Source organism: Rhodococcus sp. UNC23MFCrub1.1 (assembly GCF_000686025.1).
In the GTDB taxonomy this organism is placed as follows: domain Bacteria; phylum Actinomycetota; class Actinomycetes; order Mycobacteriales; family Mycobacteriaceae; genus Rhodococcoides.
The window spans coordinates 685,340-740,934 of the sequence record NZ_JMLQ01000001.1; the positions used below are offsets into that span (position 1 = coordinate 685,340).

Genomic DNA, 55,595 nt, shown 5'->3' on the forward strand with positions numbered 1-55,595 from the left:
GCCCACGGCGGCAGTGTCACGCCCCTCGACGACGCGGCGTCCGAGCTGATCGACCCCGACTTCGGCCGCCAGCTCCGAGGGCTGGCCCCCGTCGTCGCCGCCGAGGAGGAGTCGCCGTCGCAGCAGACCCTCGACGACTACTACGGGGTCGACGCGGACTCGGACTCGGACACGGAGACCACGGCTGAGCAGCCCGAACCCCCGGAGACACCCGCAGCCGAGCCCGAGCCCGAACCGACGCAACCCAAGCCGGCGCCGGGCCACGCGAACGCGAAGGACAAACGGGGAAAGCCCGCCATGCCGTCGTGGGAGGATGTCTTGCTGGGAGTGCGCAGCAACGGCCGCTGAGTCGAGCAGTGTTCACGCCAGAGCGATCTTCACGGCCGAGAAAGTGACCGTCTGAGACCGGACGACGACAAGGGGGCGCCCGGTGGGGCTGGGAACAGCAGCGTTGTGGTTCGTCGACGCACCTGATCCGATCGCGGTACTGCGGTCCGGAGTGCAGTCCGACACCGATGCGGCCGCGGCCGTCGCACGGAAGCTCCACCCCGGTCTCGAGCCCACCCTCGTCGGCATGGCTCCCCTGACGGCGTTCGCCGTGGCGTCGGAGCCGAACCGCGTGCTGGTCGGCTGCTACCCGGGCATCACCGTCGTCTGCGCGTCCGAGCCCGCCGCGGTGCGCCCGTCGACTCTCGAGGAGTCGTGGACGTCGTTGCTGCCGTCCGCGCACACCTTTCTCGTCGCCTCCGAACGCGAGCACGCGTGGGGCGCCTTCGCGCAATGGGACTCCGGCACCCTGAAGCGCTCGTTCAGCGCCGGCCCCACCTACATCCACGAGGACGAGGGTCTTCCCTTCCCGTGGGAACGGCCCTTCTGGTCGGGCGACCATCCGCTGCAGTTCGACGGCGAGAAGTTTCCCGATCCCCAGGCGCTGCCGTTCCACCCCCAGGAGTTCGCCGACGCGGCGAGCGCCCACTGGCTCGGCGTCCGCATGATCGGCGGTGCCCGCGACGGGGACACCGACCCCGGGTCGGTGCTGTTGTGCGACTTCGCGATGCGCGATCCGGCGGCGACCCCTCCGCCCGAACCGCCGCGACCGGAGACTCCGGAGCCGCAGCGCAAGCGCGGCCTGTTCCGGCGCCGCTAGACCGACGCGTCGACGGCGAACGCCAGCACACCCACGGCCGCGCCGGCGACGATGCCCGGAACGACGAAGCGCCACACCGGATCTGCACGCCGGCGGGCGACCGACGGCGCAGCGCCGCCCACCATCACGGCCATCACCAGGACAGCGAAGAGGCTGCTGACCCGGAGCAGGGTGAGGCCCAGCGAGATCACCGCGGCGGCGGTGACGAGTGCCGCGGCGACGGCACACGCAATTCCCGGGCCCCACGGTGTCGGTTCGTCCGGATCCCTCATCCCGTGCGCACCCGCTCGTAGAACGCCATGGCGGCCGCGGTGGCGACGTTGAGCGAGTCGGTGCCCGGTGCCATCGGGATCCGCGCCCGGACGTCGGTGGCGCGCATCGCGTGTTCGGTGAGTCCGGGCCCCTCGGCGCCGAGCAGGAGCGCGACCTTCTCCCCCGTCATCGCCTCGGCCAGCGGAACGGCGGTGGGATTCGGAGTCAGCGAGACGAGCTGGAACCCGTTGTCGCGCAGCACGGACAGCCCGCGCGGCCAGTCGGGGACCGTGGCGAACGGCACGCGCAGCACGTGGCCCATAGAGACACGCACCGACCGTCGGTACAGCGGGTCGGCGCAGGCGCCGCCGAAGAGGACGGCGTCGGCACCGAGGCCGGCGGCATTGCGGAACATGGAGCCGAGGTTCTCGTGGTCGTTGACGCCTTCGAGAATCGCCACGGTCCGCGCGTCGGCGACGACGTCCGCGAGGTCCAGCGGTGCGGGGCGCCGGGCGGCCGCGAGCACCCCGCGGTTGAGGTGGAACCCGACGGCCTCCGCCATGACGTCCGCCGTGGTGCGGTAGAACGGCACGTCGACGTCCACGAGATCGTCCGCGAGCTCACCGAGCCGCCGCTCGACGCCCAGCAGCGAGAGGGGCTCGAAACGTGACGCGACAAGGCGCTGGACCACCAGAACACCCTCCGCGATCACCAGCCCCTTGCCCTCGGGCAGGTCGGGGCGACGGTCCGAGGAGTTGAGGTCCCGGAAGTCGTCGAGGCGAGGATCGGCTGGGTCGGTGATGTCGACGACGTGTACCACGGACCCATCTTCTCAGGACGTGTTCCGGCGGTGCATCGGCGCGGCCGATAAGGTCGTCTGCGATGACTACCGACGACACGATCACCATCCGTACCGCCACCGAGGACGACTGGGACGCCATCGCGCTCCTCGACGCCCACGCTTTCGGTGAGCACCAGAACAGCGAGGACATGGAGGAGACCAAGATACTCACGGCCTCGTCCGAGATCTTCCTGGCGTGCGACGGTGACCTGCCGGTCGGTGTCACGATGCACTTCCCGATGGACGTCACCGTTCCCGGTGGCCGCACCCTGCCCGCGACGGGGGTGTCGTGGGTGTCGGTCGCTCCCACGCATCGCCGACGTGGCATCCTGCGCCGGATGTTCACCGCGCAGCACGAGCGCTTCGAGGAGGCGGGCAAGCCCCTGTCGGTGCTCACGGCGAGCGAGGCGACCATCTACGAGCGGTTCGGGTACGGCGCCGCCACGCAGGGTGTCAACTACACCATCGACCGGCGCTTCACCGCGTTCCGCAAGGATCTGCCGCCGCCCCGGGGCGCCCGTCTGGTGACGTCCGCGGAGGCTCGTGAACTGCTGCCGGAGATCTACGGACGGTGGCAGCGACAGACCGCCGGCGCCCAGCCGATGCCCCAGACCCGGTGGCATCGCTTCTTCGCCGATCGCAAGAACTCCCGCGGTGGTTTCTCCAAGCTCTTCTTCATCGTCCACCCCGACGGATACATCGCGTTCCGCCGCGGCTACCGCGTCGGGACAGCGGGGGCGCAGGAGGCGCGCATCGTCGACATCATCGCCGCGACGGACGAGGCACGCTCCGATCTCTGGCAGGTGATGTGCGGCATCGATCTCGTGGAGACGATCGAGGTGACGCTTCCCGTCGGGGATCCGCTGCTGACACTGCTGACCGATCGCCGTGTCCCGCAGGTCACCGGCGTCAAGGACGGCCTGTGGGTGCGGTTGATGGACGTCCCGGCGGCGCTGTCGGCGCGGACGTACGCCATCGACACCGATCTCGTGATCGGCGTGGAGGATCCGTTCCTGCACGCCGGCGGCGCCTATCGCTTCGTCACCCGCGACGGGCACGCCGAGGTCACCCGCAGTGACGACGACCCCGACGTGACGGTGTCCTCGTCCGTCCTCGGCAGCCTCTACCTCGGCGCGCACCGCGCTCGCCAGTTCGCGGCCGCCGGCCGAGTGGCGTCGACGACGGAGAAGGCGTTGCACGAGTTCGATCTGGCTTTCGGCACCCCGAGCCAGCCCCAGATCGGCTGGTTCTTCTAGGCGGGTCGGGGTTCGTCGACCCCGACGTCGGGCATCGCGATGTCGGCGACATGGGTGCGGCGCACGACCAGCGCCGCGCCCAGGCCCGCGATCAGGGAGACGATCCCGCCGAGCACCAGCGGTGCGCGAGGATCGACGACGTCGGCCACCCAGCCGAGCAACGGGCTGCCCAGCGGGGTTCCGCCGAGGAAGCACAGCATGTAGATGCCCATGACCCGGCCGCGCATGTCCGACGGGACCGACGCCTGCAGGATGTTCATCGCGATGGTGCTGAACGTGAGCTGGACTGCGCCGGCCGGGATCAGCATGACTGCGACGGCCCAGAACGCGGGCATCACTCCGGCCAGAGTCTCGAAGATGCCGAACACCACCGCGGACAGCACGAAGAGACGGATCCCGGGGGTGCCGCGTCTCCGGGCGGCGAGAGTCGCGCCGATCAAGGTGCCCACCGCGAGCACCGTGGACAGGAATCCGTACGCGTCCGCACCCTTGTCGAAGGTGTTGCGCGCGATCACCGACAGGCTCAGCGGGAAGTTGATGCCGAACGTCGACACGACGAACACGGTCGCCAGGAGCACGCAGAGATCCGGCCGCCCCGCGACGTAGCGGAATCCCTCCCGCACCTGACCTTTCCGACGCGGTGCACGCTCGACGGTGAACAGTTCGGCGGGCCGCATGGCGGCGAGGGCGCCGAACACCGCGGCGAACGAGGCTGCGTTGACGAGGAAGACCCAGCCGGTGCCGACCAGCGTGATGCCCACGCCGGCGATGGCGGGGCCGACGATGCGGGCGAGGTTGAACGTCATCGAGTTGAGGCCGATGGCGTTGGGAAGCCGTGCGGGACCGACCATCTCGATGGTGAACGACTGCCGGACGGGCGCGTCGATCGCCGACGAACAGCCGAGGAGCAGCGCCAGGACGTAGACGTGCCACAGCGCCACGACACCGCCGACGTCGAGCAGCCCGAGCACGAGCCCGAACACGGCGGCAGCGGCCTGAGTGGCCATGAGGAGGCGTCTCTTGTCGTACCGATCCGCGAGCACCCCGCCCCACACGGACAGCACCAGTGTGGGACCGAACTGCAGTGCCATGACGATGCCGACGGCGAGCCCGTTGCCCCCGGACAGTTCGAGAACCAGCCAGTCCTGGGCGATGCGCTGCATCCAGGTGCCGATGAGCGAGACGATCTGACCCGACGCCCACAGTCTGTAGTTGCGCGAGTGCAACGCGTCGAACAGAGAGGGCCGGGCCGCGGACCCGTCCGTCCGCCGATGAAGTAGTTGCACGAAGTACCAATCTACTCCGGTGGCGGAGACCTCGGCCCGAGGTCAGGCGGGGAGCGTCACTCCGACTCGTTGACGATGGCCGACATGATGTCGACCGCGGTACGCATCGCCACGAGCTGGTCCGCGTCGAGCCCGCGCAACTGTTCGGTCAACCACGCCTCGCGGGCGTTGACCTCGTCCTCGATGACCTGACGGCCCGCGTCGGACAGCGACACGATGATCTGACGGCCGTCGGTGGGGTGGGGCATCCGGTCCACGTACCCGAGATCGCCCAGGGACGCGACGACGCGCGTCATGGACGGCGGCTGTACGCGCTCGCGCGCTGCCAGGGTGCCCGGAGTCATCGCGCCTTCGCGTGCGAGGGTCGCGAGAGCGGAGAGCTGCGTGAGCGTCACCTGGCTGGTGCGGCGGCCTCGCAGGTGCCGCGTCATACGGACGACAGCGAGGGAGAGGTCGCCGGCCAACGCACGCAGTTCCTCAGGCATCGCCACAGGATACGGCACGTGCGGGTGCTGAACGACCCGCGCGAGCAGCGGATCTGCGCCGACTACGTGAGCGCGTCCGTGATGGGCCCGAGGGCGAAGTACGCGACGAAGAGCAGGGCCACGATGCCGAGAAGTGGGTGGACGCTGCGGATCTTGCCGCGACCGACGGCGAGGACGACCCAGGTGATGAATCCGACGCCGATGCCGTTCGCGATGGAGTAGGTGAACGGCATGACCACGATGGTGAGGAACGCGGGCAGCGCCACATGGAATTTGGTGAAGTCGATGTCGGCGACCTGCCCGATCATCAACGCCCCCACCACGACGAGGGCCGGTGCGGCCGCCTCGATGGGGACCACCGAGTACAGCGGTGTCAGGAACATCGCGGCGAGGAACAGCACGCCCGTCACCACGTTGGCGAGGCCGGTGCGCGCACCCTCGGCGATTCCCGACGCCGACTCGACGAAGACCGTGTTCGACGACGCCGAACCTGCGCCGCCCGCGACCGCGCCGACACCCTCGACGACGAGCGCCTTGCCGACGCCCGGCAGCGTGCCGTCCTTGCTCGCGAGCCCGGCCTCCTTGCCGAGCCCGGTCATGGTGCCCATGGCGTCGAAGAAGTTGGCCAGCACCAGCGTGAACACCAGCAGGCTGGCCGCCAGGACGCCGATGCGGGTGAAGGCGCCGAACAGATCGACGTTGCCCACGAGTGACAGGTCGGGGAGGTCGACGACGACGTCGGGCAGCGCCGGCACGCTGAGGTTCCAGCCCTTCGGGTTCACTCCCGCGGAGGCACCGGTGTCGGTGATCGCCTCGATGATCGCGGCCACCACGGTGGTGACGACGATGCCGATCAGCAACCCGCCCCGCACCTTTCGCGCCACGAGGATGCCCATGAGAAGCAGACCGAAGACGAAGGTCACCGTCGGCCACGACGCGATGGACCCGTCGATGCCCAGGCCGACCGGAACGGTGGTGCCGGCGATGTCCGGCACACGACGCACGAAGCCTGCGTCGACGAGACCGATGAGCGCGATGAAGGCGCCGATGCCCGCCGCGATGGCGGCCTTGAGTTCGCTGGGGATGGCCTCGAACACGGCGGTGCGGAATCCGGTGAGCGCCAACACCACGATGATGATGCCGTCGATGACGACCAGCCCCATGGCCTCGGCCCAGGTGACCTGCGGGGCGATGGTGACGGCGAGCAGCGTGTTGATGCCGAGTCCCGCCGCGATGGCGAACGGGTAATTGGCGATGACACCGAAGAGAATGCTCATGACGCCGGCCACGAGCGCCGTGACGGCGGCGACCTGGGGCACCGGGAGGATGTCGCCCAGCACGTCGGTCTTGGCCGCCGCGTCGTCGGGCGAGAAGCTGCCGAGGATCAGCGGATTCAGCACCACGATGTAGGCCATGGCGACGAACGTGACGACGCCTCCCCGCACCTCGGCGGACATGGTCGATCCGCGATCGGTGATCTTGAAGTACGAGTCGAGGAGAGACGTCGCGCGAGACATGAAGTGGAGACTAGGCCATGACCCGGTGAGGGGCGCGGGTAGCGTCGGCGCCGTGCGCCCCACCCCCGCCACCCCGCCCGGACTGCCACCGCGCGTGACCGATCCCGCTCCGGTGCTCGCTGCCGGGACGCTGCTGTTCCTCGTCGCCGCCGTCCTGTGCTCGGTGGTCGACTCCTTCTCGGGCGCAGTCGCGGTCTGCTGGACGGGAACCGCTCTGGGCGCGTTGGGGTTCGGACTGTTCGCACTGCAACGCCGAGCTGCTCGCCGCGGCCGACGCACGGCCCAGAAGGGGCTCGTGCACCCGCCCGAGGTGTGACCCGGGCGACAGGTTCCGGGCGCGAAAACCCCCTCTGACGTGCTGGAACTCACCCTCGTCGAGGTTGAGTAACACGGACGTAACGTGGAGAATCGGTTATGTCAGTTCAGCTACTCGAGCAACGTCCGGAGAGATAGAAGTGAAGTACGTCGAAAGTTTCCTCAACCGCCGCCGCCACGTTCGGGCACTGCGTGATCTCTACGCACGCGCGAACAATGTGGGCAGCCCCGCGATGCGTGACGAGCTTCTCGTCATCGCCCAGCGCGACCGCTGAGTCGCGACACCACCGCGATACCCGCGACACCGACCAGGGCCCCCAGGAGCCAGCCGACGACGACGTCGCTGAGCCAGTGCGCCCCGAGGTAGACGCGGGAGAACCCGATGAGCAGCGTTGCCGCCGTGACCACGGCGGCCGCTGCTCTCGTTCGTTTCCGGGCACTGTCGAACGCGCCGAGCGCGACCAGCAGCGTGATCACCGCCGCCGCGAAGGTCGCCGACACCATGGCGTGACCGGACGGGAACGAGTAGGTCGAGATGTCGACGAGGCGCTCGGGCACCGGCGGCCGGGTCCGGCGGATCGCGTACTTGAGAGCGTTCATGACGAGCCATCCGGTGAACACCGTGGCCACGAGGCCCGGCCCGAGATGGCGGTGCCCCCGGCGCACCAGGATCAGCGCGACCACCACCGTCACGAGTGCGACGCCCGCGGTGTTGCCCACCGTGGTGATCACGGTCATGGCGTCCGTCAGGGCCGCGCTCCGGTGATCCACCATCCAGTCGAGGACATCACGGTCCGCGCTCACGGCAGCACCGTCCGTGACACGTGCGTCTCGCCGTCGTCGGTGACCCAGAAGGGCACCGCTCGCTCCACTCGCACGGTGCCGCGACACCGCACCACCAGGTCGTCGTGCAGGACGACGACGTCCGGGACCGGCCACGACGAGATCGCGCGTGCGGCCGCGAGGGCGGGACGGGTGTCCACCGTCGCCCGCTCCCCCACCGACACGATCTCGACGCTCAGCGCCGTCGACGCCGTCTCCACGTCGAGGAGATCCGCGAGGGTGTCGGCGGACGCCGTCGACCCGAGCACCACTCGGTCGGCGGGTAGCAGGGCGATCCACCGCGGGTGATCGAGGACGACCACCGCGGCGGGATCGGCCACGCTGCCGGCGAGAGTGCGTACCGCCACGGGCGGATCGATGTCGCGTAGATCCACCCGCCCGGCGTCCACCGCCTCGGCGAGGAGCGTGTGGACCCGGATCGCCACCGCGGGAGACACCACACGATCGGGATCGGCCGCCGCGGCGAGCAGATCGGCCGCCGTGTCGGCGTCGTCGATCGCGGGACCCGCCAGCGCCGCGGCGAACTCGGCGGCGCGGGGATGGTCGACGGGGTCCAGCAGTCCACGCAGGGAGTCGTCGCCGGGCAGACGGAGCAACCCCAGCGGTGTCTCGTTCACCCGCGCGTGACGACGCAGCCACCAGGCGGTGTAGCCGGTCCGGTCCCGCACCGCCGCGGCCGTCACCGGATCGTCGACGATCTGGGTGAGCGCGTCCGCCCAGCGCGCCTCGTCCACCAGATCGAGATCACGCACGGCGACCAGGGTGCCGGGCTCACCGGAGAGACCGTCCCACCACGCCTCCTCGTCGTCGAGATCGTGATCGGGACCCGCGGGGGTCTCGTCCACCACGACGCCGAAGCCGTGACCCACGCCCACCACCCGCAGGGCGTCCGCGCCGTACCGGTCGACGACGGACCGATCCACCACGCCGAACGGGCTGTCCCGCTGCAACACTCGCCGTAACAGCGAGTCCGGCAACAGCAGTTCGTCCGCCGCCCGCATCTCGCCGTCCGACGAGAGCAACGGCAACGACCCGACGGAGCCGATCCTCGTCTCGCCGCCGACGGCTGCCGCGAGGGTCAGCACGTCGTGCACCAGTTCCTCCGGCACGTCGTCCGGATCCTCGAGCATCGCTGCCAACGCGGGGTCGGCGAGCAGGTCGGCCGGGCGAGCGGTCCGCGCTCCCGCGCGGCGGAGCAACGGATGGGCGGCGTCCGGGTGCACCACACGAGCCCACCCGACCGAGCCGAGACGGTCGCCGTCCACCAGCACCACCGTGCGGGGACCCGTGACGGTGCGGCCGTCCGTCAGCGGAACCGGCAGCGCCGCACACTCGTCGACGTCCGCCGAGTCGTGCACGACGTCGGTCAGTGCGTCGTACAGGCGGTGCCACCAGATCGGCGGTCGCGACACCCCCGACAGGCTCTCGACGATGCCCGCGAGCCCGAGCCGACGCACACCGACCGCCGCCAGAGCCGTCGCCGACGCGCGATCCGATGCCTCGGGTGCCACCAGACCCGGCACGACGTCCACGAGGAGTTCGGCCAATTCGGCTGAGATCGAGTCCACCACCGCGGCATTCGCGGGACGTACCGCCCGGCCCGCCGCCGTCGGGACCCACGCGGTCGACTCCAGGTCGCGGACGAGCGCCGCGCGGACCGCCTCGTCGACCTCGGACGCCGGCAGTCCCGGACGCGGTACCGCGGCGGCCCGATGAGACGCCGGCAGGTCGGCGACCAGTGCCGCGTATCCGGTCGCCACGACCGAGAGGTCGGCGCCCGGAAGGACCCGTCGACGGTCGGGCTGGAGGGGGACGTCCGCGATCAGGAGCAGCGGAATAGTCAGCACCTCATCGGATCTGGTGGGCGCACGCAGCACGTCCCGCGTCAGTGGCGCGGGCGAGTCCGGCGTGAGACCGTCGTCCTCGAGCGGCAGAAACCAGCGTGCGGCCGCCGCGTCGCCGCGCCACCATCGTCGGCCGCCGACCCGCACGTCCGTCCACGCTCCCGGGCCCGACGACACCTCACGCACAACTTCGGTCCCGTCGACGGAGATCGACTGCAGCGCATCGAGTTCGAGCATCAGATCGATCGACTCACGGGCGGCCGCGGTCAGCACTTCGGCGACGTCCACGACGCCGTGCAGCACGACCTCGGTGTCCCAACCCGGGGTCGGCACGTCGTCCGACGCCCACGGCAACCGGAGGACGGGAACGCCCTGCTCCGGCTCACTGAGCCCACGCGCGGCGATCGCTCGGCGCGTCCTCGATCCGTCGAACACGATCGAGCCCGACGTGGATCGGATCTCGATACGCTCGGACACCGCACGGACGGCGGTGAACCCGACTCCGTATCGCCCGACGGACGTGGCGTGCTCGGAAGTCTTGTCGGACGCTCGCAGCGCGGACAACGCCTGCACCCCGGTGATCGACAGCGGCACACCGACATTCGCGACGTGCAGCGCGTCGCCGACGGACCACACCGCCAGGCGACCGGGAACGTCGGCGCGGGAGGCGGCGTCGGCGGCGTTCTGCGCCAGCTCCGTGATCACGCGATCGCGGTAGCCCCCCACCACCAGATCGGCCTCCGTGGCCGCATCCTCCCGCAGTCGGGTGGGCGACGACGACCAGGCCGCGAGAACGGACTCGCGCAGTGCCTCCGTCCCGAAGGGGTCGGTCAGAGGGTCGACGACGACTCCGTGATGTCGGTGACCGCCTCGGTGTCCCGGGGCTCGGTGTTCCGGGGCTCGGTGTTCTCGGTCGGCGTGGTCTCCAGGGCACCGTCGTCGTAGGCCGCGTACGCGGGCGATCCGGCGCCGGTCGGTCCCTCGGTGTCCGAGTGCGCACCGCAGCCGTACGCCGCGTGCACCACGTGTCCGTCCGCGGCCAACTCGTTTCCGCACACGCCGAACGCAGCGCTCAGCGAACCCTGCAGAGCGAGATAGAAACCACACGTGACGCACGTGCCCGGCGCCGCCTTGGCCATCGGGGAATCGGGACCGAAGTCGCTCTCGGCCCACCGCTCGGCGGCCTCGAGCCGACCCTCGCGGCTCATGACCTGCTTGCGACCGAGACCGAGTTCGAGGGCGACGTCGTCGACGGCGGGATCGCCGGTGGCCAGGTACCCCGGCACCAGTCGGACGTCCTCGTGGCGTGGCGGCAGCAGGTCACCCGGAGCCAGATCGCCGGGACGGATGCGCTCGTCCCACGGAACCCACGTCGGCGCCACCAGGGCGTCCGGACCGGGAAGCAGGGCGAGTTCGCTGACGGTGACGGTCTCGGAGCCGGGGGGCGCTGCGACGACGACCGCCCACTGCCAGCCGCCGTATCCGGGCAGGTCGGCCGCGAAGCGGTGGATCGCAGAGGCCTCGTCGACGGCCTCGACCCCGAGGTGGGCTCCGACCGGGCCTTCGCCCGACTCCACGACGGCGGCCTGCGCCACGGACACGGCGTCGGCGAGGAGCGGGGGGATCTCGGTCACGACAGGGGCACTCACACCCCCTATTTTGCAGCATCGGCTCGCGTCGTGCGCCCACCGGGCCTGACAGGATGGCCGTATGCGTTCGGGTCTCTTGCGTTCAGGTTCGGGAGTCGGCCGCGCGATCGCGTCCGGAACCGTCGCCGCCGCGGTGGTGCTCGGTGGATGCGCGCCGGACCCCGCACCGCCCGCCGCGGACGTGCCCCGCTTCGGCGTCGAGATCGTCGGCACGTCGCCGCACGACACCGACGCCTTCACCCAGGGTCTCGAGATCGACGGTGACCGATTGCTCGAGGGGACGGGCCGCGAGGGCCGCTCCCGCGTCACGGCGTCCGATCGGGAGACGGGCGACGTGCTCACGGAGGTGGACCTTCCCGCACCGCTGTTCGGCGAGGGCCTCACCGTCGCCGGCGACACGGTGTGGCAGCTGACCTGGCAGGACGGGATCGCGGTGGCCCGAGATCGCGAGACTCTGCTGGAGCGGCGACGCGTCGACTACGACGGCGAGGGCTGGGGTCTGTGCCTCGACGAGTCGAGTGCGGGATCGAGCGGCCGCCTCGTGATGAGCGACGGCACCGACACCCTCACCTTCCGAGATCCGGACACCTTCGAGCCCACCGGCACCGTGCGCGTGACTCGGGGCGAGCGGCCGGTGACGTCGATCAACGAGCTGGAGTGCACCGCGGACGGGATCTACGCCAACATCTGGAAGACCGACGACATCGTGCGGATCGATCCGTCGACCGGCGCCGTGACGGCGATCGTCGACGCCTCGCCGTTGCGTGCCGCACTCGAGGACACGTCCGGAATCGACGTCCTCAACGGCATCGCGGCCGTCCCCGGCACGTCCCGCTTCCTCGTGACCGGCAAATTGTGGCCCACTCTGTTCGAGGTCGAGTTCCGACCACGGTGACCGAGGGACGCCGTCCCCGCCGAGCGAGTCGCCCACACTCCCCGACCCGAGGTGGGGGACAATGACGGGGTGACAGGTCCCGACGATCCGCGCCCCGGTTCGCGACATCCGGGATGGGACAACTACTCGCCGTCCGAGCGACTCCCACCCCGTCGATCGCCGCTGCCTCCGCTGCATCCACCGACGGCCGGACCGGGCGAGACGATCCCGGGCGACCCGACCACGGCGCCCGACCCGACGACACGCATGCCGAACCAGGACACCGGTCCCCGCCGTCCCCGCGTACCGCGCAAACTGACGGTCACCCGCGTCGCGGCGATGCGTGGTCGTGAGATCACGGGCAAGGGCATCGCGACGTTCCGACGCGCCGCCACCGCCGACGGAGCCGACAAGTCCGGTCTCACGGCGCTCACCTACGCGACGATGGCCAACTTCGCCTCGGACGCGGCGATGGCGGTGGCGCTGGCCAACACGCTGTTCTTCTCCGCCGCGACGGGCGAGGACAAGACCAAGGTCGCCCTGTATCTGCTCATCACCATCGCCCCGTTCGCGATCATCGCGCCCCTGATCGGCCCCATGCTCGACCGCCTGCAGCAGGGTCGCCGCATCGCGCTGGCCACCTCGTTCGTCCTGCGTGCCGTCCTCGCCGTGGTGCTGGTCTTCAATTTCGACACCTGGCTGCTCTATCCCGCCGCGCTCGGGATGATGGTGCTGAGCAAGTCGTTCTCGGTGCTCAAGTCGGCCGTCACCCCTCGGGTGCTGCCACCGGACATCGACCTCGTCCGGGTGAACTCCCGCCTGACCGTGTTCGGGTTGCTGGGCGGCACCATCTCGGCGGGAGCGGTCGCGGGTGCCATCGCGTTCGCACTGGGTTCCGCCGGGGCACTGTGGTTCACGTTCGCCGTGACGGTGTTCGGCGCGTATCTCTCCATGCGCATCCCGTCCTGGGTGGAGGTCACCGAGGGTGAGGTGCCCGCGACGCTCGGGTACCACGCCGAGGCGACCACCGGCGCGATCGGCATCGTCCCGGCGCCCAGCAAACGCCGGCAGCCCCTCGGCCGCGACGTCCTCACCGGACTGTGGGGCAACGGCACCATCCGCGTGCTCACCGGCTTCCTCACGCTGTACGTCGCGTTCGTGGCGAAGTCCCGCACCGAGCACGAGCCACTCCAGCAGGCACTCATGTTGGCGTTGGTGGGCGCGGCGGCCGGTCTCGGCAACTTCGGCGGCAACGCCGCCGGCGCCCGGGTGAAGCTCGGTCGCCCGTCGGTGCTGGTGGTGCGCTGCACCGCGGCCGTCACTGCGGTCGCGATCGTCGCGGCTCTGACGAACAGCCTGCTGACTGCCGCGCTCGCGGCTCTCGTCGCGTCGGGCGCGAGCGCGCTGGCGAAGGTGTCGCTCGACGCGTCGTTGCAGAACGACCTGCCTCCCGAGTCGATCGCGTCCGGCTTCGGGCGCAGCGAGACGGTGCTGCAGCTGAGCTGGGTCATCGGCGGCACGTTCGGCGTGCTGCTCCCCACCGAGTACTGGCTGGGTTTCACCGTGGTGTCGGTGGTCCTTACGATCGGCCTGGTGCAGACATTCGTGACCCACCGGGGCGGCTCGCTGCTTCCCGGCTTCGGCGGTAAGAGACCGGTACGAGCGGACCAGGAGGTGGCGGGCAGCGAACTGCGCCACGCCACCGGCCGAATCCCCCGAGTGGATCAGGAAGCGGGCCGCGCACCCGCGGGCGAGGACGCTCCCCGATGACGACACGCAAGATCCTGTACGGACTGTCCGCACTGGTCGCCGTCGTCGGCGTCGCCTTCGTGCTGGTGGTCGGCAAGGCGATCCTCGACGCCCCCGAGGAGTCCCCGCGGGTGTCCGCATACGCCGACGGCCGGTACGAGGAAGTGGAACCGTTCCGGTACTGCCCGGTGCAGGAGCCGCTCTGCGACTACGAGGGCACGACCGCGACGATGCCCGTGCGCGAGGGCCATCCGCTGCAGTTGTCCCTGCCGGGCGCCATCTCGGAGAACCCGTGGGGCTTCGCCAGCGTCTACGGAGACCCGGACTCCGGCGACGTCGTGGAAGCAGACGAGTACTTCGCCCCCGGGACGCGGAACACGCTCACCGTGCCGCCGGTGAACGAGGACGGACTCGTGCTCATCGGCGTCGAGGTGCGCCTGCCGTCCGGTGTCATCGACGTCGACACCGACCAGGAGGAGATCGTCAGCCACGCCATCTGGTCGATCGCCACCACGACGGCCCTCTAGGACTCGGGGCTCGGGTGGTGGCGGAGGAAGCACTGACCGAGTTCGTCATGACCCCCCTGGACTCCCTGAAGCAACGGGACGTCTCCATGGTCGTCGTCGTGGCAACGGTGATATTCGTCGTCACCAACACGGCGTGGAACTGGACGTCGATGTGGTGGACTCCGGCTGTCCTCGCGTTCGCCGCGGTGTTCGTGTGGACGGGGCGGGACGCCCCGCACCGACGGACCGTCGTGTACCCGGACCGACTCGAGGTTCATCGGCGCAAGGGCGTCACGTCCGTGATTCCCCGGGACGCGATCGAGTCGTTCCGCGGGAAGCCCGACGACGAGGGAGGACCCGTCGTCGGCGTGGTCGATGTGTACGGACGACGGACGATGCTCGAGGGAACCGGGCATGCCGTGCAGAAGCGATGGCGAGACGGCGTCAGGAAGTACTTGTCCGACGCACATCGACGCGAGGTGGACGCTCTCGTCGCGCAGTTCGAGCACTGGCGCACGCACGGCCGCTGGGAGTGACCGCCCGGGGTCAGCTGTCCAGTTCGCGGGCGACGGCCCGGACCACCTCGGAGATCTTCTGGGCGGTCTTGCGGTCGGGGTACTTGCCCTTGCGCAACTCTGGCTGCACGGTGGCCTCCAGAAGCGTGATCATGTCCTCGACCATGCCGTGCAACTCGTCGGGCGTGTGCTTGCGAGCGGTCGGCTGATCGCGGCGGGCGGCGGCACCCGCCTGACGCAGTGAGGGCGCCGGGTCGAGAACCTTCAGCGACAACGCCTGGGGTCCGCGGCGTCCGGCGGCCATGCCGAACTCGACGCGCTGGCCGGCCTTCAGGCCCTCGACTCCCTGCGGGAGCGCGGACGACCGGACGTACACGTCCTCACCCTCGTCCTGCGAGAGGAAGCCGAAACCCTTGTCGACGTCGTACCACTTCACCTTGCCGGTCGGCACCGATCTCACCCATTCGTCTCGTTGATCGCGTCACATGAATAATCGCGCCCGTTGCCGCCGCCCATGACGGGCCCTGGCGCTCGGGACGCGATGAGTCGATGGTACTCCGCTGCGCGAACGACGAGCACCTCGATATCGCGGGGCAGGCGCCGGGTAGGCCGGAGGCCGGTCGGGTCGTCAGGCCGGGAAGGCCGGAGGCCGGTCGGGTCGTCAGGCCAGGAAGGCCGGAGGCCGGTCGGGGCATCAGGGCGGGAAGGCCGGAGAGATAGTGTGCTCTCTCGTGACCGACTCCCCCCGTACCGGAACCCCGGCGCTCCTGGTCGCCGCCCTCGTCTGTTTCGGGCTGGGCCTGCTGGCGATCGTCGTCATGTTCGTGACGCTGCTCGTCTGGGACGATCCGCCCGGACTGTGGATCTATCTCTCGGCGATGCTGTGCCCGCTGGGATTCCTGCTCGGTCTGATCCACGCGCTGCGGTCGGGCCGCCGAGCCCGTCGCTGACACGGCGGAACCGGGCATACTGGTCGCATGCGCCTGCTGCTGAACGTCATCTGGTTGATCTTCGGCGGCCTGTGGCTCGCTCTCGGCTACTTCGTGGCCGGCATCGTCTGCTGCATTCTCATCGTCACCATCCCGTTCGGTATCGCGGCGTTCCGCATCGGGGTGTACGCCCTGTGGCCCTTCGGCCGGACCGTGGTGGACAAGCCCACGGCGGGCGTCGCCTCGGTGATCGGCAACGTGATCTGGATCGTCGTGGCAGGGATCTGGCTGGCCATCGGGCACGTCCTCACCGCGATCGCCATGACGATCACCATCATCGGGATCCCGCTGGCGTTGGCGAACCTCAAGCTGATCCCGGTGTCGCTCATGCCGCTGGGCAAGGACATCGTCGACTCGGACGCACCGTTCGTGGCCACGCGCTACTGACGTCGGGGCGCGAACTCAACAGAACGAACGGTTCCTTCTCGGCGTGGCCCGAGGGGTGATACACGTCGGATCGGTCTACCATCCTGTGCGTGATACTGAAGAAATCCGATGACCGCACCTTCGGATCACACAGGATCTTCATCGCCCTCACCGTGATCGGTGCCGCCGTGGCGCTCGTCGCGCATGATCGGCTCATCCCGTTCGACGTCCCCAAGTTCGGGTTGTTCCGGTTCGGCATCGACGCTCTCGTGTACCGCGCCGGCGGAGCGACGGTGCTCGACTCGTCCCCGCTGTACGCCCACGATCTGGTCGGCGAACTCCCCTTCACGTATCCCCCGTTCGCCGCGCTGGTGTTCGCACCTCTCGGGGCGATGTCCACCGCGACGACCAACATCGTCTTCTGGCTCGGGAACATCGCGCTGCTCTATCTGATCGTCCGGTCCTGCTGGATGGTCCTCGGCTTCCGCGACGACCGCAGTCTCCGCATCGTCAGCGCCGCACTGTCCATCGTCTTCACGTGGCTCGAACCGGTGCGCATGACCATCTGGCTCGGTCAGATCAATCTCGTTCTCCTGGCGCTGGTGCTGTGGGACCTGTCGCGGCCCGAGGGCAGCCGGCTCCGTGGCATCGGGGTCGGCATCGCCACCGGCATCAAGATGACTCCCGGACTGTTCCTCGTCCACCTCGCGCTGACACGGCAGTGGCGGGCACTGGTCGTCGGCGTCGTCACCGCCGCGGCGACCGTGGTGCTCGGCTTCGTCGTGCTCTTCTCCGACGCGGTCACCTACTGGTTCGGCGCCATCTCCGACTCGTCCCGCATCGGCGACATCTCGTCCGGCGCGAACCAGTCGCTGCGCGCGTCGATACCGAGGTGGTTCGGCATGACCGAGGCGCCGACGCTGCTCTGGATCGTCATCGCCGGAGCCGTCTGCGTGGCCGGCCTTCTCGTGGGCGCCGCGGCGCACCGCCGGGGGTTGCCGCTCCTCGGCCTGATCGTCATCGGCCTGACGGCGCCTCTGGTGTCTCCGTTCTCCTGGGGTCACCACTGGGTGTGGCTCCTGCCGCTGGTCATCGTCTGCATGGACGTCGCACTGCGTGCCTCGAACCCGCTCGCCTGGCTCCTGCCGCTCGTCGCGAGCCTGCCGCAGATCGCCTGGTTCTGGGTGGCGCCCGGTGACGTCTACGCGATCGGCACCTTCATGCTCCCGCCGTCGAACCGACTCGAGGGTGTGGCGCTGCAGACCGTCTACCCGACCACGGGTGTCCTGGTGCTCGTCGTCGTGGCTGTGATCCTGCGCACATGTGACGTCGGACACATAACGAAGGGGTCACGAACGGGTGACGAGACGGTGGTCAGCACGTCTTCGCCGTCCTAGCTGCGACGACCCGTTCGAACACCTCACAACGGCGGCGCGACGCGCGCACCAGGGGAAGTTATCGAACAGTGACATGTGTGCCCGTTTCGTAATACTGTCCATCACGGCCGGAAGTTCGGCCGACGTCCGGCCCGCCGCGCCAAACCTCGTCCCGCGGGTACCGGACATCCCTCACAGACATGATCAGGGACGAGGGCGGGGGACCCACACGTCCTTCGTAGATATCCGGCCGGCTCTCGCGGCGCCCCACCGGGCACCGAGCAGTCGACCTAGGGGTGAAGCCTCTCCGCTCCAGCCAGGAGCGCACCGAGGCCGGGCTACCTCTCAGCCCGAATCCGACAGCTGACCTCGCAGGCGCGTGTGGAGAGGATTTCTACCCTTATGAGCGGACGTCATCGCAAGCCGAGCACCACGGGCAAGACCGTCGCCAAGGTCGCCGTCACCGGCGCACTGGTCGGCACCGCAGGTCTCGCATTCAGCGGCACGGCCAACGCAGCTCCCGATTCCGACTGGGACCGTCTCTCGCAGTGCGAGGCCGGCGGCAACTGGGGCATCAACACCGGCAACGGTTTCCAGGGCGGCCTGCAGTTCTCGCCGAGCACCTGGACCGGACACGGCGGCGGAGAGTTCGCGGCCACCGCGAACCAGGCCAGCCGTGAAGAGCAGATCGTCGTCGCCGAGCGCGTGCTCGAGTCGCAGGGCTGGGGCGCCTGGCCGTCCTGCTCCTCGCAGCTCGGACTGAGCAGCGGCCCGACGCAGCGCGACGCACCGGCGACCACGGCGCCCACCGCACCGGCACTCCCCGATCTGACGAGCATCCCGTCGACCGAGCAGGCCGTGCAGGGACTCACCCAGGTCGTCCAGAACTTCACCAACGATCCGGCGATCCTGGGCTTCGTCCAGGCCGCCACCGCGGATCCGCAGGTGGCGAGCTTCATCGCAGCGAACCAGGATCTCCTGCCCCGCTGACCCACTCCACGAGAAAGGCCCCCACCGACCTGGTGGGGGCCTTTCTCGTGTCTCGCGCGTCAGCGGTTGATGACCGTGTGGGGATGCGCGTAGGGCAGCGAGTCCACCGGCAGCGGGAACTCCGTCTCCTCACCGAACGGGGACAGGTTTCCAGCGCGCGCCGACATCAGTTCGGTGACGGGATGATCGTCGTCGTCTGCACTGTGCGGCCAGCCCGGGTCGACATATCGCTTCTTCTCTGAGTTCGCCATGGTTCATTTCACCATTCGGAGTAGCGCCTCTGCCAGTCCAGGTCCCCGGACCGGTCTCTACGCTTGACCTCGATGACCGACAACGAGGGCACGCCGGCGGACACACTCACCGAGTGGTTGTCCGCGCGCAGCGACGACGAACTGGCCGAACTGCTGCGGCTCCGCCCCGACCTGACCATCCCGCCGCCGCCCACACTCGAGGTTCTGGCGGGCCGGTCCGAGCAACGTGCCTCGGTACTGCGCGCGGCCGAGGACCTGGACACCACGTGCCTGACCGTCGTGGAGCTGCTCGCGCACGAGGGCGCCGACACCGCCCCGGTCGCCCGCGCCCGACTCGACGAGATCGTCGGCCGCCGAGCGACGAAGAAGGCGGTCGACGCGGCACTGTCGGTGTTGCGTGCGCGTGCGCTGGTGCGCGGCACGACGTCGCTCACCCTGGTCGCGACCGCACGCGACGCCGTGCCGTGGCGGGTCGGACGGTTCTTCGACGTCGACGCCTCGCTCACCGCCGAGGTGGTCGGTGCGAAGCTCGCGGAGATCGACGACCGCAGCCGTGAGCTGCTCACCACGCTGACCCGCTCGTCGTCGATCGGCCGGACGCGCGACGCTGCACCCGGTACGCCCGCGGATCGGCCCGTCCAGCGCCTGCTCGCCGCCGGGCTGCTCACCTGGCTCGACGACAACACGGTCGAACTGCCGCCGCAGGTCTCGCAGGTACTCCGCGGCGAGCCCGTCACCGATCCGGTGTCGCTGGCCCCACCGGCGGCGTCGATCACCGCTGTCGGGGTGGCGGACGTCGACGCGGCCGCCGCCGGGGAGGCCCTCGAGCTGCTGCGGCACTGCGAGGACATCGTCGACTCGCTCTCCCGCACGCCCGCGCCCGCACTCAAGGCGGGGGGACTCGGCGTCCGGGAGATCCGACGCATCGCAAAGGCAGCCGATCTCGACGAGGCGCGGGTCGGCCTGCTGGTCGAGGTCCTGGCGGGCGCCGGACTCATCGCGGTGGGGCTGCCCGATCCGGGACCGCTCACCGACATCGACGACATGTGGACGCCCACCCCCGCGGTCGACGCGTGGGTCACCGCATCGCCGGCACAGCGCTGGGCCACCCTGGCCGGAGCCTGGCTGGATCTGCCCAGGGTGCCGTGGTTGATCGGCATGCGCGACGCCAACGACAAGCCGATCGCCGCACTGTCCGACGAGGCCCGCTCGGCCGCCGCGCCCCGAGACCGGCGAATCGTGCTGGGCGTGATCGCCGATCTCGCCTCGGGAAAGGCCCTCGCCACCGAGGACGTCGTCCGCATCGCCACCTGGCGCAGGCCACGCCTCGCCGCTCGCCTGGGCGTCGGCCCGGTCTCCCGCTACCTGGCCGAGGCCGGCGCTCTCGGGGTCGTCGGCCGCGGAGCACTGTCCACCCCCGGACGCGCACTGATCGGTGATCCCTCCTCGGCCGCGGCGGCGATGCACCGCGTCCTGCCCGAACCCATCGACCACGTTCTGGTCCAGGCCGACCTGACCGTCGTCGCCCCCGGGCCGTTGACTCCCGAGCTCGCGCAGCGGATGGCGACGGTCGCGGACATCGAGTCGGCGGGCGCCGCGACGATGTACCGCATCGACGAGCGGACGCTGCGACGTGCTCTGGACGGCGGCACCACCGCCGCCGAGCTCCATGCACTCTTCGCCACCCACTCGCGGACGCCCGTCCCGCAGTCGCTGACCTACCTCATCGACGACGTCGCCCGCCGCCACGGACGCCTGCGTGCCGGGGTGGCATCGTCCTTCGTCCGCTGCGAGGATCCCGCACTGCTCGCGGAGGTGCTCTCCTCCCCCGCCGCCGAGGCCCTCGCATTGCGGGCACTGGCCCCGACCGTCGCGATCTCGCAGGCGCCGCTGGCCGACGTGCTGGCCGGGCTGCGCGCCGCCGGGTTCGCACCCGCGGGAGAGGACTCCTCCGGCACCATCGTCGACGTCCGCGATCGCGGTGCGCGCGTCGTCCCCCGTCGCGGTCGCTCGCCCTACCGCACGCCCGCCGTCCCCACGGACGAGCAACTGGGGCGCCTCGTCTCGGAGATGCGGGCCGGCACCCGAGCCGGAGAGGTGCGCCGGACCGAGCGTGAACGGGTGCGGTCCGACGGCACCCGTGCGTCCGGCGCCGCGACGATCGCGCTTCTCCAGCGCGCCGCGTTGTCCCGCTCACCGATCAGCATCGGTTACGTGGACGCTGCCGGTGTCTCGAGCAACCGTGTCGTCGAACCGGTGACCGTCGGCGGCGGCCAACTCGACGCGTGGGACCCCGACGCCGGTGTCATGCGTCACTTCACGTTGCACCGCATCACGTCGGTGGCCCTGCTCGCCTGAACCGCCGCGCCGGTGCAAGGCACAATGGACTGGTTGCGCCCCGGTTCGTCCATGCGGGGCGCGTGAAGGAGAGACCGTGACCGACGGACCGTTGATCGTCCAGTCCGACAAGACCCTGTTGCTCGAGGTCGACCACGAGCTCGCCGGGCAGGCCCGCGCGGCCATCGCTCCGTTCGCCGAGCTGGAACGCGCACCCGAGCACGTCCACACCTACCGCATCACCCCGCTCGCGCTGTGGAACGCGCGCGCCGCGGGCCACGATGCCGAGCAGGTGGTCGACGCCCTCGTGACCTTCTCCCGCTACGCGGTTCCGCAGCCCCTGCTCGTCGACATCGTCGACACGATGGCCCGCTACGGCCGGCTCCAGCTGGTCAAGTCGCCCGTGCACGGGCTGTCCCTGGTGAGCCTCGACCGCGCCGTGCTCACCGAGATCATGCGGCACAAGAAGATCGCCCCGATGCTCGGCGCGCAGGTCGACGACGACACCGTGCTCGTCCACCCCAGTGAGCGCGGGCGCCTCAAGCAGATGCTCCTCAAGGTCGGCTGGCCGGCCGAGGATCTGGCCGGATACGTCGACGGCGAGGCGCATCCCATCGATCTGGACTTCTCCGGTGGCCACTGGGAGCTCCGCGACTACCAGCAGATGGCGACCGACTCGTTCTGGGCCGGTGGATCCGGTGTGGTCGTCCTCCCCTGTGGTGCCGGCAAGACGATGGTGGGCGCCGCGGCCATGGCCAAGGCCCGCGCGACCACATTGATCCTCGTCACCAACACCGTCGCCGGTCGGCAGTGGAAGCGCGAGCTCATCGCCCGAACCTCCCTGACCGAGGAGGAGATCGGCGAGTACTCCGGCGAGCGCAAGGAGATCCGCCCGGTCACCATCGCGACCTACCAGGTGATCACGCGCCGCACCAAGGGCGAGTACAAGCACCTCGAGCTCTTCGACTCCCGCGACTGGGGCCTGGTGATCTACGACGAGGTGCACCTGCTCCCCGCTCCCGTGTTCCGCATGACAGCCGACCTGCAGTCGCGACGCCGACTCGGACTCACCGCGACGCTGGTGCGCGAGGACGGCCGCGAGGGCGACGTGTTCTCGCTCATCGGCCCCAAGCGTTACGACGCACCGTGGAAGGACATCGAGGCACAGGGCTGGATCGCGCCGGCCGAGTGCATCGAGGTGCGCGTCACTCTGACCGACGCGGAACGCATGTCGTACGCCGTGGCGGAGCCGGAGGAGCGTTACAAGCTGTGCTCCACGGCGCACACGAAGATCGCCGTGGTGAAGTCGATCCTGGCGCGGCACGAGGACTCACCGACGCTCGTCATCGGCGCGTACCTCGACCAGCTCGACGAGCTGGGTGCGGCCCTGGATGCTCCCGTGATCCAGGGCTCGACCAAGAACAAGGAGCGCGAACTGCTCTTCGACGCGTTCCGCCGCGGCGAGATCAAGACCCTCGTGGTGAGCAAGGTCGCCAACTTCTCCATCGACCTCCCCGAAGCCTCGGTAGCCGTGCAGGTCTCGGGCACCTTCGGATCCCGGCAGGAGGAGGCCCAGCGACTGGGCCGACTGCTGCGCCCCAAGCACGACGGTGGGCAGGCGCACTTCTACTCGGTCGTCTCGCGCGACACCCTCGACGCGGAGTACGCGGCTCACCGCCAGCGCTTCCTCGCCGAGCAGGGCTACGCGTACCGCATCACCGACGCCGACGACCTCCTGGGACCGGCGATCTGACATGCGCACCTTCGACTTCCCCGTCGACCGCGCGCACGCCCGGTCGGTGAACGAGACCCTCGGCGACGTGCGGCGGTTGCGCATCTCGTCCGTCGTCTTCGCCGTGCTCCTCGCGGGCGGCGCGGCCTGGCTGTACGTCCTCGACCACGCGTGGTCCTACATCCTGTGTGCGGTGCTGGCCGTGGCCGCCCTGATGTCGCTGTGGGTGTCCGTGTGGGCGCCCCGCAAGGTCGGGTCCATCGACGAGCTGTACGCCTCGAGCGCGTTGGTGCCGGCCATGGTGTCGGAGACGCGACCGCGTGGAGCCACGATCCTCGCGCTGATCGACATCGCCAAGCCGGAGACCACCGTCCCGCACTACGCACTCGTCGTCCGGAACGTGCGGGCGCTGCCGGGACACACGATGACCGAGGGCGAGCGCGTCCCCTCCGTGGCCGTGCTGTCCGACCGGAGCGCCAGATCCATCTCGGAGACGTGGCAGATGGTCAGCCCCATGCCCGTCGCTTGGGGTACGCGGGACCGGACCGTGCTGCGGACGGCCATCGAGGCCATCGATCCGGTCGAGTGGAAGCTGCTGCGCAAGAACCTGTCCGTGTCGGAGACCGTGCGGCAGGCCGAGAACGATCAGCTCCTCATCGACCCCCACGACCTGCCCGAGGAACTGCTGCAGAAGCGCGCGGACTGACGCGTCGAGGGACTCGTGACTCGAACGCTAGGCTCCCCCTCATGGCTGTGACGTCGAACGACCGCGCATCGAGTCCGGCCGGCCTCCGGCCTTCCCGCGAATCGAATCCGGCCGGCCTCCGGCCTTCCCGCGAATCGAATCCGGCCGGCCTCCGGCCTTCCCGCACCGTCGCCCGGCTGCGCCCCTTCGCGTCCACCATCTTCGCGGAGATGACCGCGCTGGCGGCCACGCACGACGCCGTCAACCTCGGTCAGGGTTTCCCGGACACCGACGGCCCCGCGCGCATGCTCGAGGTGGCGCGCGAGGCCATCGCGTCCGGCCTCAACCAGTACCCGCCCGGGCCGGGCATGGCGGTGTTGCGCGACGCCGTCGCCCGGGACCGGGTCGGCCGCTACGGCACCGAGTACGACCCGGACTCGGAGATCCTGGTCACCGTCGGGGCCACCGAGGCGATCAGCGCCGCGATGCTCGGCCTCGTCGAGAGCGGTGACGAGGTGCTGCTCGTCGAGCCGTACTACGACTCCTACGCGGCCGCCGTCGCGCTCGCGGGTGCGCAGCGGCGCACCGTCCCCCTCGTCGTCGACGGCGATCGATTCGCCCTCGACGTCGATGCCCTGCGCTCCGCCGTCGGCCCGCGCACCCGCATGATCGTGGTCAACTCCCCGCACAATCCCACCGGAACCGTGTTCACCGCATCGGAGCTGGCCGCGATCGCCGAGGTCGCGTGCGAGCACGACCTCCTGGTCCTCACCGACGAGGTCTACGAGCGACTGGTGTTCGACGACGCCGTCCACACCCCCATCGCCACGCTCCCCGGCATGGCCGAGCGCACCATCACGGTGTCGAGCGCGGCGAAGACGTTCAACGCCACCGGGTGGAAGACGGGGTGGGCCTGCGGACCCGCCGACCTCATCGCCGCGGTGAAGGCGGCCAAGCAGTTCATGACCTTCGTCGGCGGCGCCCCCTTCCAGCCGGCGGTGGCCCACGCCCTCGACCACGAGAGCGACTGGGTGGACGCCCTGCGATCGGGACTGCAGGCCAAGCGGGACACGCTGTCCGCCGCGCTGTCGCATGCCGGGCTGGACGTCAAGCGCAGTGAGGGCACGTACTTCGTCTGCGCCGACATCGCTCCACTGGGCGAGTCCGACGCCGACAGTTTCTGCCGTGCGTTGCCCGAACGCATCGGCGTCGTCGGCGTACCGGTGGACGCGTTCGTCGATCACCGCGAGGGCTGGGACACCCTGGTGCGCTTCGCCTTCTGCAAACAGGATCACGTGCTCGCCGACGCGGCGTCGCGATTGGCCCGATTGTCCGCCACCCCATGACGGTCGACACTGCGGCGCCGCCGACCATCTCGGTGGAGTTCGTCCGCACGGCGGTGACCCTCGCGCGGGAGACGGGTGTGGACCTGTCCGCCTGCCTGCGCGAGGCCGACATCGACCCGCACGTCCTCACTCGACCCGGCGCCCGCCTCACCACCGACCAGGTCACGCGCCTCACTCGCGCGCTGTGGCAGATGACGGGCGACGAGCTGATGGGTCTCGGATCGGCTCCGGTGCGCCGCGGCACCTTTCGGGCACTCAGTCTGACGATGATCCACCGCCCCGATCTGGGGAGCGCGCTCGAGCGTATGGTGGACGTCGGTCGCGCCTTTCCCGGCGTCCCGCGCGGTGTGCTGATGCGCGGCGGGGGACGCGCCCGGCTCGAACTCGTCGACTCCCCGACGATGATCGCCGATCAGCTCTCCCCGGAGGCGGCCGAGGCGGCGCAGCGCATCCGCATCGAGTTCCTGCTCATCCTCTGGCACCGCTTCTCGGCGTGGCTCATCGGGCGGCGCGTGAAACTGCTGTCCGTCCAGGTGCCCTTCCCCGAACCGCAGCATCCGTCGCCGCGGGTGTACGACGACATCTTCGGGGTGCACGTGACGTTCGGATCCGACGTCGCGGCACTGGAATTCGACGACGCGATCATGGCGTCACCGCTCGTGCAGACGGAGGAGAGCCTCGAGGAGTACCTCCGCGAGTCGCCCAATCGCCTGTTCTCGGAGCGGGACTACGGCTCCAGCGCGGCGAGTGTGGTGCGGCGCGCCCTCGCACTGGGCGCGATGGGCCGCGCCTCGACCACCACCGACATCGCGACGATGTTGTCCATCAGCGTGCCGCACCTGCGCCGGTTGCTGCGCCAGGAGGGCACGTCACTGGGTCAGCTGCGCGACGAGGTGCTGCGCGACGCGGCGGTCGCCGGGCTCGAACGAGGCGAGACGGCCGAGGAGATCTCCTCGCGTCTCGGCTTCTCCGAACCCAGCGCCTTCCGCCGCGCCTTCAAACGGTGGACCGGGATGACGCCGGGGTCGTACCGCTCACACGCGTGAGGCGAGCACGAACTCCGACAGCTTCTCCCCGATGAGCACCGACGGTGCGTGGGTGTGGCCGCGGATGATCGTCGGCATCACGGACGCGTCGGCCACGCGCAGCCCCTCCACCCCGCGCACCCGCAGCTCCGGATCCACCACCGATGCCGCGTCCGAGCCCATCCGGGCGGTGCCCACCGGGTGGTAGAGGGTGTGGGACATGGTCTCCAGCGACTCGCTCAGCGCTTCGTCGAGTGCCTCGCTGTTGCGTAGTACCGGGCGCACCATCTCCCCCAGTCGCGATTTCAGCGGCTCCGTCTGCGCGATGTCGGCGCAGTAGCGCAGCCCGCTGAGCATCGCCGCACGGTCCACACCGCCCGGGTCGGACAGGTAGCGCGGATCCACGATCGCCTTGTCCAACGGTGCGGACGACCGCAACGAGATGCGTCCGCGGCTCTCCGGCTTGAGCAGGATCGACGCCAGGATGGCCGCATGCGAGTCCGCAGGGATGAGACCCTCGTCGAAGAAGGGCGCCGGCGCGAAGAGCAGTTCGATGTCCGGGAGGTCGAGCGAGTCGCGGCTGCGGACGAAGCCGTACGCCTCCGCGACGTTGGAGGTCAGCATGCCGCGTCGACGCGCGAGGTAGTTGATCAGTTCCGGGATCTTCTCCGCGGTGAACAGCGTGTCGGACTGCACCCCGTATCCGAGGGCGGACACCAGGTGGTCCATGAGGTTCTCGCCCACCTCGGGGGCGGCGTGCACCACGTCGATGCCGTGCTCGGCGAGATGCTCCGGCGCACCGATCCCCGACAGCATCAACAACTGCGGGGTGTTGATGGCACCGCCGGACAGGATGACCTCCTTCGAGGCCCGAACCGTGTGCAGCGCACCGTCCTTCGAGTACTCGACACCCACTGCGCGGGTTCCCTCGAAGAGCACGCGCGTGGCCTGCGCCTCCGTCACCACGGTGAGGTTGGGCCGTGACATGGCCGGCCGCAGGTACGCGTCGGCGCAGCTCCACCGGGCGCCGCGCTTCTGGTTGACCATCGTCTCGGTCATGCCCTTGGGCGTGGGGAGATTGGCGCGCTCCGTCGACAAGCCCAGTGCCGCGGCCGAATCGAGGTACGCGCCGGTGATCGACCGGGGACTGCGCTGCTTCGACACGTGCAGCGGTCCGCCGCTGCCCTCGTCGGACTCGGTGGCACCCTCGATGTTCTCGATACGGCGGAAGGTGTCCACCACGCTGTCGAACGACCACCCGGGTCCCGCTGCCTCCGCCCAGTCGTCGTAGTCGGCTGCGAACCCGCGCACCCACATCATGGCGTTCATCGACGAGGAGCCGCCGAGCATGCGCCCACGGGGCCAGAAGATCCGTCGGCCGGCGAGTTCGGCCTGCGGCTCGGTGTCGTAGTCCCAGTCCAGTTCCGAACGGAAGAGCTTCGAGAACCCGGCGGGAATGTGGACGAACTTGTCCTTGTCCTCCGGGCCCGCCTCGAGGACGACGACGTCGGTGTTCGACGCGGCACTGAGCCGATTCGCGACGACGCATCCTGCGGATCCTGCGCCGACGACGACGTAGTCGGTGGAAGTCTCGGTCATGTCAACCTCTCAGAGCGGACGCGAAGATGGCGGGCAGGGCTTTCCAGGACGGAGCCGCGGCGAACGCGGTGAACCGCTTCGCGGTGGTGGCCGCGGTGCGGTTGGTGACGAACCACGGCGGCTTCGGCGACAGGGTGAACTCGCCCTTCAGGATCGAGCGCGGCGCGGGTCGGAAGGGCCCGCGGACGATGGTGCGCTCGGGTCGGTCGATCAGCAGTGCGTTGTGCACGACGCCGATTCCGCTCTGGACGTCGTCGAGCGTGTGGCCCGGGAACGCACCCCAGGTCGCCGCCGCCGTGAGGAAGCCGACGCCGGTCCACGCGTTGAGCGCGATGGTGCCGTAGCGCAGGTCCTCGAGCATCTCGTCGACGGCGGTGCCGAGCGACGACAGCGTGTCGGGATGCGCGATCACGTTGACGCCGAGCGTGCCGACGAACTCCTCGTTCGACATGCGGACGGCCTCGTCCACGAAACGTTGCCCGGTGTACGGGATCTCGATGACACCGAGCACCGGTGCGAAGTACTCGGTGGTGAGCAGAGCGCGGTAGCTGTCCGGATCGAGGTCGCTCACGAGGGTACGGCCGCCGGACGGGCCGAGCGACTCCGCGCCCGGGTAGTCCGCTCGGGCACCGGCGACGCGGGTGGCGCTGCCGGGGTAGTACGGCTCGCGGTCCGGCGCCTCGTGGAGTGCCGTGCGCAGTGCCGCCAGGAACGCGTCGCGCTGCGGCCACTCGGAGGAGATCACCACGACCTGCGCCGCGACGCAGTTGTAGCCGCCGTTGTGCAGCCGCTGGGTCACCACGTGCTCGGCCTGGAACCGGATGTCCGCGTCGGACCACTGGCCCGGGATCACGATGACCGGCGAGACGCCGCCGAGTTCGCTCGAGATGGGCACGTCGAGCAACGGGGTGTTCGCCTTCCTCCGCTCGGCCCCCTCCTCGCCGGTGCCGAAGACGATGGCGTCGTGCGTGATCGAGCTGCCCGTCATGTGCACGTGCGCCACGGCGTCGTGGTGCACGAGGTACGAGCCGACGTCCGGGCCACCGGTGAGGATGCGCACCGCGCCCAGCTCGACCAAGGGAGCGAAGACGGCGCGGAGCACCGGTTCCATCGGATCCGTCACCGGGTTGAGCTTCAGCGCGACGACGCGGTTGTGCGCGACCAGTTCGTAGAGCGTGTCGAGCGGGGCGATGGACGTGATGTTGCCGGCGCCGAGCACCGCACCGATGCCCCCTGTCTCGGTCGGGTTCCGTTGCGCGAGTCCGGCGTCACGGCGCGCGGTGTCCGCGTCGACACCCGGTTCGAGCCACACCTCGGCGGAGAACCCGTTGAGCAGCAGCGTGTCGAAGATGTTCGACGGCAGCACCTGCACGGTGGTGCGCCCGCCCGGACCCGAGCCGATCCGGGCGTCCGCGAGCGGGCTCTTCCCCACGGCGAGCTGCCGCAGACTCTGCGCGAGCACGTGGCACGCGGTGACGACGGAGTACGGCCCGGAGAGCCATTCCTCGCCGAGGAGTGCGGAGGCCGCGGGCAGCTTCTTGAATCGAGCGGCCGCGTCGACCCACTCCTGCGCCTTCGACGCCGTGAGGGCCGCGACCCGGTCGAGAAGGTCCGCGCGGTCGCCGAGCGAGGCACGTGCCCATGCGGCCTCGCCCTGTTCGAGGTCGCGGAGAGCCGCGTCGACCTCGGGAAAGGCGGATGCGCCGGTGGTACTCGGGGTGAGTTCGCCTGTGGTCATACCGTTGATTGTGACCTGTACTACATCGGGTGGCCATAGGCGGACGTCGGCAGCTCACGCGCCCGGTTTGTGCCGAAGCACAGCCGCCCTGTGGTGTCCGTCACCGGACAGCCGTACGGTGGAGTGATGTCGACTCCCGTGGCCGTCCGCCGCTCCGCACCGGAACCGCTCACCTCGCAGGGTCTCGCCGCGCTGCTGGGAGAGCACGTCGGCGAGCTCAGCGAGCGACTCGTCCTCGACATCCTGGTCGCCGAACAGTCGTACCTCGAGGCCACGTCGCTCACGCGGGACGAGCTCGCCACGGTGTGCACCGGCAATCTTCGGTCCATGCTCGACGCTCTGACCACGGGCGCGAGCGGCGACCTGGAACCCGCACGCGCGGCCGGCCGAATCAAGGCCGAGAACGCGGTGCCGTTGGCAGCGTTGCTGCATGCGTTCCGCCTCGGTGGTCGTCTGATCTGGGCCGAGCTCACCGCGGCGGCCGCGGGCCGGGCTCCGGAGGTGCTGCTCGCAATGGCCACCGAGGTGTGGGCACTGGTGGACACCTATTCCGACGCGGCCGCGGAGGCGTATCGCGACGCCGCGGACCGGCTCGCCCTCGACGACGCCGATGCGCGCCGCATGGTGCTGCGCGCTCTCTTCGACGAGACCGCCTCGGACCCCGCTGCCGTGCAGGACGCCCTGCGGGCCTTCCGCATCCCGGACGCGGGCCACTTCGCCGTCGTGTCCGCCGAGACCACCGTCGACCGGGGTGCCACTCCGGGCAGCGCGCGCGAGAGCATCCTGCCGCTCGGTGTCGAGTCGGTGTGGGACACCGATGCGGACGGTCACCTGGGACTGCTGGTCGCCTCCGCGCCGGCGGTGCTCGACGACGCGGTGGACACCCTGGGCCGGCTCTACGGCACCCGACTGGGTGTCGGCACGTACTACGAGCGGTCGCTGTCCACCCCGACGGCGGTGGCGCAGGCCCGGACGGCTCGTCGCTGCGCACCGCCGGGGAGCGCGCGCATCAGTCGCTACGACGCGTGTCCGGTTCCGCTGCTGCTGGTCTCGACTCCCGACGCCGCCGCGCGGGCCGCCCGGCAGATCCTGGGTCCGCTCGCCGTGGCCGAGGGCCCGCACCGCCTCGCGGACCGGGACAGCCTGCTCGAGACGCTCGACGCGTGGTTCGCGGCCGCCGGTTCCACCACCGCGGCGGCCGACCGCTTGCACTACCACCGCAACACCGTGCTCTACCGGCTCCGCCGTATCCACGACCTCACGGGCCGTGATCACACGAACCCGGTGGACGCCGCCGAACTGTACGTCGGTCTGCGCGCAGCGGAGCTGGCCCGCGTTCGGTGACGACAGCCGTGTAGGAACATACGTTCGAACGACCGCGCTACGATGGCCCCGTGACCTACGCACTCCAGGCGTCCCTGTTCGACGACGGCGCGGACGGACCGTCGCTCGGCTCCCTCACGTCCGTCCGCCGGACGGTGTTGACCGACGGCGCGTGGATCGACGTGCTGCCGAACTGGGTGAGCGGCTCGGACTCCGTCTTCAACCGGCTGGTGGAGGAGGTTCCGTGGCGGTCGGAACGCCGACCGATGTACGACCGCGTCGTCGACGTCCCGCGCCTGGTCTCCTTCTTCCCCGATCCCGAGCGGCTGCCCGCCCCCGTCCTGGTCGATGCCGGTCGACAGCTGAGCGAGCACTACCGAGCCGAACTGGGCGAGGACTTCGCCACGGCCGGACTCTGTTTCTACCGCGACGGCAAGGACAGCGTCGCCTGGCACGGCGACGACCTCGGACGCGGAGCGCGCGAGGACACCATGGTCGCCATCGTGTCCCTCGGCGCCGCACGGCCGCTGTTGCTGCGACCGCGCGGCGGCGGTCCCTCAGTGAGACACACTCTGGGACACGGTGATCTGATCGTCATGGGCGGGTCCTGTCAGCGGACCTGGGAGCACTGCGTGCCCAAGAGCACGCGCGCCACGGGGCCCCGGATCAGCGTCCAGTTCCGACCGCACGGCGTGCGCTGACGGCGTCGGCCAGCGCACGCACGGCGCGTTCGGTGTCGGCCCACCCGAGGCAGGCATCGGTGATCGACTGGCCGTAGGTGAGCGGCTCCCCCAACGTGCCGAGGTCCTGACGGCCCTCGACGAGGAAGCTCTCCACCATCACCCCCACGACGCCGCGGTCGCCGCCGGCGATCCGGTCGGCGAGGTCGCCCAGCACGTCGAGCTGGCGTCGGTGGTTCTTGGCACTGTTGCCGTGGCTGACGTCCACCACCACCCGCGGGTCCGCGCCCGAGCGCCGGAGCCGCTCCCCAGCGTCGGTCACCGAAGCCGCGTCGTAGTTCGGGCCGGAGGACCCACCCCGGAGGATGACGTGGGCGTCCTCGTTGCCCGTCGTGCGCACGGCGGCCAGTCGGCCGTCGTCGTCGACCCCGGCGTACACGTGCGGCGACCTCGCCGAGCGCACCCCGTCGACGGCCACCTGCACGTCGCCGTCCGTTCCGTTCTTGATGCCCACCGGCATCGGCAGACCGCTGACCATCTGGCGGTGAACCTGCGACGACGCGGTGCGGGCACCGATCGCCCCGTACGTCACCAGGTCCGAGAGATGGCCGGACAGAGCAGGATCGAGGAACTCCGTCGCCGTGGGCAGGCCGCCGTCGACGATGGCGGCCAGAATGCGCCGCGCCGCCCGGAGCCCGGCGTCGAGATCGTCCGAGCCGTCGAGGCCGGGGTCGCTGAGCAGACCCTTCCAGCCCACCGACGTCCGCGGCTTCTCGAAGTAGACCCGCATGATCACCTGGAGTCGATCCCCCACCTCGTCGGCCAGGACGGCCAGCCGGCGGGCGTAGTCCAGTGCCGCGATCGGGTCGTGCACGGAGCACGGGCCCACCACGACGGCCACGCGGTCGTCGGCTCCGGTCAGGATGGCGCGCAGGGCGTCACGGCTGTCGGCGACGCGGAGAGCCGCGTCGGCGGATGCGGGTTCCGCGTCCCGCAGCGCACGCGGCGAGACGAGCGGACCTGTCCGCGACAGGTCGGGAAGAGTGTCGAGTGCGAGAGTCACGATGAGTCCTCGGGGCGGTCGGGTGAGACGTCACGACCGGGACACGCATTCCACGCGAGCCGGTCCTGCCGGCTCGTCGGGTGGAGTGGGTCAGCGCATGGTTCCGCTGACCGGACCACCGAGGGCCGGCCTGCTGAACCAAAAATATGCTCGCTGCACACAGGCACTGTAGCGCACGGCCGTACCGACGCACCCGGGCGGCGGAAGCGGACATTCTTCTCCCTTGACGTGGGACCATGGTCCGATGGCGATCGACACCTCTCGCGGGGACCGCATCCAGAACAGCACGGCGTTCGAGAGAGCCGCCCGCGCAGGGCATCTCGTGAGCGGAGTGCTGCACCTCCTGATCGGATACATCGCGGTGCGGCTCGCCTTCGGACAGGGCGGCAACGCCGACCAGTCCGGCGCGCTGGGCGAGCTGGCCTCCAAGCCCGGCGGTGCCGTCATGCTGTGGATCGCCGTCGTCGCCTTCCTGGCCCTCGCCGCGTGGCGCATTCTCGAGGCGGTGGTGGGTAAGAAGACCGAGGCCGATTCCGGCAGTGCGACCGATCGACTCAAGGCCGGTGCACTCGCCGTCGTGTACCTCGCATTCGCCTGGTCCGCGCTGAACTTCGCTCGCGGTTCCGGGCAGTCGACGGGTCAGCAGAACGCCGGGCTCACCGCCCGCCTCATGGAGTCGACGATCGGCAAGGTCGTTCTCGTCGTGGCCGCAGCCGTCATCATCGGCGTCGGCGCTTATCACGTGTACAAGGGCATCTCCACGAAGTTCGAGAAGGACCTCGAGGGTCACGTCGGGCGTCCGGTCCGGGTCATCGGCGTGGTCGGATACACCGCCAAGGGCCTCGCCCTCGTCGGTGTCGGTGTCCTGGTGGCCGCCGCCGTGCTGACCGCGGACCCCGGCAAGGCGACGGGTCTCGACGGAGCCGTCAAGACCCTGGGGGCGCAGCCATTCGGACAGATCCTGCTCGTCCTCGCCGGAGTCGGCATCGCCCTCTACGGCGTCTACGCCGTCGTGATGGCCCGGCACGCCCGGATGTGACGTCCCGTGGGACACGCCACGAACCGCACGGGCTGTTCACAGCCTTTTCGCAGACGGGTGGTGCACAATACGGGGTATGAGTCTGGACCATTCCGCCGAAACCACCACTGCACCCGTTACCGACGGTCAGTACCCATCGGTGCCCATGACGCCGCTCCGACCCGCGCCCGCCGCCTCGCAGCCGCGTGACGACGCCTACCCCGGCGTTCTCCGCACTCTTGCGATGTTCCTGTTCGCACGCTGACGTCCGCCTCGATCGCTTCGACGGACAATTGTCTCGAGCAAAAGGTTGTGCACAATTCAATTGTGCGCTACGTTCGGTCTTGTGAACGACGCGCTGACACTGGACAAGCAACTCTGCTTCGCCCTGTACTCGGCGTCGCGGGCCACCACCGCGGTCTACCGGCCCCTGCTGGACGAGCTGGGCATCACCTACCCGCAGTACCTGGTGATGCTCGTGCTGTGGGAGCGGGACGGACTCAGCGTCTCGGAACTGGGCGATCGACTCGGCCTGGATTCCGGAACACTGTCCCCCCTGCTCAAGCGCATCGAGACACTGTCGCTCGTCACCCGCGAACGGTCAGCGGAGGACGAACGACGCGTCGAGATCGGGCTGACGGACACGGGCCGCGCCCTGCGTTCCGCGGCCGCGCACGTTCCCGAGTGCATCTTCACCGCGACCGGCCTCTCCGAAGACGAGGCGACCACGCTGATCGCACTCGTCCGCAAGACCACCGCGTCGCTTCGTTCCGCCTGACCCGTCCATCCCCACCACGAGAGGTTCACCCATGAAGACGCTGTACACCGCAGAGGCACTGGCCACCGGCGACGGACGCAACGGCCACGGCCGCACCACCGACGGCAAGGTCGACGTCGACCTCGCCGCCCCCACCGAGATGGGCGGCAGCGGCAACGGAACCAACCCGGAGCAGCTCTTCGCCGTCGGCTACGCCGCGTGCTACCACTCCGCTCTGCGCCTCGTCGCCGGCCAGCAGAAGGCCGACGTCACCGACTCCTCCGTCGGCGCGAAGGTCAGCATCGGCCCGAACGACGCCGGCGGCTTCGAGCTCGCCGTGGTCCTCGAGGTGACCCTCCCCAACCTCGATCACGACACGGCGCAGGCCCTCGCGGACAAGGCCCACGAGGTCTGCCCCTACAGCAACGCGACCCGCGGCAACATCGACGTGCAGATCACCGTCAGCGACGACTGACCGTTCAGATCGGGTAGGTGACGCCCGTGAGCTCGACCGACCTGGTCCAGAGCTCACGGGCTTTCGCCTCGTCACGCGAGGCCTTGTTCGATCCGACCTTCTTCGGGTGCCCGCTCAGCTCCTGGAACCCGTCCGGTCCGAAGTAGCCGCCGGACTGCAGCCCCGGCGCCGTCGCGGCGTAGAGCTCCGGCAGGCTTCCCATGTAGGCCGACTGGGCGAAGACCCGGCCGAGTGACATGAACGCGTCCTGCACACTCTCCGTCCGACCCATCAACTCGGTACTCGAGTAACCGGGATGCGCCGCCAGCGAGAGCACGGGTGACCCCGCCGCACGCAGTCGGCGATCCAGCTCGTACGCGAACAGCAGGTTCGACAGCTTCGACTGCCCGTAGGCACCCCACCGGCTGTAGCGACGCTTCTCGTAGTTGAGGTCCGACAGCTTCAGTCCCGGTACCTGGTGCATGAAACTCGACATGGTGACCACGCGGTCGGTGATCCTGTCCAGCAGGAGGCCGGTCAGCGCGAAATGCCCGAGATGGTTCGTGCCGAACTGCATCTCGAAACCGTCGGCGGTCCGCTTCAGCGGCAGTGCCATGACGCCGGCGTTGTTGATCAGTACGTCCACGGTGGGCGTGTCGTCGGCGAACTCCCGCACCGAGCTCAGATCCGCGAGGTCGAGTCGACGCACCTCGGCGCGCTCACCGATCTCGTCCGCGATCGGCTTCGCCTTCTCCACGGTCCGGCAGGCCAGCACCACCGTCGCGCCCGCGCGACCGAGTGCCTTCGCGGCCTCGGCGCCGAGCCCGCTGTTGGCTCCCGTGACCACGAAGGTCCGGCCGGTCTGATCCGGTACGTCGGTCTCGACCCACTTGTGTGCAGACTTCTGTGCCATGCGCTTCCCCCCTGAGACTTCTCTCGGCCGCTCGCCGCGGCCGACCGCGTTCGAGGGTACCGGCGCACTACGCTCGATCCGGTGCCCGCACCGCTGCCGATCCGAGACGGTCTCAATCCGACGCGGATCCGCATGCCGGACGCGCCGGCAGAGCACAGGACCATAGTCGAGTACCTCGTCGCACGCTTTCCGCGCGATGCGGAGGCCCTGCGCGCGAAGGTGACGGACGGCGAGGTCGTCGATGCCGCAGGACGGCCCGTGCTGGTCGACACTCCCCTGGTCCCCCGCGCCGACGTCTACCTGTACCGGGATCCGCCCGTGGAACCCGAGGTGCCGTTCACCGCCCCGATCCTGTACCGAGACGATGCGATCGTGGTGGTGGACAAGCCGCACTTCCTGGCTACGACACCACGGGGGCGCTTCGTCGTGCAGACCGCCCTGACCCGGCTGCGACGCGAACTGGGAAACGACGCACTGTCCCCGGCGCACCGCCTCGATCGCCTCACCGCGGGCGTGCTCGTCTTCACCGCACGACAGGACGTCCGCCGCGCATATCAGGAGATGTTCCGGGAGCGCAGCATGGTCAAGGTCTACGAAGCGGTGGCCCCCGACTCGCCGATCTCGTTCCCGCACACCGTGATCAGCCGCATCGTCAAGGACCGTGGATCACTGCAGGCGACCGAGGTGCCGGGTGAGCCGAACAGCGAGACCGTGATCGAGAAGGTGCGCACGGTGGGCGACCTGGCGCTCTACCGCCTGCATCCGCGCACGGGCAAGACCCATCAACTACGCGTGCACATGGCCTCTCTCGGCCTGCCCATAGTCGGCGACTCGCTGTATCCCGTGCCGCGCGAGGTCGCCGTCGACGACTACCGGGATCCACTGCGACTGCTGGCGCGGAGCATCGAGTTCACCGACCCGCTCACAGGCGCACCGCGGCACTTCGCGTCGCAGCGGACCCTCGCGCTGTCTCCACCGTGATCCGGTGCGAGATCGCGGCGAGCGTCAACAGTCCGATCGCGAGGTTGGTCAGGGCGGCGAAGCCCGTCTCGGCGAAGTCGACGAGCGCACCGAGCAACGCGTAGATCAGGGCCGCCGACCGGAGTCGGTGCAGAGGCCAGAGGGACGCGGTGCGCCGCCGCCCGATCAGCGACGGGAGCCCGAGGGCGACCGTGACGCACGCCGTCACCCACAGGATGCCGCCCGAGATGGTCATCCGGTCGAGGGTGACATCGAGGTCGTCGCGTTCGATGACCAGACCGCCCGTGGCCAGTTGTGCGATGCCCGCCACGACCGTCGCGGACGCGGTGACCACCATGAGCCAGGACAACGCGATCGCCCAGCGCGTACTGGTCACGAACGACGCGACGGTGCGCGAGAACCACACCAGCCGACGCGTCGGCCGGGACGGTGCCGGAACGCACCGACTCAGCAGGGTGTCGATGCTCGCGACGAGCTCGGGGTCGGCTCCCGTCGTCCGCGCTCGGTCGAGCAGTTCGCGGGCCAGCTCCCGGCGCGATCCCGGTACCCCACCGACGAGTCCTTCCGACGCGATGGCGGCAGCGTTCGCGAGGCATTCCCGTGGCGTCGGTTCGCGGACGTCGCGGACGGTTCGTCCGAGCACCAGGACCAGAACCACCGTCACGTACATGATCTCGGCGGACGGGCCGTAGAAGTAGTCGTTGTCCTTCGTCACGAACTTCCCGACCTCGTCCAGGAACAGACCGAAGCCGACGCCGCCCAGCAGCACGGCCGACGAGCGCACTCCGAAGCCGAGGAACAGCCATCCGACGACGAGCGCCGTCATCATCAGCGCACCGCCCCACAGTGCGTGGGCGATGTGCAGGCTTCCGCCGCCCACCTGCGGATAGTCGGTGAGTTCGAGGTAGGCGCGGGTGAGCAGGATGGTCGCGACCGCGGCGATGACGAACGACTCCACGGACGACGTCCCGTCGGCACTGCGCACGATCGGCGTCCGCACCCGCCGCGCACGCGCACCCCGCTGCATGATGGCCATCGTCGATCATGGTCATTCACAGGCCTCTTTCGCGGTGGAATGCGACGGTACGCCCGGTAAAGTTCGTCCGATGAGACTCCTTCCCGCCACGCTCGCCGCTGCTGCCACCCTCGCCCTGGTCCTGGGTGGATGCAGCTCCGAGGATCAGCAGTCCGCACAGGACACCGCGAACAACGCCGCGGAATCGGTGGGCGACGCAGCTCAGGGCGCACTCAGCTCTGCACAGTCGGCCGCACCCGGCATCCAGTCGAGCGCCGGCAGCCTGGCCGACGATGCCGGCAACGTGTTCGACGACGCCAAGCGCGCGACCTTCGTCGCCGCCTACAAGGCGCAGTTCTCCGCGCTCTCCGAGGGAAAGTCCGACGAGGACATCGAATCGCTGCTCGGCAGCATCTGCCAGCAGATCACCGACGGCAAGGAGAAGGACGCCGTGGTCACCGACATCCGGTCACAGGCCACCAACAACGGCAACGAGCCCGGTGTCGACGAGGCCGGTCGCATCTACGACCAGGCGAAGGTCGCCTGCCCCTGACCGTACGAGCTCCGCGAGGTGCGCGGGCTGTCGGTGATCGGGGTTAGCGTGGCGATCGTTCCCCTTCGGAAGGATCTCATCGTGGCCACCCCCGACCTCTCGCGCACCACGCCCTGCTGCCAGGGCGTCGTTCCTCCCTACCTTCTGCAGCGCCTCGCGTCGGCCCCCGCGGAACGCAGTGCCCGCCTGGACACCGCCCCGTCCGTCGCGAGCCGCACGCTGGAACTCGACGACGAGATGCGGCGTCGACGCGATTCGACGCGGTCCACCGTGTCGCCCACCGCTCCCCGCGGCGCCGTCGCGGATCGGCTGCAGCGCACCATCGCCGACGCGAAGAACACGCAGACTCTGCCCGGCGACGTCGTGCGTACCGAGGGCGGCGAACCTGTCGGCGATCCGGCGGCGGACGAGAGCTACGACGGCCTCGGCGTCACCCACGCCCTGTTCGCCGAGGTCTACGGATGGTCCAGCCTCGATGGGCAGGGGCTGCCGCTCGACGCCACGGTGCACTACGGCGAGCAGTACGACAACGCGTTCTGGGACGGCACCCGCATGGTGTTCGGCGACGGTGACGGCGAGGTGTTCACCCGCTTCACCGTGTCGCTGTCCGTCATCGCGCACGAGTTGGCTCACGGTTTCACGCAGTACACCTCACAGCTCGAGTACGCCGGACAGTCCGGCGCCCTCAACGAGTCGGTGTCCGACGTGTTCGGCGTCCTCGCAGAACAGCGCTCGCGTGGGCAGAACGCCGAGGACGCGTCCTGGCTCGTCGGCGAGGGGCTCTTCCTCCCCGACGTGCAGGGCAGCGCCCTCCGCTCGATGCTGGCACCCGGTACCGCGTACGACGACGACGTCCTCGGCAAGGACCCCCAGCCCGCGGACATGGCGGGATACGTCGAGACCACCGAGGACAACGGCGGGGTGCACATCAACTCCGGCATCCCCAACCGCGCGTTCGCCGAGGCCGCCGTCGCGCTCGGCGGGCCGGCCTGGGATCGTCTCGGACAGGTCTGGTTCGACGCTCTCACGTCCGGCAGCCTGACGCCGACCGCCGATTTCGCCGCCTTCTCCGCGGCGACGGTCGCGGCCGCATCGGCGCGGTACGGAACCGGGTCCGACGTTCACCGCGCCGTGGTCGGCGGGTGGACTACCGTGGGCCTCGAGCCGGCCGGGACGGGATCCGCGTCCGATGCGGCGGACGAGGCGAGCAAGAGGACGTGACATGGTCATCGTGGTGGTACGCAGCGGCGGCGTGGCCGGGATGACCCGCCGCGGCAGCGTCGACACCACGGCCCTCGGCGACACGGCACCCGAGTGGGAGCAGCTGGTCACTCGCGCGCTCCCCCTGTTGAACGGCCTGCCCGAGTCGTCGTCCCTCGCTCGCGACACCTTCCGGTGGCGACTCGAGATCGGCGAGCACTCGTGCGAGACCGGCGATTCGGCACTCACCGGCCCGCTTCGCGAGCTGGCAGAGCGCACTCTGCGAGAGGGTCGCTCGCCGCGATGACGGCGGCCTCACGGCGTGCGAGGTTCGCGTTCCACCACGGGTCGCTCCCGGGCTCGTCGACGATGCAGTCGCGCAGCGTGGGCGGCAGGGTCGACACGGCGGGCACCGCGTCCGCCGACAGCGTGCCGAGATAGTCGACGTCGATCAGTCCGGTCCGCTCGTAGCGCTCGACTGCCCGCTCCGCGACCAGCGCATCGACGTTCACCACCGCCATCACCAGCACGCCCAGCGCCGCCGTGCCGACGATCACCGCGGGCAGTAGGCGCGCGGACCAGCGCGCACCGGCGACAATGACGGCGAGCACGACGACGCCCAACCACACCTCGACGACCATGACCCCGACTCGCAGCCGAGTGAGACCGAACTGCTGCTCGTACAACGACATTCGGTACACCGCCGACCAGACGACCACCAGCGTCAGCACACACAGCGACCCGAAGGCGATGCGCGCGAGCACCCGGTCGCGCCGCACCTCGGCGTCGACCTTGCGGACCTGCACGGCGACCACGACGAGCACGCCGACGGTCACCGTGATCAGCTGCCAGAATCCCGATCGGGCGTGGTCCGCGAAGGTCAGATCGTCCGTCGTCATCACGTGGTCGTGTCCACCGAACAACGTGGCTGCCTGCACCACCACGAACGCAGCGAACACGACGACGAGCGCGCAGACCGGCACCGCCCACTCCCACACCGGTCGTCGTCGACCGGCGCCGGGAGCGAGTGCATCGAGTGCCATCGCGCGACGCTTCGCGTGGGCGACACCCAGAATCCACAGCGCGACGCACAGAGCCACGACCGGCCCCAGCGGGTCGACGTCGACGGACACGGTCGGGATCACCGCGTCGACGAGCGAGGCGAAGCGATCGTCGGCGCCCGCGAACAGCAGTGTGAACACGGTGACCAGCAGGGCCGTGCTCACCACGACGCGCAGCGTGCGTACCGCGGACCCCCGAGACGGGAGCGTCACTTGTGCGGCACCGGTTCCGAGCGAGCGGAGCACGGCTCCCTGCACCACGACGGGCACGATCGGCGCGAGCACCGTGGCGGTGAACGTCGTCGATCTCGTGGTCGACAGAGCCACACACCACACGGCCAGTCCGACGGACGACGCTGCGAGCCATCCCGAATCGCGGACGAACGGGACCAGCAGCAGCGCGAACGCGGCGCCGATCCATGCCACGGACCAGCGCGACCGGTCCGGCAGTCGAGCGGCGAGGACGGCAGCGACGCCGACGGCGAGGTAGGCCACCGACGGCCGGTCGGTCAGTATGGCGCCGGCGACCACCCCGACCGCTGCGGCGGAGCCCACGGCCCAGCGACGCGGAGACTCGGTGACGGTGCGGACCGGCGACTGCGCCGCCGGATCGGGAAGAAGGTCGGTGGTCATCGTGAACCTCTTTCGGGCAGGGGTGATCGCGCGAGCACCGGATGCGGTGTCACGTGTCGAGTGCGGACGGTGGGGTCAGACGGGAAGGGTGAGCCGGAAGCAACACCCGGCGCCGACGTCGACCACATCGAGTGTGCCGCCGTGCAACTCGGCGGCCCATCGAGCGATGGCGAGCCCGATGCCGGTGCCGCCGTCGGTCGACCCGCCGCGGACGAACCGGTCGAAGACCCGAGCGCGGTCGGCCGGCGCGATCCCGTCGCCCTCGTCGACCACGTCGATGCGCACCGTGTCGTCACCCACCACGGCCGACACGGCCACTGCACCGTCGGGCGGACCGTGGCGCACGGCGTTCTCGACCAGATTGGCCATCACCTGCCGTACCCGTTCCTCGTCGGCGGTCACCGTCGCACCGGGAGGCTCGACCGACACCGAGAACCGGGTCGCCGTGCTCTGGGTGACCACGCTGGTCAGGAACTGACGGAGGTCGAACGTGCTGCGCGACAGACCGAGTGCGCCACCCTCGAGCTTGGAGAGATCCAGGAGGTCGTCGACGAGCCGAGCCAGACGTTCGGTCTGCTCGAGGGCGACTCCCACCGTCGCCGGGGTCGCCTCCTGCACCCCGTCGGCGATGTTCTCGAGCACGGCCTGCAGCGACGCGATCGGTGTACGGAGTTCGTGCGAGACGTTGCCGATCAGCTCCCGACGGTAGCGGTCGGCCTCTGCGAGGTCTGCCGACATCGTGTTGAACGCGACGGCCAGCTGGCCGATCTCGTCCCGCGACGTGGCACGGACCCGGTGCGTGTAGTCCCCGTTCGCCATCGCTCGCGAGGCTGCGGTCATCTCGCGCAGCGGCGAGGTCATCCCGTGCGCGACGATCTGCGTGACCACCAGCGCCACGACGAGTGCGAGCAGCAGCGCGTACCGGAACGGCTGCTGGGCCGCGAGCCAGAAGGTGCCCGACGCCGCGAACAGCGCGATCACCACCACCAGGCCGGTCTTGACCTTGAACGAGCGCAGCGAGTCGAGAGGGCGGATCATCCGCGTGCCCGGAACGCGTACCCGACGCCGTGGACGGTGCGCACGACGTCGGACCCCAGCTTGCGCCGCAACGCCTTGACGTGGCTGTCGACCGTGCGGGACGGCACCGACGTCATGGAGTCGTCGCGCGACCACCCCCACACGTCCGACAGCAGTCGATCTCGCGCGAAGGCCGCGCCCGGCCGCCGGGCGAGGAACAGCAGCAGATCGAATTCCGTGCGTGTCAGGTGGACCTCGTCGCCGTCACGGAAGACCCGCCGCGCGTGCTCGTCGACCCGCACGTCGTCGAACTCGTGCACGACGGTCGGCGTCGGCGCGGGATGGCGTTCCACCCGGCGCAGCAGTGCGTGCACGCGGGCCACCAGGGTGCGCATCGAGAACGGCTTGGACATGTAGTCGTCCGCACCCACCCCGAGGCCCACCAGCTGGTCCGTCTCGTCCGACCGCGCCGTGAGCATGAGGACGGCGACGGCGCCCTCGGGGCGGGACTGGATGCGTCGGCACACCTCGAGACCGTCGAACCCGGGCAGCATCACGTCGAGGACCACCAGGTCGGGGTTCGTGCGGGCCACCGTCTCCACGGCGGCCGGTCCGGTCGACGCGAGGTCGACGTCGAAGCCCTCGGACCGCAGCCGTGCCGCGATCGCGTCGGCCAGGGCCCGTTCGTCCTCGACCACCAGAATTCGTCGTCGATCCATGAAACAGACCGTAACGGCACCATGTGCGGGTCTCGGGGACACGTTGTGAAGATTCCGTGGAGATCGCTCCGGCCCAGAACCGGACGCCGCGTCAGCCGAGCAGCCGCGCCACCTCGGCGGCCGCGCGACCACCCGACACCAGAGCACCCTGGATCGACGGGGTGTCGCGATGGTCGCCGGCGAGCAGCACGCGGTCACCGACCCGTAGCGATCGCCGGAGCGACGTCCCGGGTGCCTGGACCGGGAGCGCACGCCGCACGTCGTGACGCACGATCACCCGCCACGACGCGGTGGACCGACCCCACAGCCGGTCGAGAACGGCGCGCACGACGGACTCCGCGGCGGGACCGGCGTCGTCCAGCAGCGTGGTCGCCTGCACCAGGGTCTTCCCGGTCGGCGCGTATCCCGGTGCGATGGAGCTCATCTCGGCGGTGTTGACCACCACGCCGCCCGTCCCCGAGATGCGGAGGAACTCGTCGGATTCCGCGGCGTCGGCCTCGAACCACCACGTCGACAACCCGCGCATGGGAGAGGTCCGGGTGTCCGTCAGCTCGGTCGCGCCTCGCGCGTCCGTCGCCACCACCACCGCGCGGGCCTGCAGCACCGACCCGTCGGCGATCCGCACGGCGGGTGCCGCGCCGTCGGTGACCTGCTCGACGCGCGAGGAGTACGCGATGTCGACCCCGGCATCGCGGGCGAGCTGCTCGGGGAACGCCTGCATTCCGCGGTTCGGCACACCGGGTGTCGCGAGAAGAAAGCTGCGGAGCACGAGCCGGACGTAGCGGTCCGACGTGTCTCCCGCGCCGTCGGCGAGGACCCCGCTGAGAAACGGAGCCAGCAGTGCGGAGCGCAGCGGACCGCGGAGGCCGACGCGGTCCCAGTCGTCGGCGAGTGCAGCGTCGGGGGACGCGGCCAGGCGGCGCACCGGTCCGACAGCGGGCAACGCCCACCGCGCGGCACCGACGACGGCGCCCGGGTGCAGCAGGCCGAGGCGAGCCGCGGACCGCACCGTCCCGAGCAGCAGGCCCGGGTGCCGTGTCGGGTCGGCGATCGTGTGCGCTCGCCCCGAGTCGTCGACGATCCGCACACCGCGACCGGCGACCCGCAGATCGAGCGCGGACACGTCGACATGACGCTTCACGGCCGGGTAGGAGGGGTTGAGGAGCTGGAAGCCTCGATCACAGCGAAAGCCGTCCACGACGTCGGTGCGGATCCGTCCCCCAGGGGCGTCGCCCGCCTCCACGACCCGCACCGTGAATCCACGCCGGCGCAGCGCTCCGGCGCACCGTAGACCGGCGATACCCGCCCCCACCACGATCACGTCAGCATCGATGTCAGTCATGCCCTATCGATACCACCCGGGCGTCGGCGACCTCGGACGACGGGTCCGGAAACGAGAAGAACCACCTGCGCGGGCAGGTGGTTCCAGTCTGTGTCCATTCTCGGTGGCCAGAGCCGGGATCGAACCGGCGACCTTCCGCTTTTCAGGCGGACGCTCGTACCGACTGAGCTACCTGGCCGTGGGCACCCTCGCGGGTACCGGTGATGCTGTACTACTCGGTGCTGACGATCATCGCATCACTGAGGTATTGCGACCTCTGAGGTGTTGCGACCCTGACGGGACTCGAACCCGCGACCTCCGCCGTGACAGGGCGGCGCGCTAACCAACTGCGCCACAGGGCCATGCTGTGAAGCATGTACTGCGTGGAAGACCCTACTGCATCTTCGTCCTACTTCTCACCACTCCCGCTCCAGCGTTGTCACTCGCTGAAACGTACCCCCTACGGGATTCGAACCCGCGCTACCGCCTTGAAAGGGCGGCGTCCTAGGCCGCTAAACGAAGGGGGCCCGTCGAATCGCTCCGACCGTACCCCAACGGCGTTCCGTTGGGAGCTTCGATAGCTTAGGACACCGCTTCGGAATTTCACAAATCCGCAGCTGAGGCTATGTTTCGACGCTCACAGCGTCGACTCGGGGCCACCCGTTGACGCGCCACTTGTCGAGCCATTCCCGCGACGCCATCGCCATCAGGAGAACCTCGAGTGACTCCTCGAACAGCACCACCAGGTCGGTGTCCTCGGCGGTCAGATCGGCCATGTACCGCTGGCCGGCGAGCGAGGTCACCAGCACGCGGGTGAACATGCGCGGATCGATGTCGGGGCGCAGCAGACCGGTCTCGTGCGCCTCGGCCGCGAGCTTGTGTGCGGTGCGACCCCACACGGCGCCCGCTCCCTCGCGGATGCTCGCGTGGAACTCGGGCTCGACGACGAGACGGAACTCCGCACGCACGACGACGTTCTCGTCGAAGGACCGGGCGAGCTGGAAGATGAGGTTGTGCAGCCACTCGAGGGCGTCGACGCCGTCCGGGCGCTCCACGTCCATGATCGCGACGTACTTCTCCATCGCGGTCTGCAGAACGGCGCGAGCCAGTTCTTCCTTCGAGCTGAAGTGGAAGTACATCGCACCCTTGGTGGCGCGTGACCCCTCGAGAATCGTGTTGACCGACGCCGCGGTGTACCCACGCTTGCTGAACTCGTACGCGGCTGCCTCGACGATCGCGGCCCGGGTGCGTCGAGCACGTTCCTGCTGTGCCATTGCGCTGCTGCCTCCGAAATTGAACACCCTGAAGGGCCCTGATACTGAGTGAAGGGTAGCCGACAAACCTGAGAATCCCCTCGGACGTGGCCGCAAACATCGAGCTCGAGCGGGTTCGTCCGGCGTGTTCGGACGGCCCCACCAGCGTGTCGTGCGTTCCGATGACCGGTTTGTCGGATATATGCCCAGCCCGCGTCCGAATGTCGACCGGCGAGAATGGTGATGATTCATAGCGAATAGGTGAATGGTGAATGCGTCACTCCCGACGCGAGGCCAGGTCGAGAGCGACCGCCCGGGGTCCATTACACTCGTCGAGCACCGCCCCTATAGCTCAGTTGGTAGAGCTACGGACTTTTAATCCGCAGGTCGTAGGTTCGAGCCCTACTGGGGGCACAACGTCTTTCCCCACACCCGTCGACGCTCAGGAATTCTGGCTCAGCCGGGCCCCGATGCTCTGATGGAGTGAGCGCAACGCGTTCTGACCCAGCGCCACGGTCTCCGACTCGATGTGGCGGAGCAGATGAGCGTCGCTCACCACCTTCTCGGACGACTGGATCAGGACCGTTCCCGCACCGGTGAAGTCGAACTGCCGCTCCTCCCCCGTCTGTGCTCCGAGGAGCATCCCCTGCGCCGCCCCCAGGAAGCTCTGCATCCACTGCGCGTCGAAGTGGTGGGACGGAGCGGGGCAGTCGGCCCAGCCGACGAGTGCCTGCGGATCCACTCGAACGGGCGGTTCGGCGAACACGACCGCACCGTTGGACGAGGCGAGGAACTTCCCGGTGCCGAGCAGCGTGAGAAAACCGGGCACGATGGACTGCTTCAGCTCGAGGCCGGGTTCGAAGGCCAGCAGGTTCGACGCCCGGATGGTCAGGTTGCCGTCGTCGAGATCGAACGAGTTGATGTCGAAGCCGCGATCGCCGAGCAGCACCTTGCCGTGTCCGCTCGCGAGCACCCAGTCGTTCGCGTACAGCGGCGACGAGAAGCGTGAGGCCACGACGGCCGCCATCGACGTCCGCCCGAGAGGCTCGAACTGCACCGACCCGTAGTAGGCGATCATCGCGCCCTTCGCCGTGAACCACGGCTGTCCCGCGAGTTCGATGCAGAAGGCGTAGTCGTTTCCCGGCACGTTGTCGTTCACCGGCAACGTGTGGGGGTTGTGCACGACGTCGGTCATGTCCGATTCCCTCTCGTCAGAACTTCTGCTCGGACGCCTGGACCCACACGGTCCCTGCGCCGCCGATCGCGAGTTGCACGGCTTCACCCGAACCGCGGCCGACGGCGTCACGCCACCCGACGTTCGTCGAGATGTCGACGGTGAGAGTGCCGCGGTGACACACGTACGCCTGCGGATCGACCACCACCTGCGGCCGGTGCGGACCCACCTCGATCTCGACCGTCCCACCGTGGGCCAGCACGGCCACCTGCCCACGTCCGGCGACCTGTGTCGTGAACATGCCCTGCCCGGTCATCGCCCCGCGCACCGCGCCGCGGACCCCTCCCTGCTGCGTCAGGGGTACGACCGATGTCGAGAGTGCGCCACTGTGTGCGAGCAACCGTGACGCCTCGACCGAGAGGACACCGGTCCCGTCGAGATCGATGACGGACACGTGCAACCCGGCGTGGCCGTAGTGCACGGTGCCGGACCCCTCGGCGGCCATCATGGCGACGTGCTCGCCCGACATCATCCGGCCGGCCATACCCGCGACGGCACCCATCCCCGGCATGCCGCCCGCGCCGCCGATCGTGTGCGGGACGAAGCGGACGTCGCCCTGGTGGAACAACATGGATCCACGGCGCGCGAGCGTGGGCGAGCCCGGGGCGACGGTCGACTTCACGACCTTGCTGTTGACGAGTTCCAACATGTCAGCGCTCCTGCGGCTGGATGTAGACGACACCGGCGCCGTCGAAGCGGAGGGAGAAGGCCTCGCCGCTCCCGCCGCCGACGGCCGACCGCCACGTGACGTCGGTGACGAAGCTCTGTGTCACCTGACCTCGGTGCGCGACGAAGGCGTCCGGATCGACCACCAACGGGTACTGCGGTGACACCTCGAGCGCGATGAGCGGTCCGCCCGCGGACAGCAGTCCCACCTCGCCCTGTCCACTGACGACCGTCGTGAACAGGCCCTGCCCGGACGAGGCGCCGCGGAGCCCGGCGAAGGCCACATCGGACCGCAGCCCGCCGGACAGAGCGAGCAACTGCGACGATTCGACGTGGAGTGCGTCACCCGCCAACGGCACGACGACGACGTGCTGCGCGTCGACCGCGAGCCGCACCGTTCCCTGCCCCGCCATCTCCATCAGGGACAGCGACTCGCCGGTGACCTTCTGCTTGAGAGCGGCGCGCAGTCCACCGCCACCGCCCATCCCGGCGTTCCGGAAGGTCACCTGGCCCTCGTACGCGATCATCGATCCGGTGACCGCCCGCACGCTGTCCCCGTGCAGGTCGACGACCAGAACGCGGTGTCCCTCGGTTCTCAGTTGCGCCACGGCAGACAGAATGGCAGACAACGGTCGTCGCCACAGTGGCTCCGGTGATCTGTCCCCTGCCAGCGACTCCGAGTGACGCACAGTACATCGAGTTCGTTTCTCGCAGAAGTCACAACACCTGTACCCCGTACCCCGCGGCATATACTGGACGAGGTCGACGGCGGGCGGGCGTAACGAACTGTCGCCCCGCTCGATGAACGTCTACCGGACGGTACGCACCCCTCGCGGCGGCTCGTCGAAGCAATTCACATCGAAGTTACGGTGCCGTAGGCTGCCCTCACAGTACGAGGCAGCGCGGTCATCGCGCGGAAGCAGTGAGCCGAACACCATTCTGGAGGACACGCATGGCACGGGATCTGACCCAACTGGAGCTGCTCGGAGAGCTGCAGCCGGTTGCGGAAGAGAATCTGAACCGGCATCTCTCCATGGCGAAGGAGTGGCACCCCCACGACTACGTCCCCTGGGACGAGGGGCGTAACTTCGCCGCGCTCGGTGGCGAGGACTGGTCGCCCGAGCAGTCTCGGCTCGACGAGGTGGCCAAGGCCGCCATGATCACCAACCTCCTCACCGAGGACAACCTGCCGTCGTACCACCGCGAGATCGCGGAGAACTTCTCGCAGGACGGCGCCTGGGGCACCTGGGTGGGCCGGTGGACCGCCGAGGAGAACCGCCACGGCATCGTCATGCGCGACTACCTGGTGGTCACGCGCGGAGTGGATCCCGTCGCCCTCGAGCAGGCCCGCATCGAGCACATGACCAACGGCTTCTCCTCGGCCGCTGCCGGTGGCCACGATCAGATGGGCTTCCTGCACTCCGTCTCGTACGTGACGTTCCAGGAGCTGGCCACGCGAGTCAGCCACCGAAACACGGGCAAGGTCTGCAACGACCCCATCGCCGACCGCATGCTCCAGCGCATCGCGGCCGACGAGAACCTGCACATGATCTTCTACCGCAACCTGTGCGGTGCGGCGCTCGACATCTCGCCCGACCAGGCGCTGCGTGCCATCGCCGACATCGTGCAGAACTTCCAGATGCCCGGCGCCGGCATGCCCAACTTCCGCCGCAACGGCGTGCTGATGGCCAAGCACGGGATCTACGATCTGCGTCAGCACCTCGAGGACGTCGTCATGCCGGTGCTGCGCAAGTGGAACATCTTCGATCGCACCGACTTCACCGCCGAGGGCGAGCAGACGCGTGAGGAGCTCGCCGCCTTCCTCGAGAAGCTGGAGAAGGACGTTCTCAAGTTCGAGGAGCAGCGCGACCGCATGCTGTCCCGCGAGGCTGCCAAGCGGCAGGCCGCGCAGGCATCCTGACCCGCACCGCACCACGGAGTGGCCGAGTGCCAGTTCCGACGGATACCCTCGATGTGCCCGGCACCCGTTCCGCGGATGCCGGGCACATCGCTGTTTCCCGTCGACCATGTCTGGTGTGTGATCAACCATGACTCTGCAGATCGGTTCCCTCGCCCTGCGTAGTCCCGTCGTCCTCGCGCCGATGGCCGGTGTCACCAACGTGGCGTTCCGCACGCTGTGTCGGGAGCTCGAGGAGACGCTGACGGGCAGCACCTCCGGGCTCTACGTCTGCGAGATGGTCACCGCGCGTGCCCTCGTCGAGCGGCAGCCCGCCACGTTGCACATGACCACGTTCGGCCCGACCGAGACGCCTCGCTCGTTGCAGCTCTACACCGTGGACCCGGACACGACGTACGACGCCGCGAAGATGATCGTCGACGAGAACATGGCCGACCACATCGACATGAACTTCGGCTGCCCCGTGCCCAAGGTGACGCGCAAGGGCGGCGGCGCCGCCCTGCCGTACAAGCGATCGCTCTTCGGACGCATCGTCGCCGCGGCGGTGAAGGCCACCGAGGGGACGGACATCCCGGTGACCGTCAAGTTTCGGATCGGCATCGACGACGAGCATCACACGCACCTCGACGCAGGACGGATCGCCGCCGGCGAGGGTGCTGCGGCCGTCGCGCTCCATGCGCGCACCGCGGCGCAGCGTTACTCCGGTACGGCCGACTGGTCCGAGATCGCGCGCCTCAAGAATCACGTCCGCGACGTCCCCGTCCTGGGCAACGGCGACATCTTCGACGCGTCCGACGCCGCCCGCATGATGGCCGAGACCGGCTGCGACGGCGTGGTCGTCGGCCGCGGCTGCCTGGGACGCCCCTGGCTGTTCGCCGAACTGTCCGCCGCTCTGCGCGGCACCACTGCGCCGACTCCGCCCACGCTGGGCGAGGTCGCCGTCATCATGCGTCGGCACGCGGAACTGCTGTCCGACCACCACGGCGAGGGCCGCGGGCTCCGGGAGATGCGCAAGCACGTCGCCTGGTACATGCGCGGCTTCCCGGCCGGCTCGGACCTGCGGGTACGCATGGCCACCGTCTCGACACTCGCGGAGCTCGACGAGCTGCTGGCTCGCCTGGATCCGACCGTTCCCTTCCCGGCCGACGCCGAGGGCCCCCGCGGTCGCCAGGGTTCCCCCGGCGCCGTGTCGCTGCCCGACGGCTGGCTCGACGATCCCGACGACTGTGCGGTGCCGGCGGGCGCCGATCTGATGCACTCGGGCGGATGATCAGTACTATGGCGTCGATCCGTCGACCACTGTTCGACGCCCGAGAGAAAGACGGAACGACCAGTGGGTGACGAGAACGAACCGGGGTCGCCCACACCCGGACGACGCGCCCCCTGGGAGCGTCCCATCTCGCGAGTGCCGCGCTCCGATCGCGACCCCGAGACACCGTCTCCCCCGTCCGAGCAGCCCGCGCCGGAACAGCGCCCGCCAGCGGATCGACCCGAGCCCGAGCAGACCCCGCCGTCCTCGTCCGACGACCAGGATCGACGGCTCTCGGTGGCCGAGGTCGTGGATCGGATCTCCCGCATCGGTTCCAACCGGGGACGCGCAGCGGGTCGCGACGACTCGCCGACCTCCGGCGCGGACGATCGAGCGGTCGCGTCGAGCCCTCCACCGTCCCCGCCGGTTCCACCTCGCGAGGATCCCGAGCCGCCCACCGAGGTGATCGCCCCCGTCGTGGACGAGCGACGCACCGCGGAGCGTCCGGCGCCCGAGGCGGTCGGCCCCGTCGCACCCCCGACGCTCACGCGGCTCGCCCTCAGCAGGGCACGCAAGCGCAAGCGGATGCGGGTCGCCGGCCGTGTCGGCGTCTCGATGGTCTCGATCCTGGCCCTGGTCATCACCGGTGTCGTGTGGGGATATCTCCGGGCGACCGACCGCGGGTTCGAGCAGGTCGCGGCCCTGGACACCGAGTCCACCGACGTGGTCGACGCGCCCGGCCAGTACGGCGACGAGACCTACCTCATCGTCGGGACGGACACCCGAGCCGGAGCCAGTGGTGAGATCGGCGCCGGCACGGTGGCCGATGCCGAGGGTGCACGGTCCGACACCGTCATGCTCATCAACATCCCGGCCGACCGCAGTCGCGTGGTCGCCGTGTCGTTCCCCCGCGACCTCGACGTCGAACGCCCCGAGTGCGAGGGCTGGGACAGCACCACCGGTGACTACACGGGCGAGATGTATCCCGCCGCGGACGGCGACAAGCTCAACGCGACCTACGCGCTCGGTGGACCCAAGTGCCTGGTCAAGATCATTCAGAAGATCTCCGGACTGCGGATCGGCCACTTCGTGGGTATCGACTTCGCCGGCTTCGAGTCGATGGTCGACGAGGTCGGCGGGGTGGACGTGTGTTCCCCGGTTCCGCTGGTCGACGAGGAGCTGGGAACGGTCCTGGCCACCGCGGGCGAACAGCGCATCGACGGACGCACCGCGCTCAACTACGTGCGCGCCCGCAAGGTGGACGCCGAGGGCACCGGTGACTACGGACGCATCAAACGTCAGCAACTCTTCCTGTCCTCGCTCCTGCGCTCCGTGCTGAGCAACCGCGTGCTGTTCGACCCGGGCGCCCTCAACGGTTTCGTCACGGCGTTCACCCGCGACACGTTCGTCGAGAACGTGAAGACGTCGGATCTGCTGACGCTCGGCAAGTCGCTGCGCGGCGTCGAGGCGGGCGCGGTCACGTTCCTCACCGTCCCCACCGCGGGTACCACCTACTACGGCAACGAGATCCCGCGCACCGACGACATCAAGGCGATCTTCCAGGCGATCATCGACGACCAGCCGCTCCCCGGTGAGGAACGCGCACCCGAGACCACCCCCGAGGTCGCGCCGCCGGTCACCACCGAACCGCAGGTCGCGGTCGACCCCTCGCTGGTGTCGGTCCAGATCTCCAACGCCTCGGAGACCAGCGGACTGGCCGCCACCACCGCGGACGAACTGGCGGCCTACGGCTTCCAGGTCGTCGGGACCGGCAACGCCGAGACCACCGGTGCCGCGGCGACCGTCGTGCGGTACGGCGCCGGGTCGATCGCGGACGCGTCGACGGTGGCCAGCACCATTCCGGGAGCGGTTCTCGAGGAGACGCCGACTCTGGGCGGCATCGTCGAAGTCGTCCTGGGGACGGATTTCCAGGGCTTCCTGATGCCGCCGACCGTCGTCGGAGACCTGCTTCCGACCTTCGCGACGGGGGTCTCCGGAGCGTCCACGGAGGTCGCGCTCCCCAGCGATCTGACGGTCACGAACGGGGCGGACGAGTCCTGTGTGTGAATCGCTGCTCCGCATTCACCGCCCGTTCACCGCCTGCATGCCCTGTACCCACGTACGGCCGAGTAAAATCGGGCCATGCGCGTGGCTTACAACGAACAGATGACAGAACTCGCCGACCTGCTCGGCGAGATGGCCGCCCTGGCCGGTAGTGCGATGGAGCGCGCCACGCAGTCCCTGCTGCAGGCGGATCTCCGGATCGCCGAGCAGGTGATCGGCGAGCACGACAAGATCACCGACCTCAGTGCCCAGGCAGAGGAGCGCGCCTTCGCGTTGCTGGCTCTCCAGGCACCCGTCGCCGGCGACCTCCGCTCGGTGGTCTCCGGCATCCAGATCGTCGCCGACATCGACCGGATGGGCGCTCTCGCCCTGCACGTCGCCAAGATCGCGCGTCGTCGCCACCCCCAGCACGCACTGCCGGAGGAGGTCAACGGTTACTTCGCCGAGATGGGACGCATCGCCGTCGCTCTCGGCTCCTCCGCACGTGAGGTGCTCGAGACCCGCGACCCCGAGCGCGCCGCGAAACTCCGTGAGGAGGACGAGGCGATGGACGACCTGCACCGCCACCTGTTCAGCGTCCTCATGGACAAGGAGTGGAAGCACGGCGTCGCCGCAGCCGTCGACGTGACCCTGCTGGGTCGCTTCTACGAGCGCTTCGCCGACCACGCCGTCGAGGTGGGCCGCCGAGTCATCTTCCTGGTCACCGGCAGCCTGCCCAGCGACCTGCCGACGCCTCCCGCGCAGCACGTGTCCTAGTTCTTCCACTCGCTACCCGGACGCACGAAAGGGCGCCCTCCCCGCGGGGAGGGCGCCCTTTCCGTGTGTGGACGCGCGAGCTGCGGTCTAGCCGAAGCGACCCGAGATGTAGTCCTCGGTGGCCTTCTGCGACGGGTTGGAGAAGATCTTCTCGGTGTCGTCGATCTCGATCAGGTTGCCGGGCTTGCCGGTGGCCTCGAGGTTGAAGAAGCCGGTCTGGTCGCTCACACGTGCAGCCTGCTGCATGTTGTGCGTGACGATGACGATGGTGAAGTCCTTCTTCAGCTCACCGATCAGGTCCTCGATCGCCAGCGTCGAGATCGGGTCGAGAGCCGAGCAGGGCTCGTCCATGAGCAGGACGTCGGGCTGCACCGCGATCGCACGGGCGATGCACAGACGCTGCTGCTGACCACCGGACAGACCGCCGCCCGGCTTGTCGAGGCGGTCCTTGACCTCGTTCCACAGGTTCGCGCCCTTGAGCGACTCCTCCGCGACCTCGTCCAGCTGCTTCTTGCTGCGGCCACCCTGCAGCTTCAGGCCGGCCACGACGTTGTCACGGATGGACATGGTGGGGAACGGGTTCGGACGCTGGAAGACCATGCCGATCGTGCGGCGGACGCCGACCGGGTCGACGCCGGAACCGTAGATGTCCTCGCCGTCGAGCAGCACCGAGCCCTCGACGCGGGCACCCGGGGTGACCTCGTGCATGCGGTTCAGCGAGCGGAGCACCGTGGACTTGCCGCAGCCGGACGGTCCGATGAAGGCCGTGACGCTACGAGGAGGAACGGAGAGCGTCACGTTCGACACGGCGTGGAACTTGCCGTAGAAGATGTTGACGTCCTTGAGATCGAGTCGTTTTGCCATGTCGAGATCCTTCTGTCAGAAGTTCTTGGGAGCGAAGAAGCGGGAGACCAGCTTCGCGCCGATGTTCAGCACCGCAACGATGAGGATGAGGGTGAGGGCGGCACCCCACATCCGCTCGCTGGTGAGGGCAGCGGTTCCGGCCTTCTGGAGGTCGACCATCATGAGCGGCAGCGACGTCTGCGGACCGGCGAACAGGTTGAAGTTGATGGCCGTCGCGGACCCGACCAGGATCAGCACCGGCGCCGTCTCACCCATGACGCGGGCGAGAGCGAGCATGATGCCCGTGACGATGCCCGAGAGCGCCGTCGGGACGACGATCTTGGCGATGGTCTTCCACTTCGGCACACCCAGCGCGTACGACGCCTCGCGCAGGTCCTGGGGAACGATGCGCAGCATCTCCTCCGCCGAGCGCACGATCACGGGGATCATGAGCAGGACCAGGGCGAGCGAGACAGCCAGACCCGACCGGTCGAAGCCGAACGTCGCGATCCACAGCGAGTAGATGAACAGCGCCGCGACGATGGACGGGACACCGGTGAGGATGTCGACCATGAACGTCGTGGCCTTCGCGAGCCGCGTGCCCACGCCGTACTCGACGAGGTAGATGGCGACGAAGATGCCGATCGGGATGGAGATGACCGCGCAGAAGAGTCCCTGGAGCAGCGTTCCGACGATCGCGTGGTACGCGCCGCCGCCTTCCTTGAAGGGGGTGACACCCGCCTGCGAGTACTGCCACCAGTCGGCCGACGCGACGGCGCCGATACCGCGGGAGACGACGGTGTAGAGAACCCAGATCAGTGGGACGAGCGCAATGAGCACCGCGAGGGACACGAGGACTGTCGCGATCGAGTCGGAGGCCTTGCGACGGGCACTGACACCCTGGAAGGTCGGCTCCTTGACGGGGCGATCCATGGTGGCGGTTCCACCGGACGTGGTGTCGGCCATGGGTCAGTCCTTCTTTCCAGCGATGGCGGCGCGGGCGCCGGCGTTGACGACGAAGGTGAGGACGAACAGCACCAGGCCCGCGGCGATGTAGGCACCGGCCTGCAGCTGGTTGTTGAACTCACCCGCGGCCAGTGCGATCTTCGTCGCGAAGGTGTTGCCGCCGTCGAACAGCGTCCAGCCGAACGTCTCCTGGGTGCTGCGGATGATGATGTAGAGCGCGATGGTCTCGCCGAGCGCGCGGCCAAGGCCCAGCATCGAGCCGCTGACGAAGCCGGACTTGCCGAACGGGATGACCGTGGTGCGCACGACCTCCCACCGAGTGGCGCCGAGGGCGAGAGCAGCCTCGATCTGGCCACGGGGCGTCTGGACGAACACCTCGCGGGTGACCGCGGCGATGATCGGCAGGATCATGACGGCGAGCACGA

Annotated in this window: 58 protein-coding genes, 4 tRNA genes and 1 riboswitch (2 of these 63 running past the window's edge); of the genes, 33 read left to right on the top strand and 29 right to left on the bottom strand. The window is 69.5% G+C overall.

The window, feature by feature from the left end; translation table 11 throughout:
• A protein-coding gene (gene sepH, locus BR07_RS0103340) for a septation protein SepH (RefSeq protein ID WP_027504221.1) crosses the window boundary here: on the top strand, positions 1 to 348 show its final stretch. The gene continues 513 nt to the left of window position 1, outside the view; 348 of the gene's 861 nt are visible here — the last part of the coding sequence; the start codon falls outside the window, past its left edge; its stop codon occupies positions 346 to 348.
• A gap of 82 nt (positions 349 to 430) precedes the next feature.
• Positions 431 to 1,147: a DUF6928 family protein gene (locus BR07_RS23115; protein ID WP_037183982.1), complete on the top strand. Its 717-nt coding sequence runs from the start codon at positions 431 to 433 to the stop codon at positions 1,145 to 1,147.
• Here BR07_RS23115 and BR07_RS0103350 read toward each other — a convergent pair.
• The gene (locus tag BR07_RS0103350) at positions 1,144 to 1,419 is read right to left on the bottom strand and encodes a DUF2537 domain-containing protein (RefSeq protein WP_027504222.1); all 276 of its coding nucleotides are present in this window, start codon (positions 1,417 to 1,419) and stop codon (positions 1,144 to 1,146) included. The two genes, BR07_RS23115 and BR07_RS0103350, sit on opposite strands and share 4 nt — an antisense overlap.
• Positions 1,416 to 2,219, bottom strand: a complete 804-nt coding sequence (locus BR07_RS0103355) for a TrmH family RNA methyltransferase (RefSeq protein WP_027504223.1) — start codon at positions 2,217 to 2,219, stop codon at positions 1,416 to 1,418. Before BR07_RS0103355 ends, BR07_RS0103350 begins: the two co-directional genes overlap by 4 nt.
• 62 nt (positions 2,220 to 2,281) lie before the next feature.
• Here BR07_RS0103355 and BR07_RS0103360 point away from each other — a divergent pair, with 62 nt between their 5' ends.
• Entirely contained in the window at positions 2,282 to 3,496 is a 1,215-nt protein-coding gene (locus BR07_RS0103360; RefSeq protein ID WP_027504224.1) for a GNAT family N-acetyltransferase, read from the top strand.
• Here BR07_RS0103360 and BR07_RS23120 read toward each other — a convergent pair.
• From BR07_RS23120 to BR07_RS0103375, 3 genes are all read right to left on the bottom strand, one after another.
• Positions 3,493 to 4,734 carry an MFS transporter gene (locus BR07_RS23120; protein WP_051613067.1) on the bottom strand — a complete coding sequence of 414 codons (1,242 nt, stop codon included), beginning with the start codon at positions 4,732 to 4,734 and terminating at the stop codon, positions 3,493 to 3,495. The genes BR07_RS0103360 and BR07_RS23120 overlap by 4 nt on opposite strands.
• A 104-nt stretch (positions 4,735 to 4,838) precedes the next feature.
• A complete protein-coding gene (locus BR07_RS0103370; protein ID WP_027504225.1) occupies positions 4,839 to 5,267 on the bottom strand; it encodes a MarR family winged helix-turn-helix transcriptional regulator in 429 nt (142 codons plus the stop codon).
• 62 nt (positions 5,268 to 5,329) lie between these two features.
• Positions 5,330 to 6,784, bottom strand: coding sequence for an NCS2 family permease (locus BR07_RS0103375; RefSeq protein ID WP_027504226.1), 1,455 nt, complete (start codon positions 6,782 to 6,784; stop codon positions 5,330 to 5,332).
• A 52-nt stretch (positions 6,785 to 6,836) separates the two neighbouring features.
• On the opposite strand from BR07_RS0103375, the gene BR07_RS0103380 reads away from it, so the two are divergent.
• Both BR07_RS0103380 and BR07_RS27755 read left to right on the top strand, forming a co-directional pair.
• Positions 6,837 to 7,100: a DUF2530 domain-containing protein gene (locus BR07_RS0103380; protein WP_051612979.1), complete on the top strand. Its 264-nt coding sequence runs from the start codon at positions 6,837 to 6,839 to the stop codon at positions 7,098 to 7,100.
• Between the two features lie 139 nt (positions 7,101 to 7,239).
• On the top strand, positions 7,240 to 7,374 hold the full coding sequence (locus BR07_RS27755; RefSeq protein ID WP_261769702.1) for a hypothetical protein: 135 nt from the start codon (positions 7,240 to 7,242) through the stop codon (positions 7,372 to 7,374).
• On the opposite strand, the gene BR07_RS0103390 is transcribed toward BR07_RS27755, so the two are convergent.
• The 3 genes from BR07_RS0103390 to BR07_RS0103400 form a co-directional block, all read right to left on the bottom strand.
• Complete coding sequence (locus tag BR07_RS0103390; protein WP_027504228.1) at positions 7,352 to 7,903, bottom strand: phosphatase PAP2 family protein; 552 nt, start codon at positions 7,901 to 7,903, stop codon at positions 7,352 to 7,354. The genes BR07_RS27755 and BR07_RS0103390 overlap by 23 nt on opposite strands.
• Complete coding sequence (locus tag BR07_RS0103395; RefSeq protein WP_231476156.1) at positions 7,900 to 10,491, bottom strand: sacsin N-terminal ATP-binding-like domain-containing protein; 2,592 nt, start codon at positions 10,489 to 10,491, stop codon at positions 7,900 to 7,902. Before BR07_RS0103395 ends, BR07_RS0103390 begins: the two co-directional genes overlap by 4 nt.
• Before the next feature lie 125 nt (positions 10,492 to 10,616).
• Positions 10,617 to 11,444: a DUF3027 domain-containing protein gene (locus BR07_RS0103400; protein ID WP_051613068.1), complete on the bottom strand. Its 828-nt coding sequence runs from the start codon at positions 11,442 to 11,444 to the stop codon at positions 10,617 to 10,619.
• Between the two features lie 52 nt (positions 11,445 to 11,496).
• Here BR07_RS0103400 and BR07_RS0103405 point away from each other — a divergent pair, with 52 nt between their 5' ends.
• From BR07_RS0103405 to BR07_RS0103420, 4 genes are all read left to right on the top strand, one after another.
• On the top strand, positions 11,497 to 12,330 hold the full coding sequence (locus BR07_RS0103405) for a glutaminyl-peptide cyclotransferase (protein WP_027504231.1): 834 nt from the start codon (positions 11,497 to 11,499) through the stop codon (positions 12,328 to 12,330).
• Positions 12,331 to 12,399: 69 nt separating this feature from the next.
• Positions 12,400 to 14,079: an MFS transporter gene (locus BR07_RS23125; RefSeq protein WP_231476159.1), complete on the top strand. Its 1,680-nt coding sequence runs from the start codon at positions 12,400 to 12,402 to the stop codon at positions 14,077 to 14,079.
• Entirely contained in the window at positions 14,076 to 14,585 is a 510-nt protein-coding gene (locus BR07_RS0103415; protein ID WP_027504232.1) for a DUF2771 domain-containing protein, read from the top strand. The genes BR07_RS23125 and BR07_RS0103415 overlap by 4 nt, the downstream gene beginning before the upstream one ends.
• A gap of 47 nt (positions 14,586 to 14,632) precedes the next feature.
• Positions 14,633 to 15,100, top strand: a complete 468-nt coding sequence (locus BR07_RS0103420; RefSeq protein WP_155956907.1) for a hypothetical protein — start codon at positions 14,633 to 14,635, stop codon at positions 15,098 to 15,100.
• A gap of 10 nt (positions 15,101 to 15,110) precedes the next feature.
• Here BR07_RS0103420 and BR07_RS0103425 read toward each other — a convergent pair whose 3' ends face one another.
• Entirely contained in the window at positions 15,111 to 15,530 is a 420-nt protein-coding gene (locus BR07_RS0103425; protein WP_027504234.1) for a cold-shock protein, read from the bottom strand.
• Positions 15,531 to 15,810: 280 nt separating this feature from the next.
• Between BR07_RS0103425 and BR07_RS0103430 the strand changes: the two genes are divergently transcribed.
• From BR07_RS0103430 to BR07_RS0103445, 4 genes are all read left to right on the top strand, one after another.
• On the top strand, positions 15,811 to 16,029 hold the full coding sequence (locus BR07_RS0103430; protein ID WP_027504235.1) for a hypothetical protein: 219 nt from the start codon (positions 15,811 to 15,813) through the stop codon (positions 16,027 to 16,029).
• 27 nt (positions 16,030 to 16,056) lie between these two features.
• Positions 16,057 to 16,455: a YccF domain-containing protein gene (locus tag BR07_RS0103435; protein ID WP_027504236.1), complete on the top strand. Its 399-nt coding sequence runs from the start codon at positions 16,057 to 16,059 to the stop codon at positions 16,453 to 16,455.
• 89 nt (positions 16,456 to 16,544) lie between these two features.
• Positions 16,545 to 17,831, top strand: coding sequence for a glycosyltransferase 87 family protein (locus BR07_RS23130; protein ID WP_051612981.1), 1,287 nt, complete (start codon positions 16,545 to 16,547; stop codon positions 17,829 to 17,831).
• 166 nt (positions 17,832 to 17,997) lie between these two features.
• Positions 17,998 to 18,204: riboswitch (cyclic di-AMP (ydaO/yuaA leader) on the top strand.
• 8 nt (positions 18,205 to 18,212) lie between these two features.
• Positions 18,213 to 18,800: a transglycosylase family protein gene (locus BR07_RS0103445; RefSeq protein ID WP_027504237.1), complete on the top strand. Its 588-nt coding sequence runs from the start codon at positions 18,213 to 18,215 to the stop codon at positions 18,798 to 18,800.
• A 59-nt stretch (positions 18,801 to 18,859) separates the two neighbouring features.
• Here BR07_RS0103445 and BR07_RS0103450 read toward each other — a convergent pair whose 3' ends face one another.
• On the bottom strand, positions 18,860 to 19,051 hold the full coding sequence (locus tag BR07_RS0103450; RefSeq protein ID WP_027504238.1) for a hypothetical protein: 192 nt from the start codon (positions 19,049 to 19,051) through the stop codon (positions 18,860 to 18,862).
• Between the two features lie 72 nt (positions 19,052 to 19,123).
• On the opposite strand from BR07_RS0103450, the gene BR07_RS0103455 reads away from it, so the two are divergent.
• The 5 genes from BR07_RS0103455 (at position 19,124) to BR07_RS0103475 (ending at position 26,197) form a co-directional block, all read left to right on the top strand.
• Positions 19,124 to 21,409, top strand: coding sequence for a helicase-associated domain-containing protein (locus BR07_RS0103455; protein ID WP_027504239.1), 2,286 nt, complete (start codon positions 19,124 to 19,126; stop codon positions 21,407 to 21,409).
• A 76-nt stretch (positions 21,410 to 21,485) separates the two neighbouring features.
• Positions 21,486 to 23,141 (top strand): DNA repair helicase XPB, encoded by a 1,656-nt coding sequence (locus tag BR07_RS0103460; RefSeq protein WP_027504240.1) that lies wholly within the window; start codon positions 21,486 to 21,488, stop codon positions 23,139 to 23,141.
• Between the two features lies 1 nt (position 23,142).
• A complete protein-coding gene (locus tag BR07_RS0103465; RefSeq protein WP_027504241.1) occupies positions 23,143 to 23,826 on the top strand; it encodes a DUF3239 domain-containing protein in 684 nt (227 codons plus the stop codon).
• A 41-nt stretch (positions 23,827 to 23,867) separates the two neighbouring features.
• The gene (locus BR07_RS23135) at positions 23,868 to 25,151 is read left to right on the top strand and encodes a pyridoxal phosphate-dependent aminotransferase (protein ID WP_081821058.1); all 1,284 of its coding nucleotides are present in this window, start codon (positions 23,868 to 23,870) and stop codon (positions 25,149 to 25,151) included.
• Positions 25,148 to 26,197: an AraC family transcriptional regulator gene (locus BR07_RS0103475; protein WP_027504242.1), complete on the top strand. Its 1,050-nt coding sequence runs from the start codon at positions 25,148 to 25,150 to the stop codon at positions 26,195 to 26,197. Before BR07_RS23135 ends, BR07_RS0103475 begins: the two co-directional genes overlap by 4 nt.
• Here BR07_RS0103475 and BR07_RS0103480 read toward each other — a convergent pair.
• Positions 26,186 to 27,775 (bottom strand): GMC family oxidoreductase, encoded by a 1,590-nt coding sequence (locus BR07_RS0103480; protein ID WP_027504243.1) that lies wholly within the window; start codon positions 27,773 to 27,775, stop codon positions 26,186 to 26,188. The two genes, BR07_RS0103475 and BR07_RS0103480, sit on opposite strands and share 12 nt — an antisense overlap.
• Position 27,776: 1 nt before the next feature.
• Positions 27,777 to 29,513 carry an aldehyde dehydrogenase family protein gene (locus BR07_RS0103485; RefSeq protein ID WP_027504244.1) on the bottom strand — a complete coding sequence of 579 codons (1,737 nt, stop codon included), beginning with the start codon at positions 29,511 to 29,513 and terminating at the stop codon, positions 27,777 to 27,779.
• Positions 29,514 to 29,639: 126 nt separating this feature from the next.
• Between BR07_RS0103485 and BR07_RS0103490 the strand changes: the two genes are divergently transcribed.
• Together BR07_RS0103490 and BR07_RS0103495 are read left to right on the top strand one after the other, a co-directional pair.
• Positions 29,640 to 30,857: a PucR family transcriptional regulator gene (locus tag BR07_RS0103490; RefSeq protein WP_027504245.1), complete on the top strand. Its 1,218-nt coding sequence runs from the start codon at positions 29,640 to 29,642 to the stop codon at positions 30,855 to 30,857.
• Positions 30,858 to 30,907: 50 nt separating this feature from the next.
• Complete coding sequence (locus BR07_RS0103495) at positions 30,908 to 31,537, top strand: alpha-ketoglutarate-dependent dioxygenase AlkB (RefSeq protein WP_027504246.1); 630 nt, start codon at positions 30,908 to 30,910, stop codon at positions 31,535 to 31,537.
• On the opposite strand, the gene BR07_RS0103500 is transcribed toward BR07_RS0103495, so the two are convergent.
• A complete protein-coding gene (locus BR07_RS0103500) occupies positions 31,503 to 32,579 on the bottom strand; it encodes a 3-deoxy-7-phosphoheptulonate synthase (RefSeq protein ID WP_037183986.1) in 1,077 nt (358 codons plus the stop codon). The two genes, BR07_RS0103495 and BR07_RS0103500, sit on opposite strands and share 35 nt — an antisense overlap.
• Before the next feature lie 244 nt (positions 32,580 to 32,823).
• On the opposite strand from BR07_RS0103500, the gene BR07_RS0103505 reads away from it, so the two are divergent.
• The 4 genes from BR07_RS0103505 (at position 32,824) to BR07_RS0103520 (ending at position 34,829) form a co-directional block, all read left to right on the top strand.
• Positions 32,824 to 33,618, top strand: a complete 795-nt coding sequence (locus BR07_RS0103505) for a DUF1206 domain-containing protein (RefSeq protein ID WP_027504248.1) — start codon at positions 32,824 to 32,826, stop codon at positions 33,616 to 33,618.
• Between the two features lie 76 nt (positions 33,619 to 33,694).
• Entirely contained in the window at positions 33,695 to 33,862 is a 168-nt protein-coding gene (locus BR07_RS26885; RefSeq protein ID WP_155956908.1) for a hypothetical protein, read from the top strand.
• 81 nt (positions 33,863 to 33,943) lie between these two features.
• On the top strand, positions 33,944 to 34,375 hold the full coding sequence (locus BR07_RS0103515) for a MarR family winged helix-turn-helix transcriptional regulator (RefSeq protein ID WP_027504249.1): 432 nt from the start codon (positions 33,944 to 33,946) through the stop codon (positions 34,373 to 34,375).
• Positions 34,376 to 34,406: 31 nt separating this feature from the next.
• Complete coding sequence (locus BR07_RS0103520; protein WP_027504250.1) at positions 34,407 to 34,829, top strand: organic hydroperoxide resistance protein; 423 nt, start codon at positions 34,407 to 34,409, stop codon at positions 34,827 to 34,829.
• A 4-nt stretch (positions 34,830 to 34,833) separates the two neighbouring features.
• On the opposite strand, the gene BR07_RS0103525 is transcribed toward BR07_RS0103520, so the two are convergent.
• Positions 34,834 to 35,721, bottom strand: coding sequence for an oxidoreductase (locus BR07_RS0103525; protein ID WP_027504251.1), 888 nt, complete (start codon positions 35,719 to 35,721; stop codon positions 34,834 to 34,836).
• A gap of 132 nt (positions 35,722 to 35,853) precedes the next feature.
• Here BR07_RS0103525 and BR07_RS0103530 point away from each other — a divergent pair, with 132 nt between their 5' ends.
• Positions 35,854 to 36,702 carry a pseudouridine synthase gene (locus BR07_RS0103530; RefSeq protein ID WP_197027734.1) on the top strand — a complete coding sequence of 283 codons (849 nt, stop codon included), beginning with the start codon at positions 35,854 to 35,856 and terminating at the stop codon, positions 36,700 to 36,702.
• Here the strand turns inward: BR07_RS0103530 and BR07_RS0103535 are convergent.
• Positions 36,644 to 37,738: a hypothetical protein gene (locus BR07_RS0103535; protein ID WP_231476162.1), complete on the bottom strand. Its 1,095-nt coding sequence runs from the start codon at positions 37,736 to 37,738 to the stop codon at positions 36,644 to 36,646. The two genes, BR07_RS0103530 and BR07_RS0103535, sit on opposite strands and share 59 nt — an antisense overlap.
• A 70-nt stretch (positions 37,739 to 37,808) precedes the next feature.
• Here BR07_RS0103535 and BR07_RS26125 point away from each other — a divergent pair, with 70 nt between their 5' ends.
• The 3 genes from BR07_RS26125 to BR07_RS0103550 all read left to right on the top strand — a co-directional run bounded on the left by BR07_RS26125 (position 37,809) and on the right by BR07_RS0103550 (position 39,777).
• Positions 37,809 to 38,270, top strand: coding sequence for a hypothetical protein (locus BR07_RS26125; protein ID WP_051612982.1), 462 nt, complete (start codon positions 37,809 to 37,811; stop codon positions 38,268 to 38,270).
• Between the two features lie 81 nt (positions 38,271 to 38,351).
• Positions 38,352 to 39,491 (top strand): M4 family metallopeptidase, encoded by a 1,140-nt coding sequence (locus tag BR07_RS23145; protein ID WP_051613070.1) that lies wholly within the window; start codon positions 38,352 to 38,354, stop codon positions 39,489 to 39,491.
• Between the two features lies 1 nt (position 39,492).
• A complete protein-coding gene (locus BR07_RS0103550; RefSeq protein ID WP_027504254.1) occupies positions 39,493 to 39,777 on the top strand; it encodes a protealysin inhibitor emfourin in 285 nt (94 codons plus the stop codon).
• On the opposite strand, the gene BR07_RS23150 is transcribed toward BR07_RS0103550, so the two are convergent.
• From BR07_RS23150 to BR07_RS0103590, 8 genes are all read right to left on the bottom strand, one after another.
• On the bottom strand, positions 39,716 to 41,164 hold the full coding sequence (locus BR07_RS23150; protein WP_051612983.1) for a DUF4153 domain-containing protein: 1,449 nt from the start codon (positions 41,162 to 41,164) through the stop codon (positions 39,716 to 39,718). The genes BR07_RS0103550 and BR07_RS23150 overlap by 62 nt on opposite strands.
• Positions 41,165 to 41,239: 75 nt before the next feature.
• A complete protein-coding gene (locus tag BR07_RS0103560; protein ID WP_027504255.1) occupies positions 41,240 to 42,202 on the bottom strand; it encodes a HAMP domain-containing sensor histidine kinase in 963 nt (320 codons plus the stop codon).
• Positions 42,199 to 42,900, bottom strand: a complete 702-nt coding sequence (locus BR07_RS0103565; RefSeq protein ID WP_027504256.1) for a response regulator transcription factor — start codon at positions 42,898 to 42,900, stop codon at positions 42,199 to 42,201. The genes BR07_RS0103560 and BR07_RS0103565 overlap by 4 nt, the downstream gene beginning before the upstream one ends.
• A gap of 91 nt (positions 42,901 to 42,991) precedes the next feature.
• On the bottom strand, positions 42,992 to 44,242 hold the full coding sequence (locus tag BR07_RS0103570) for an FAD-dependent oxidoreductase (protein WP_037183989.1): 1,251 nt from the start codon (positions 44,240 to 44,242) through the stop codon (positions 42,992 to 42,994).
• Positions 44,243 to 44,346: 104 nt separating this feature from the next.
• Positions 44,347 to 44,420 (bottom strand) — tRNA-Phe (locus tag BR07_RS0103575).
• 89 nt (positions 44,421 to 44,509) lie between these two features.
• Positions 44,510 to 44,583, bottom strand: a tRNA-Asp gene (locus BR07_RS0103580).
• Between the two features lie 92 nt (positions 44,584 to 44,675).
• Positions 44,676 to 44,748 (bottom strand) — tRNA-Glu (locus tag BR07_RS0103585).
• A 96-nt stretch (positions 44,749 to 44,844) separates the two neighbouring features.
• Positions 44,845 to 45,495, bottom strand: a complete 651-nt coding sequence (locus tag BR07_RS0103590; RefSeq protein ID WP_027504258.1) for a ScbR family autoregulator-binding transcription factor — start codon at positions 45,493 to 45,495, stop codon at positions 44,845 to 44,847.
• A gap of 320 nt (positions 45,496 to 45,815) precedes the next feature.
• Here BR07_RS0103590 and BR07_RS0103595 point away from each other — a divergent pair.
• Positions 45,816 to 45,888, top strand: a tRNA-Lys gene (locus BR07_RS0103595).
• Between the two features lie 28 nt (positions 45,889 to 45,916).
• On the opposite strand, the gene BR07_RS0103600 is transcribed toward BR07_RS0103595, so the two are convergent.
• Genes BR07_RS0103600 through BR07_RS0103610 form a run of 3 tightly spaced genes read right to left on the bottom strand, consistent with a single transcriptional unit; the run spans position 45,917 to position 47,973 of the window.
• Positions 45,917 to 46,669: an AIM24 family protein gene (locus BR07_RS0103600; RefSeq protein ID WP_027504259.1), complete on the bottom strand. Its 753-nt coding sequence runs from the start codon at positions 46,667 to 46,669 to the stop codon at positions 45,917 to 45,919.
• Positions 46,670 to 46,685: 16 nt separating this feature from the next.
• Positions 46,686 to 47,357, bottom strand: coding sequence for an AIM24 family protein (locus BR07_RS0103605; protein WP_027504260.1), 672 nt, complete (start codon positions 47,355 to 47,357; stop codon positions 46,686 to 46,688).
• 1 nt (position 47,358) lies between these two features.
• A complete protein-coding gene (locus BR07_RS0103610) occupies positions 47,359 to 47,973 on the bottom strand; it encodes an AIM24 family protein (protein ID WP_373425298.1) in 615 nt (204 codons plus the stop codon).
• A gap of 353 nt (positions 47,974 to 48,326) precedes the next feature.
• Here BR07_RS0103610 and BR07_RS0103615 point away from each other — a divergent pair, with 353 nt between their 5' ends.
• The 4 genes from BR07_RS0103615 (at position 48,327) to phoU (ending at position 53,361) form a co-directional block, all read left to right on the top strand.
• Positions 48,327 to 49,295, top strand: a complete 969-nt coding sequence (locus BR07_RS0103615; protein WP_027504262.1) for an acyl-ACP desaturase — start codon at positions 48,327 to 48,329, stop codon at positions 49,293 to 49,295.
• Positions 49,296 to 49,422: 127 nt separating this feature from the next.
• Positions 49,423 to 50,562, top strand: a complete 1,140-nt coding sequence (gene dusB / locus BR07_RS0103620; RefSeq protein WP_027504263.1) for a tRNA dihydrouridine synthase DusB — start codon at positions 49,423 to 49,425, stop codon at positions 50,560 to 50,562.
• 63 nt (positions 50,563 to 50,625) lie between these two features.
• Complete coding sequence (locus BR07_RS0103625; protein WP_027504264.1) at positions 50,626 to 52,608, top strand: LCP family protein; 1,983 nt, start codon at positions 50,626 to 50,628, stop codon at positions 52,606 to 52,608.
• A gap of 75 nt (positions 52,609 to 52,683) precedes the next feature.
• Entirely contained in the window at positions 52,684 to 53,361 is a 678-nt protein-coding gene (gene phoU, locus BR07_RS0103630; RefSeq protein WP_027504265.1) for a phosphate signaling complex protein PhoU, read from the top strand.
• 87 nt (positions 53,362 to 53,448) lie between these two features.
• On the opposite strand, the gene pstB is transcribed toward phoU, so the two are convergent.
• The 3 genes in view from pstB to pstC are tightly spaced (at most 15 nt apart) and all read right to left on the bottom strand, a layout consistent with a single transcriptional unit that may run on beyond the window.
• Positions 53,449 to 54,225 (bottom strand): phosphate ABC transporter ATP-binding protein PstB, encoded by a 777-nt coding sequence (gene pstB, locus BR07_RS0103635; RefSeq protein ID WP_027504266.1) that lies wholly within the window; start codon positions 54,223 to 54,225, stop codon positions 53,449 to 53,451.
• Positions 54,226 to 54,240: 15 nt separating this feature from the next.
• Positions 54,241 to 55,170 (bottom strand): phosphate ABC transporter permease PstA, encoded by a 930-nt coding sequence (pstA, locus tag BR07_RS0103640; protein WP_027504267.1) that lies wholly within the window; start codon positions 55,168 to 55,170, stop codon positions 54,241 to 54,243.
• Positions 55,171 to 55,173: 3 nt separating this feature from the next.
• Positions 55,174 to 55,595, bottom strand: partial view of a phosphate ABC transporter permease subunit PstC gene (gene pstC, locus BR07_RS0103645; RefSeq protein WP_027504268.1) — the end only. Its footprint extends 616 nt past the window's final position; 422 of the gene's 1,038 nt are visible here — the last part of the coding sequence; the start codon falls outside the window, past its right edge; the stop codon is at positions 55,174 to 55,176.

What these genes read in the sequence shown, in the direction of transcription:
- BR07_RS0103350 (WP_027504222.1), bottom strand. Translation starts at nt 1,419, where the DNA reads ATGAGGGATCCGGACGAACCGACACCGTGGGGCCCGGGAATTGCGTGT.
- BR07_RS0103360 (WP_027504224.1), top strand. Translation starts at nt 2,282, where the DNA reads ATGACTACCGACGACACGATCACCATCCGTACCGCCACCGAGGACGAC.
- BR07_RS0103370 (WP_027504225.1), bottom strand. Translation starts at nt 5,267, where the DNA reads ATGCCTGAGGAACTGCGTGCGTTGGCCGGCGACCTCTCCCTCGCTGTC.
- BR07_RS0103375 (WP_027504226.1), bottom strand. Translation starts at nt 6,784, where the DNA reads ATGTCTCGCGCGACGTCTCTCCTCGACTCGTACTTCAAGATCACCGAT.
- BR07_RS0103405 (WP_027504231.1), top strand. Translation starts at nt 11,497, where the DNA reads ATGCGTTCGGGTCTCTTGCGTTCAGGTTCGGGAGTCGGCCGCGCGATC.
- BR07_RS0103415 (WP_027504232.1), top strand. Translation starts at nt 14,076, where the DNA reads ATGACGACACGCAAGATCCTGTACGGACTGTCCGCACTGGTCGCCGTC.
- BR07_RS0103420 (WP_155956907.1), top strand. Translation starts at nt 14,633, where the DNA reads ATGACCCCCCTGGACTCCCTGAAGCAACGGGACGTCTCCATGGTCGTC.
- BR07_RS0103435 (WP_027504236.1), top strand. Translation starts at nt 16,057, where the DNA reads ATGCGCCTGCTGCTGAACGTCATCTGGTTGATCTTCGGCGGCCTGTGG.
- BR07_RS0103445 (WP_027504237.1), top strand. Translation starts at nt 18,213, where the DNA reads ATGAGCGGACGTCATCGCAAGCCGAGCACCACGGGCAAGACCGTCGCC.
- BR07_RS0103450 (WP_027504238.1), bottom strand. Translation starts at nt 19,051, where the DNA reads ATGGCGAACTCAGAGAAGAAGCGATATGTCGACCCGGGCTGGCCGCAC.
- BR07_RS0103455 (WP_027504239.1), top strand. Translation starts at nt 19,124, where the DNA reads ATGACCGACAACGAGGGCACGCCGGCGGACACACTCACCGAGTGGTTG.
- BR07_RS0103465 (WP_027504241.1), top strand. Translation starts at nt 23,143, where the DNA reads ATGCGCACCTTCGACTTCCCCGTCGACCGCGCGCACGCCCGGTCGGTG.
- BR07_RS23135 (WP_081821058.1), top strand. Translation starts at nt 23,868, where the DNA reads ATGGCTGTGACGTCGAACGACCGCGCATCGAGTCCGGCCGGCCTCCGG.
- BR07_RS0103475 (WP_027504242.1), top strand. Translation starts at nt 25,148, where the DNA reads ATGACGGTCGACACTGCGGCGCCGCCGACCATCTCGGTGGAGTTCGTC.
- BR07_RS0103480 (WP_027504243.1), bottom strand. Translation starts at nt 27,775, where the DNA reads ATGACCGAGACTTCCACCGACTACGTCGTCGTCGGCGCAGGATCCGCA.
- BR07_RS0103485 (WP_027504244.1), bottom strand. Translation starts at nt 29,513, where the DNA reads ATGACCACAGGCGAACTCACCCCGAGTACCACCGGCGCATCCGCCTTT.
- BR07_RS0103490 (WP_027504245.1), top strand. Translation starts at nt 29,640, where the DNA reads ATGTCGACTCCCGTGGCCGTCCGCCGCTCCGCACCGGAACCGCTCACC.
- BR07_RS0103505 (WP_027504248.1), top strand. Translation starts at nt 32,824, where the DNA reads ATGGCGATCGACACCTCTCGCGGGGACCGCATCCAGAACAGCACGGCG.
- BR07_RS26885 (WP_155956908.1), top strand. Translation starts at nt 33,695, where the DNA reads ATGAGTCTGGACCATTCCGCCGAAACCACCACTGCACCCGTTACCGAC.
- BR07_RS0103520 (WP_027504250.1), top strand. Translation starts at nt 34,407, where the DNA reads ATGAAGACGCTGTACACCGCAGAGGCACTGGCCACCGGCGACGGACGC.
- BR07_RS0103525 (WP_027504251.1), bottom strand. Translation starts at nt 35,721, where the DNA reads ATGGCACAGAAGTCTGCACACAAGTGGGTCGAGACCGACGTACCGGAT.
- BR07_RS0103530 (WP_197027734.1), top strand. Translation starts at nt 35,854, where the DNA reads ATGCCGGACGCGCCGGCAGAGCACAGGACCATAGTCGAGTACCTCGTC.
- BR07_RS0103535 (WP_231476162.1), bottom strand. Translation starts at nt 37,738, where the DNA reads ATGGCCATCATGCAGCGGGGTGCGCGTGCGCGGCGGGTGCGGACGCCG.
- BR07_RS26125 (WP_051612982.1), top strand. Translation starts at nt 37,809, where the DNA reads ATGAGACTCCTTCCCGCCACGCTCGCCGCTGCTGCCACCCTCGCCCTG.
- BR07_RS0103550 (WP_027504254.1), top strand. Translation starts at nt 39,493, where the DNA reads ATGGTCATCGTGGTGGTACGCAGCGGCGGCGTGGCCGGGATGACCCGC.
- BR07_RS23150 (WP_051612983.1), bottom strand. Translation starts at nt 41,164, where the DNA reads ATGACCACCGACCTTCTTCCCGATCCGGCGGCGCAGTCGCCGGTCCGC.
- BR07_RS0103560 (WP_027504255.1), bottom strand. Translation starts at nt 42,202, where the DNA reads ATGATCCGCCCTCTCGACTCGCTGCGCTCGTTCAAGGTCAAGACCGGC.
- BR07_RS0103565 (WP_027504256.1), bottom strand. Translation starts at nt 42,900, where the DNA reads ATGGATCGACGACGAATTCTGGTGGTCGAGGACGAACGGGCCCTGGCC.
- BR07_RS0103570 (WP_037183989.1), bottom strand. Translation starts at nt 44,242, where the DNA reads ATGACTGACATCGATGCTGACGTGATCGTGGTGGGGGCGGGTATCGCC.
- BR07_RS0103590 (WP_027504258.1), bottom strand. Translation starts at nt 45,495, where the DNA reads ATGGCACAGCAGGAACGTGCTCGACGCACCCGGGCCGCGATCGTCGAG.
- BR07_RS0103600 (WP_027504259.1), bottom strand. Translation starts at nt 46,669, where the DNA reads ATGACCGACGTCGTGCACAACCCCCACACGTTGCCGGTGAACGACAAC.
- BR07_RS0103605 (WP_027504260.1), bottom strand. Translation starts at nt 47,357, where the DNA reads ATGTTGGAACTCGTCAACAGCAAGGTCGTGAAGTCGACCGTCGCCCCG.
- BR07_RS0103615 (WP_027504262.1), top strand. Translation starts at nt 48,327, where the DNA reads ATGGCACGGGATCTGACCCAACTGGAGCTGCTCGGAGAGCTGCAGCCG.
- dusB (WP_027504263.1), top strand. Translation starts at nt 49,423, where the DNA reads ATGACTCTGCAGATCGGTTCCCTCGCCCTGCGTAGTCCCGTCGTCCTC.
- phoU (WP_027504265.1), top strand. Translation starts at nt 52,684, where the DNA reads ATGCGCGTGGCTTACAACGAACAGATGACAGAACTCGCCGACCTGCTC.
- pstB (WP_027504266.1), bottom strand. Translation starts at nt 54,225, where the DNA reads ATGGCAAAACGACTCGATCTCAAGGACGTCAACATCTTCTACGGCAAG.
- pstA (WP_027504267.1), bottom strand. Translation starts at nt 55,170, where the DNA reads ATGGCCGACACCACGTCCGGTGGAACCGCCACCATGGATCGCCCCGTC.